Annotated in this window: 49 protein-coding genes and 1 tRNA gene (1 of these 50 running past the window's edge); 13 read left to right on the plus strand and 37 right to left on the minus strand. The window is 66.2% G+C overall.

Annotated elements, in window-relative coordinates; genetic code table 11:
• Nucleotides 1-83: 83 nt before the first annotated feature.
• The 4 genes from JHC36_RS02105 to JHC36_RS02120 form a co-directional block, all read right to left on the minus strand.
• Nucleotides 84-719, minus strand: a complete 636-nt coding sequence (locus JHC36_RS02105; protein WP_287915255.1) for a chromate transporter — start codon at nt 717-719, stop codon at nt 84-86.
• Nucleotides 716-1459, minus strand: a complete 744-nt coding sequence (fabG, locus tag JHC36_RS02110; RefSeq protein ID WP_287915257.1) for a 3-oxoacyl-ACP reductase FabG — start codon at nt 1457-1459, stop codon at nt 716-718. Before fabG ends, JHC36_RS02105 begins: the two co-directional genes overlap by 4 nt.
• Nucleotides 1460-1593: 134 nt before the next feature.
• Nucleotides 1594-3759, minus strand: a complete 2166-nt coding sequence (locus JHC36_RS02115) for a 3-hydroxyacyl-CoA dehydrogenase NAD-binding domain-containing protein (RefSeq protein ID WP_503006778.1) — start codon at nt 3757-3759, stop codon at nt 1594-1596.
• Between the two features lie 24 nt (nt 3760-3783).
• Entirely contained in the window at nt 3784-4989 is a 1206-nt protein-coding gene (locus JHC36_RS02120; protein ID WP_287915263.1) for an acetyl-CoA C-acetyltransferase, read from the minus strand.
• Nucleotides 4990-5105: 116 nt separating this feature from the next.
• On the opposite strand from JHC36_RS02120, the gene JHC36_RS02125 reads away from it, so the two are divergent.
• A complete protein-coding gene (locus tag JHC36_RS02125; RefSeq protein WP_287915266.1) occupies nt 5106-6269 on the plus strand; it encodes an acyl-CoA dehydrogenase family protein in 1164 nt (387 codons plus the stop codon).
• A 42-nt stretch (nt 6270-6311) separates the two neighbouring features.
• Here JHC36_RS02125 and JHC36_RS02130 read toward each other — a convergent pair whose 3' ends face one another.
• Both JHC36_RS02130 and JHC36_RS02135 read right to left on the minus strand, forming a co-directional pair.
• Entirely contained in the window at nt 6312-7184 is an 873-nt protein-coding gene (locus JHC36_RS02130) for a TlpA family protein disulfide reductase (protein WP_287915269.1), read from the minus strand.
• A gap of 27 nt (nt 7185-7211) precedes the next feature.
• Nucleotides 7212-9662 (minus strand): alpha/beta hydrolase fold domain-containing protein, encoded by a 2451-nt coding sequence (locus JHC36_RS02135; RefSeq protein ID WP_287915272.1) that lies wholly within the window; start codon nt 9660-9662, stop codon nt 7212-7214.
• A 306-nt stretch (nt 9663-9968) separates the two neighbouring features.
• Here JHC36_RS02135 and JHC36_RS02140 point away from each other — a divergent pair, with 306 nt between their 5' ends.
• Nucleotides 9969-10448: a CHRD domain-containing protein gene (locus JHC36_RS02140; RefSeq protein ID WP_287915275.1), complete on the plus strand. Its 480-nt coding sequence runs from the start codon at nt 9969-9971 to the stop codon at nt 10446-10448.
• On the opposite strand, the gene mnmC is transcribed toward JHC36_RS02140, so the two are convergent.
• On the minus strand, nt 10432-12432 hold the full coding sequence (gene mnmC / locus JHC36_RS02145) for a bifunctional tRNA (5-methylaminomethyl-2-thiouridine)(34)-methyltransferase MnmC2/FAD-dependent 5-carboxymethylaminomethyl-2-thiouridine(34) oxidoreductase MnmC1 (RefSeq protein ID WP_287915278.1): 2001 nt from the start codon (nt 12430-12432) through the stop codon (nt 10432-10434). The genes JHC36_RS02140 and mnmC overlap by 17 nt on opposite strands.
• Before the next feature lie 52 nt (nt 12433-12484).
• A complete protein-coding gene (locus JHC36_RS02150; protein WP_124221796.1) occupies nt 12485-12757 on the minus strand; it encodes an oxidative damage protection protein in 273 nt (90 codons plus the stop codon).
• Between the two features lie 163 nt (nt 12758-12920).
• Here JHC36_RS02150 and JHC36_RS02155 point away from each other — a divergent pair, with 163 nt between their 5' ends.
• Nucleotides 12921-13430: a disulfide bond formation protein B gene (locus JHC36_RS02155; RefSeq protein ID WP_287915285.1), complete on the plus strand. Its 510-nt coding sequence runs from the start codon at nt 12921-12923 to the stop codon at nt 13428-13430.
• Nucleotides 13431-13581: 151 nt separating this feature from the next.
• Here JHC36_RS02155 and argA read toward each other — a convergent pair whose 3' ends face one another.
• On the minus strand, nt 13582-14931 hold the full coding sequence (argA, locus tag JHC36_RS02160) for an amino-acid N-acetyltransferase (RefSeq protein ID WP_124221791.1): 1350 nt from the start codon (nt 14929-14931) through the stop codon (nt 13582-13584).
• Between the two features lie 122 nt (nt 14932-15053).
• Between argA and hrpA the strand changes: the two genes are divergently transcribed.
• A complete protein-coding gene (gene hrpA, locus JHC36_RS02165; protein ID WP_503006779.1) occupies nt 15054-18860 on the plus strand; it encodes an ATP-dependent RNA helicase HrpA in 3807 nt (1268 codons plus the stop codon).
• Nucleotides 18861-19080: 220 nt separating this feature from the next.
• Nucleotides 19081-19809, plus strand: a complete 729-nt coding sequence (locus JHC36_RS02170; RefSeq protein WP_287915288.1) for a superoxide dismutase — start codon at nt 19081-19083, stop codon at nt 19807-19809.
• A 22-nt stretch (nt 19810-19831) separates the two neighbouring features.
• Here the strand turns inward: JHC36_RS02170 and JHC36_RS02175 are convergent, their stop codons facing one another.
• The 6 genes from JHC36_RS02175 to lptF all read right to left on the minus strand — a co-directional run bounded on the left by JHC36_RS02175 (nt 19832) and on the right by lptF (nt 25221).
• Nucleotides 19832-20251 carry a hypothetical protein gene (locus JHC36_RS02175; RefSeq protein ID WP_287915291.1) on the minus strand — a complete coding sequence of 140 codons (420 nt, stop codon included), beginning with the start codon at nt 20249-20251 and terminating at the stop codon, nt 19832-19834.
• Nucleotides 20252-20368: 117 nt separating this feature from the next.
• Nucleotides 20369-21550 carry a pyridoxal phosphate-dependent aminotransferase gene (locus JHC36_RS02180; RefSeq protein WP_287915294.1) on the minus strand — a complete coding sequence of 394 codons (1182 nt, stop codon included), beginning with the start codon at nt 21548-21550 and terminating at the stop codon, nt 20369-20371.
• A gap of 4 nt (nt 21551-21554) precedes the next feature.
• Entirely contained in the window at nt 21555-22505 is a 951-nt protein-coding gene (locus JHC36_RS02185; protein WP_287915297.1) for a CysB family HTH-type transcriptional regulator, read from the minus strand.
• A gap of 63 nt (nt 22506-22568) precedes the next feature.
• A complete protein-coding gene (locus JHC36_RS02190; protein ID WP_124221782.1) occupies nt 22569-23021 on the minus strand; it encodes a sirohydrochlorin chelatase in 453 nt (150 codons plus the stop codon).
• On the minus strand, nt 23018-24115 hold the full coding sequence (gene lptG, locus JHC36_RS02195) for an LPS export ABC transporter permease LptG (RefSeq protein WP_287915301.1): 1098 nt from the start codon (nt 24113-24115) through the stop codon (nt 23018-23020). The genes JHC36_RS02190 and lptG overlap by 4 nt, the downstream gene beginning before the upstream one ends.
• Complete coding sequence (gene lptF, locus JHC36_RS02200; RefSeq protein ID WP_124221777.1) at nt 24112-25221, minus strand: LPS export ABC transporter permease LptF; 1110 nt, start codon at nt 25219-25221, stop codon at nt 24112-24114. The genes lptG and lptF overlap by 4 nt, the downstream gene beginning before the upstream one ends.
• 27 nt (nt 25222-25248) lie before the next feature.
• Between lptF and JHC36_RS02205 the strand changes: the two genes are divergently transcribed.
• Nucleotides 25249-26784 (plus strand): leucyl aminopeptidase, encoded by a 1536-nt coding sequence (locus JHC36_RS02205; protein WP_287915304.1) that lies wholly within the window; start codon nt 25249-25251, stop codon nt 26782-26784.
• Nucleotides 26784-27230, plus strand: coding sequence for a DNA polymerase III subunit chi (locus JHC36_RS02210; protein ID WP_287915307.1), 447 nt, complete (start codon nt 26784-26786; stop codon nt 27228-27230). Before JHC36_RS02205 ends, JHC36_RS02210 begins: the two co-directional genes overlap by 1 nt.
• 139 nt (nt 27231-27369) lie before the next feature.
• Here JHC36_RS02210 and JHC36_RS02215 read toward each other — a convergent pair whose 3' ends face one another.
• Nucleotides 27370-27588 (minus strand): hypothetical protein, encoded by a 219-nt coding sequence (locus tag JHC36_RS02215; RefSeq protein WP_287915310.1) that lies wholly within the window; start codon nt 27586-27588, stop codon nt 27370-27372.
• Nucleotides 27589-27792: 204 nt separating this feature from the next.
• On the opposite strand from JHC36_RS02215, the gene JHC36_RS02220 reads away from it, so the two are divergent.
• Nucleotides 27793-28926: a branched-chain amino acid ABC transporter substrate-binding protein gene (locus JHC36_RS02220; RefSeq protein WP_287915312.1), complete on the plus strand. Its 1134-nt coding sequence runs from the start codon at nt 27793-27795 to the stop codon at nt 28924-28926.
• 207 nt (nt 28927-29133) lie between these two features.
• On the opposite strand, the gene JHC36_RS02225 is transcribed toward JHC36_RS02220, so the two are convergent.
• From JHC36_RS02225 to mltG, 6 genes are all read right to left on the minus strand, one after another.
• The gene (locus JHC36_RS02225; RefSeq protein WP_287915314.1) at nt 29134-29817 is read right to left on the minus strand and encodes an ankyrin repeat domain-containing protein; all 684 of its coding nucleotides are present in this window, start codon (nt 29815-29817) and stop codon (nt 29134-29136) included.
• Nucleotides 29810-30619: a TatD family hydrolase gene (locus JHC36_RS02230; protein WP_287915315.1), complete on the minus strand. Its 810-nt coding sequence runs from the start codon at nt 30617-30619 to the stop codon at nt 29810-29812. Before JHC36_RS02230 ends, JHC36_RS02225 begins: the two co-directional genes overlap by 8 nt.
• A 106-nt stretch (nt 30620-30725) precedes the next feature.
• Complete coding sequence (locus JHC36_RS02235) at nt 30726-31094, minus strand: PilZ domain-containing protein (protein WP_124221760.1); 369 nt, start codon at nt 31092-31094, stop codon at nt 30726-30728.
• A gap of 9 nt (nt 31095-31103) precedes the next feature.
• The gene (locus tag JHC36_RS02240) at nt 31104-32117 is read right to left on the minus strand and encodes a DNA polymerase III delta subunit-related protein (RefSeq protein WP_287915318.1); all 1014 of its coding nucleotides are present in this window, start codon (nt 32115-32117) and stop codon (nt 31104-31106) included.
• A 36-nt stretch (nt 32118-32153) separates the two neighbouring features.
• Complete coding sequence (tmk, locus tag JHC36_RS02245) at nt 32154-32897, minus strand: dTMP kinase (RefSeq protein ID WP_287915320.1); 744 nt, start codon at nt 32895-32897, stop codon at nt 32154-32156.
• A gap of 6 nt (nt 32898-32903) precedes the next feature.
• On the minus strand, nt 32904-33875 hold the full coding sequence (gene mltG / locus JHC36_RS02250) for an endolytic transglycosylase MltG (protein WP_353846112.1): 972 nt from the start codon (nt 33873-33875) through the stop codon (nt 32904-32906).
• Nucleotides 33876-33949: 74 nt separating this feature from the next.
• Between mltG and ygfZ the strand changes: the two genes are divergently transcribed.
• The gene (ygfZ, locus tag JHC36_RS02255) at nt 33950-34894 is read left to right on the plus strand and encodes a CAF17-like 4Fe-4S cluster assembly/insertion protein YgfZ (RefSeq protein WP_503006780.1); all 945 of its coding nucleotides are present in this window, start codon (nt 33950-33952) and stop codon (nt 34892-34894) included.
• A 36-nt stretch (nt 34895-34930) separates the two neighbouring features.
• Here the strand turns inward: ygfZ and JHC36_RS02260 are convergent, their stop codons facing one another.
• Both JHC36_RS02260 and JHC36_RS02265 read right to left on the minus strand, forming a co-directional pair.
• Entirely contained in the window at nt 34931-37093 is a 2163-nt protein-coding gene (locus JHC36_RS02260) for an O-antigen ligase family protein (protein WP_287915322.1), read from the minus strand.
• A gap of 201 nt (nt 37094-37294) precedes the next feature.
• On the minus strand, nt 37295-38167 hold the full coding sequence (locus JHC36_RS02265; protein WP_287915325.1) for a YbgC/FadM family acyl-CoA thioesterase: 873 nt from the start codon (nt 38165-38167) through the stop codon (nt 37295-37297).
• A 114-nt stretch (nt 38168-38281) separates the two neighbouring features.
• Here JHC36_RS02265 and gbd point away from each other — a divergent pair, with 114 nt between their 5' ends.
• Nucleotides 38282-39418 (plus strand): 4-hydroxybutyrate dehydrogenase, encoded by a 1137-nt coding sequence (gbd, locus tag JHC36_RS02270; protein WP_287915326.1) that lies wholly within the window; start codon nt 38282-38284, stop codon nt 39416-39418.
• 52 nt (nt 39419-39470) lie between these two features.
• Here gbd and JHC36_RS02275 read toward each other — a convergent pair whose 3' ends face one another.
• The 3 genes from JHC36_RS02275 to acuI form a co-directional block, all read right to left on the minus strand.
• Entirely contained in the window at nt 39471-40565 is a 1095-nt protein-coding gene (locus tag JHC36_RS02275) for a patatin-like phospholipase family protein (RefSeq protein ID WP_287915328.1), read from the minus strand.
• 72 nt (nt 40566-40637) lie between these two features.
• Nucleotides 40638-43067: a Tex family protein gene (locus JHC36_RS02280; RefSeq protein ID WP_287915329.1), complete on the minus strand. Its 2430-nt coding sequence runs from the start codon at nt 43065-43067 to the stop codon at nt 40638-40640.
• A gap of 81 nt (nt 43068-43148) precedes the next feature.
• Nucleotides 43149-44132: an acrylyl-CoA reductase (NADPH) gene (acuI, locus tag JHC36_RS02285; protein WP_287915332.1), complete on the minus strand. Its 984-nt coding sequence runs from the start codon at nt 44130-44132 to the stop codon at nt 43149-43151.
• A gap of 206 nt (nt 44133-44338) precedes the next feature.
• On the opposite strand from acuI, the gene JHC36_RS02290 reads away from it, so the two are divergent.
• Nucleotides 44339-44926 (plus strand): C40 family peptidase, encoded by a 588-nt coding sequence (locus tag JHC36_RS02290; protein WP_287915335.1) that lies wholly within the window; start codon nt 44339-44341, stop codon nt 44924-44926.
• A 140-nt stretch (nt 44927-45066) separates the two neighbouring features.
• Here JHC36_RS02290 and JHC36_RS02295 read toward each other — a convergent pair.
• The 10 genes from JHC36_RS02295 to uvrB form a co-directional block, all read right to left on the minus strand.
• Nucleotides 45067-45141 (minus strand) — tRNA-Val (locus JHC36_RS02295).
• Nucleotides 45142-45199: 58 nt separating this feature from the next.
• Nucleotides 45200-45898 carry a DNA polymerase III subunit epsilon gene (gene dnaQ, locus JHC36_RS02300; RefSeq protein ID WP_124221733.1) on the minus strand — a complete coding sequence of 233 codons (699 nt, stop codon included), beginning with the start codon at nt 45896-45898 and terminating at the stop codon, nt 45200-45202.
• Nucleotides 45895-46239, minus strand: coding sequence for an ISC system 2Fe-2S type ferredoxin (fdx, locus tag JHC36_RS02305; RefSeq protein WP_124221730.1), 345 nt, complete (start codon nt 46237-46239; stop codon nt 45895-45897). Before fdx ends, dnaQ begins: the two co-directional genes overlap by 4 nt.
• A 10-nt stretch (nt 46240-46249) precedes the next feature.
• Nucleotides 46250-48112, minus strand: a complete 1863-nt coding sequence (hscA, locus tag JHC36_RS02310; protein ID WP_287915340.1) for a Fe-S protein assembly chaperone HscA — start codon at nt 48110-48112, stop codon at nt 46250-46252.
• A gap of 65 nt (nt 48113-48177) precedes the next feature.
• Entirely contained in the window at nt 48178-48738 is a 561-nt protein-coding gene (gene hscB / locus JHC36_RS02315; RefSeq protein ID WP_287915342.1) for a Fe-S protein assembly co-chaperone HscB, read from the minus strand.
• Nucleotides 48735-49058, minus strand: a complete 324-nt coding sequence (gene iscA / locus JHC36_RS02320) for an iron-sulfur cluster assembly protein IscA (protein WP_287915344.1) — start codon at nt 49056-49058, stop codon at nt 48735-48737. Before iscA ends, hscB begins: the two co-directional genes overlap by 4 nt.
• A 10-nt stretch (nt 49059-49068) precedes the next feature.
• Nucleotides 49069-49455, minus strand: a complete 387-nt coding sequence (gene iscU / locus JHC36_RS02325) for a Fe-S cluster assembly scaffold IscU (RefSeq protein ID WP_124221723.1) — start codon at nt 49453-49455, stop codon at nt 49069-49071.
• A gap of 36 nt (nt 49456-49491) precedes the next feature.
• Nucleotides 49492-50724 carry an IscS subfamily cysteine desulfurase gene (locus JHC36_RS02330; protein WP_287915349.1) on the minus strand — a complete coding sequence of 411 codons (1233 nt, stop codon included), beginning with the start codon at nt 50722-50724 and terminating at the stop codon, nt 49492-49494.
• A gap of 49 nt (nt 50725-50773) precedes the next feature.
• On the minus strand, nt 50774-51313 hold the full coding sequence (gene iscR, locus JHC36_RS02335; RefSeq protein WP_287915351.1) for a Fe-S cluster assembly transcriptional regulator IscR: 540 nt from the start codon (nt 51311-51313) through the stop codon (nt 50774-50776).
• Nucleotides 51314-51455: 142 nt separating this feature from the next.
• Nucleotides 51456-53564 carry an excinuclease ABC subunit UvrB gene (gene uvrB / locus JHC36_RS02340; protein ID WP_287915354.1) on the minus strand — a complete coding sequence of 703 codons (2109 nt, stop codon included), beginning with the start codon at nt 53562-53564 and terminating at the stop codon, nt 51456-51458.
• A 108-nt stretch (nt 53565-53672) separates the two neighbouring features.
• Here uvrB and JHC36_RS02345 point away from each other — a divergent pair, with 108 nt between their 5' ends.
• Both JHC36_RS02345 and JHC36_RS02350 read left to right on the plus strand, forming a co-directional pair.
• Nucleotides 53673-54869, plus strand: coding sequence for an amino acid aminotransferase (locus JHC36_RS02345; RefSeq protein ID WP_287915356.1), 1197 nt, complete (start codon nt 53673-53675; stop codon nt 54867-54869).
• Between the two features lie 375 nt (nt 54870-55244).
• Nucleotides 55245-56156 carry the 5' portion of a polyhydroxyalkanoate depolymerase gene (locus JHC36_RS02350; protein WP_287915358.1) on the plus strand. The gene runs 477 nt beyond the window's last position, so only the first 912 of its 1389 coding nucleotides appear in the window; it begins with the start codon at nt 55245-55247; its stop codon lies off the right edge, out of view.

Below are 56156 nucleotides of genomic sequence, written 5' to 3' on the forward strand. Positions count from 1 at the left end.
CACACTCAGCAGAGAGAGCGTCACGAAGTGCGTGAAGAGATCGAACCAATCGGCCACGCCGAGGGACAGAACAGGCGCGCTCGTCATGGCTGCCGCTCCGAAGCAGCGTCGGCGCGCTTGCCGCCCGCGCGGGCCAGTTGCCGCCAAGCCCAGGCGAATCCGGTGAGGCCCAGCACCGGCAGCACCCAGGGCAACGGCCAGCGCAGCAGCGCTACCCCAACGAAGGTGGCTGCGGCCAAGGCTGCACAGACGTGCCAACCCATCACGTTGTGCCGCAAGGCTGGGAGCAGCTTCAGGCCCGTCGCAGCGATCAGCCCCGCGACCACAGCGCCCATGCCGCGCAGTGCGCCTTGTGCCTGCGGCGAGTCGGCCACGCCGGTGAACAGCACTGCCACCAGGATCGCAATCGCCATGGGCACCACCAGCATGCCCGCAAGCGCGGCCAAGGCTCCGCCCAAGCCGAAGGCGCGCCCACCAACCATCATGGCAAGGTTGACCACGTTCGGGCCGGGCATGATCTGCGCGACCGCCCAGTCCTCGGCGAATTGCTCGGGCGTGAGCCAGCGCTTTCTCTCGACCAGTTCGCGCTGCACCACCGCCACCACGCCGCCAAAGCCTTGCAGCGCCATCGCCGTGAAGGAGAGGAACAGGTCCGTCTTCGAGCGCGGCTGGGGCAGTGGTGCCTCCGGATCACTGGGGGTCGAGTGCACCGGGCTCATACCGTCATTCCGCCCGAAACCTCGATCACCGCGCCGTTGATGTAGCTTGCTTCGTCGCTCGCCAAGAAGGCGTAGACGTTGGCGATCTCCTCCAGCTGGCCCAGGCGCCGCAGCGGTACGCGGTGCTCCATCTCGGCGATGACCTTGTCGGGGATGGTGCCGAGCATCGGCGTCTGCACGAAGCCGGGGGCCACCGCGTTCACCCGCACGCCCCTGGGGCCAAGTTCGCGGCTCCAGGTCTTGGTGAAGCCGATGACGCCGAACTTGCTGGCGGCGTAATTCGTCTGACCGAAGTTGCCGTAGATGCCGACCACCGAACTGGCGTTGAGGATGGCACCCGAACCCTGGTTGACCATGGTGTCGGCGACGGCTTGTGCGCAGTGAAACACGCCGCGCAGGTTCACGTCGATCACGCGGTCGAACTGCTCGATCGTCATCTTTTGCAGCCGCGCATCCTGCGTGATGCCCGCGTTGTTGACGAGCACGTCGATGCGGCCCATGCGTTCGAGGACCTGCGTCACCACGGCATCGACCATCGCGCGCTGCGTCACATCCATGACGAAGCCAAGCGCCTCGGCGCCGGTCGCCTGGCACTGAGCCACCGCGGCGTCGACCGCGTCCTGGCGCACGTCGCAGACGACCACGCGCGCGCCTTCCTGGGCAAACTTGAGCGCCGTGGCGAGGCCTATGCCCTGCGCGGCACCGGTGATGATCGAGACTTTGTTTTCGAGGCGTTTCATGGTCGTCGGGGAAGCGTCGGGTGGAAAAGAAAAAGCGACGGCAAAACCGTCGCGTCGGTCGCAGCCGAGAATTATCGCCAAGCCAGCCGCGCGCTGTTGCGCTGCAGCAAGCGTCTTGCGCACGCCGTCGGCGCTTACCAACGCGGCTCGCGCGCCCGGAGGGTGGCGCGCACCTCGGGGCTGAGGGCAAAGCCCGGGCCGTGGGCGCGCGCGAGCGCGTCGGCGCGTTCGAAGAAGCGGTCGACACCCATGCCATAGATGAACTGCAAGGCGCCACCGGTCCAGGCCGGAAAGCCGATGCCGAAGATCGAGCCGATGTTGGCTTCGGCGACCGTGTTCAGCACGCCTTCGGCCAGACAACGGGCCGTCTCAATGGACTGGCGCCAGAGCAGCCGGTCTTTGACCTCCTGTACGTCCCAGGCGCGCTCGGGCCGCTCGAAGAAGGTCTTGAGTTCGGGCCACAGGCGCTTCTTTTGTCCGGGGGGATAGTCGTAGAAGCCGCCTCCGGCCGCGCGACCCAGGCCGTGGAACTCCTTGACCATGCGCTCGACCAATTGCTCGCCCGGCGTGGGCTCGTAGGTTTTCCCCTCAGCCGCAAAGTCGGCTCGGGTCTGGTCGAGCACATGGACGGAGAGTGCGAGCGAAGTCTCATCGAGCACCGCCAGCGGCCCGACCGGCATGCCCGCCTGCACGGCGGCGTTCTCGATCACCGGCGCCGGGATGCCCTCGCCCAGCATCGCGGCACCTTCCATCACATAGGTGCCGAAGGTGCGGCTGGTGTAAAAGCCGCGCGCATCGTTGACCAGGATCGGCAGCTTGCCGAGCGCGCGCACGTAGTCGAAGGCGCGCGCGACGGTTTCGTCGTCGGTCTGGCGGCCGCGGATGATCTCCACGAGCTGCATCTTGTCCACCGGGCTGAAGAAATGGATACCGATGAATTTCTGCGGCTGCGCCGAGGCTTGCGCCAGGCTGCTGATCGGCAACGTCGAGGTGTTGCTGGCGAAGAAGCCCCCCGGTTCCAGCATGGGCTCGGCCTCTTGCGTCACCTCGGCCTTGAGCCCGCGGTTTTCGAATACCGCCTCGATGATGAGCTCGCAGCCGCGCAGATCGTCGACCCGCTCGGTCGCCTCGATGCGCGCGAGCAGCGCGGCCTGCTCGTGCTCGGTCATGCGGCCCTTGGCCACGCGCGCGGCGCTCAAATCCACGCTGTAGGCTTTGCCGTGCTCGGCTTTGGCCTGTGTGACGTCTTTGAGGATGGTGTGGATGCCCCGGCTCGCCTGCGCCCAGGCGATGCCCGCGCCCATCATGCCGGCACCCAGAATGCCCACGCGCCGCGGCGTGAAGCGCGGCACCTCGCGCGGGCGGCTCTGCGCGGCCTTGACCGCGTTGAGGTCGAAGAAGAAGGTGTTGATCATGTTGCGCGCGACCGGCGTGACCATCACGCGCGCCAGATAGCGGCTCTCGATGCGCATCGCGGTATCGAAGTCCACCAAAGCACCTTCGACCATGGCAGCGAGGATGGCTTCGGGTGCGGGGTACAGGCCGCGGGTCTTCTTCTTCAGCATCGCGGGCGCGACCACGAGCCCCTGGGCGATCTTGGGGTTCGCGGGCGTGCCCCCGGGCAGCCGATAGTCCTTGCGGTCCCAGGGCTGCTGGGCGGCGCTGGGCTGGCCCTGCACACCGCCGATCCAACGGAGCGCTTGCGCCTGCAGCGCCTCGGGCGTGTCGACGAGTTCGTGCACCAGGCCGAGCTCGAGCGCTTCGGCCGGCCCGAAGAGCTTGCCTTCGATCAGAAAGGGCTGTGCTCCCATGAGTCCGAGCAGCCGGGTCATCTTCGTGATGCCACCGCCGCCCGGAATCAGGCCGAGCGTGACTTCGGGCAGGCCAAACTGAATCTTGGCGTCCTTCAAGGCCACGCGGTGGTGGCCGACCAGGGCAAGCTCCCAGCCGCCGCCGAGCGCGCTGCCGTTGAGCGCACTCACCACCGGCACGCCCAGCGTCTCGAGGGTGCGGAACTGCCGCTTCATGCGCTCGATCTGGGCAAACGCGGCTGGACCGTCCTCGGGCTTCATGCGCATGACGCTCTTGAGGTCGGCGCCGGCGAAGAAGCTCGACTTGGCCGAGGCCAGAATCAAGCCACGCAGCGACGCCCGCTCAGCGGCCAGGTGTTGGGTGATGGTTTCGAGGTCGTCCTGCCACTGCAGGCTCATGGTGTTGACCGGTGCGCCTTGCGCATCGAAGGTCAACACCGCCACGCGGCCATAGGGCAGTTCCAGGGTATCCAGACGCAGGGTTTGCAGAATCATGGTGCGCAGGCTCCGGCTTCAGACACGTTCGACGATGGTGGCAATGCCCATGCCGCCGCCCACACACAAAGTCGCCAGGCCGTAGCGCAACTGGCGGCGGTGCAGTTCGTCGATCAGGGTGCCGAGAATCATGGCGCCGGTGGCGCCGAGCGGATGGCCCATCGCGATGGCGCCACCGTTGACGTTGAGCTTTTCGGCCGGCACGCCCATGTCTTTCATGAATTTCATCGGCACGGCGGCGAACGCTTCGTTCACCTCGAACAGGTCGATCTGGTCGATGCGCAGACCCGCCTTGGCCAAGGCCTTACGGGTGGCGGGCATGGGACCGGTGAGCATGATGGTCGGGTCGGCACCCGAGACGGCGGCGGCCACGATGCGCGCGCGCGGCGTCAGGCCCAGGCTGTTGCCGGCTTCCTCCGAACCGATGAGCACTGCCGCGGCACCATCGACAATGCCCGAGGAATTGCCCGCATGGTGCACATGCTCGATGCGTTCGACCTGCGGATAGCGCTGCAGCGCGACGGCGTCGAAGCCCATGGCGCCGAGCTGCTCGAACGAGGGCTTGAGCTGGGCCAAGCCTTCGAGCGTGGTGTGGGGTTTGATGAACTCATCGCGCGCGAGGATGACCTGGCCCAGCGCATCGCGCACCGGCACGATCGAGCGGTCGAAATAGCCCGCGTCGCGCGAGCGGGCGGCGCGCTGCTGGCTCTCGAGGGCGAATTCATCGACGTCACCGCGCGTAAAGCCCTCAAGCGTGGCGATCAGGTCGGCGCCGATGCCCTGCGGCACGAACAGCGTCTGGCTGTTGGTCTCGGGGTCCATCGCCCAGGCGCCGCCGTCGCTGCCGATGGGCACGCGGCTCATGCTCTCCACGCCGCCCGCGACCACCAGCGACTCCCAGCCGCTCTTCACCTTCATCGCTGCCAGGTTGACCGCCTCGAGGCCCGAGGCGCAAAAACGGTTGAGCTGCACGCCCGCGGCCTGCCAGTCCCATCCCGCTTTGAGCGCGGCGATCTTGGGCAGCACCGAGCCCTGTTCGCCCACGGGTGAGACGATGCCCATGACCACATCGTCGACCCGGGCGGTGTCGAGATCGTTGCGCTGCTGCAGCTCGCGCAGCAGGCCGGCCAGCAGGTCGATGGGTTTGACTTCATAGAGGCTGCCGTCCTTCTTCCCCTTGCCGCGGGGGGTTCGGATGGCATCAAAGACGAACGCTTCGGTCATGGAGGGCTCCGGGGTGAGGCATGGGCGACCCTGGTCCGGTCGCAAGGCGCAGTATAGTTTTACCGAGCGCTTGCTTTGTGAAATTTGTTTCTTTATCCGTCCAACAGGTGACACCCATGATCGAACGCCGCCTTTTCAGCCCCGAACACGAGGCCTTCCGCGAGAGTTTTCGCCGCTTCATCGAGCGCGAAATCACCCCCCACCACGAAGCTTGGGAAGATCAAGGCTTCGTGGACCGCGAGGTCTGGCGCAAGGCCGGCGCCCACGGCTTTCTGTGCATGACCCTGCCCGAGGCCTATGGTGGTGCCGGGGCAGACAAGCTGTATTCGGTCGCGCAAATGGAGGAACTGGCCCGCGCGGGCACGACCGGCATCGGCTTTGGCCTGCACAGCGAAATCGTCGCGCCCTACATCCTGCATTACGGCACCGAAGACCAAAAAGCCCGGTATTTGCCGCGGCTCGCCAGTGGCGAGATGGTCGGCGCGATTGCCATGAGCGAACCTGCCGCGGGCAGCGACCTGCAAGGCATCCGCACCACCGCGCTGCGCCAGCCCGACGGCAGCTATGTGCTCAACGGCAGCAAGACCTTCATCACCAACGGTTGGCATGCCGACCTGGTGATCGTCGTCGCCAAGACCGACCCCGCAGCCGGCGCCAAGGGCACCAGCCTGTTCCTGGTCGAGCGCGGCATGGCGGGCTTCGAGCGCGGGCGGCGGTTGAAGAAGCTCGGGCTCAAGGCGCAGGACACCTCGGAGCTGTTCTTCCATGACGTGCCGTTGCCCGCAGAAAACCTGCTCGGCGGCGCGGCCTACGAGAACCGCGGCTTCGTCTGCCTGATGGAGCAACTGCCCTGGGAGCGCCTGCAGATCGCCATCGGGGCGGCCGCCGCAGCCGAAGCGGCCATCGAATGGACGCTGGCCTACGTCAAAGAGCGCAAGGCCTTCGGCCAGCCGATCGGCGCATTCCAGAACACCCGCTTCAAGCTCGCCGAGCTGGCCACCGAGGTGCAGGTCGCGCGCGTGTTCGTCGACCGCTGCTGCGAATTGATCCTGAACGACCAGCTCGACACCGCCACCGCCAGCATGGCGAAATACTGGTGCAGCGACCTGCAATGCAAGGTGATGGACGAGTGCGTGCAGCTCTTCGGCGGCTATGGCTACATGTGGGAATACCCGATCACCCGCGCGTATGCGGATGCGCGGGTGCAGCGCATCTACGGCGGCACGAACGAAATCATGAAAGAGTTGATCGCACGTCAGCTTGGGCTCAGTGGTCGCTGAACCCGATCCCGGTGCGCCGCGCGCGCCCTCGCGGGACCGCGCTCAGCGCTGACCCAGCCGGCGCACGGCCGCTTCGAGTGCCGCCGCATTGAGCGGGCCGAAATGGGCTTCGAGCATCCGACCGTCGGCATCGATGAAGATGGTCGTCGGGAGCCCGCGGCTACCGAGCGCAGCGCCCAAGCGCCGTTCAGGGTCCAGCAGCACCTGGGCGAGCGGCGGCTGCAGCGTTTGGCGATACCGCGCCACCGTCGCCGCCGGCTCGCCCTGGTTCACGAAGATGAAAGCGACCTCGGGATGGCGCTCCTGCGCCTGGGCAAAGGTCGGCATCTCGGCGCGGCAGGGGCCGCACCAGCTGGCCCAGAGATTGACAACCGCCGATCGACCCGCCGCCGCCTCCCGAAGCGAAACCGTCGCGCCCAACCCGCCACCCGCGTCGATCGCGGCCAAGCGCAGCTCCTGCAGGGCGGGCAAGCTGCTATCTGCCGTCGGCAGCAACAAGGCCCGGGCAAGCAGGTACACCCCGATGCCCACTGAGGCCGCGGCCCCAAGCGGCATCCGCAAGGCCGCATCGCCGCGCGCCCGAACCGCGATCCACACCAGCCCGGCGGCGATGCCGGCCGGCAGCATCCAACCTCCGTCGCGCAGGTCGAGCACCGCCCAGGGCAGGGCGGCATAGGCCGAAGCGTTCAGGCCCACATGGGCCAGCCGCGCGGCCAACAAGCTCACCGCCAGCGCTTGCGTGAGAAACCGCCCAGCGTGTTCGGCATGGGAAGCGGATGCTTCGAGGGTTTCCCCCCGTCGCAGGGCCAGGCGCTGCGCCAGCGTGCGCGCCAAAAGGCCCGCGAGCCACGCGGCGGCGACCAGCAGCACGGGTGCGAGCGGCAGCGCGATCGGCCCAAGGGGTATGGACAGCATCGAGACTCCGGGGGAACCGCGCGCCGGTCAGGCGAGCGTGTAGTCGGCCCAGTTCGGGCGACGCACGGCGCGCACGTATTCGGCGGTGAAGCCCGGGAAAAGCGCGACGATACGGCCGTTTTCCATGCGGTACCAGCTCCGGCACAGGCTCCAGACCGAGCCCGACAGCCGGGACTGCAAGCGCTCGTTCCAGCGCCGTTGCGCCTCGGCACGCACCTCGATCGCGCGGTGCTCGCCCGCGCGCACGGCGCTCATGCAGGCGAGCACATGCTCGACCTCGGGTTCGATGTAGAGCAGCGTGGACGTGTGGCCGGTAGCGGTATTCGGGCCGAGCAGCAAGAAAAAGTTCGGGAAACCCGCAACGCTCACGCCCAGATAGGCCTCGGGGCCCTTGGCCCAGGCATCGCTGAGCCGCAGGCCCTCTCGACCACGCACCTCGACCGAAGAGAGCAGGTGCACGGTATCGAAACCGGTGGCGCAGATCAGTACGTCGAGCGCGCGCTCCTGGCCGTCTGCGGTGACGATGCCACGCTCGGTGATGCGCACGATCGGCTCGGTGACGAGTTCGACATGGGGCTGCGCGAGTGCCGGGTAATACTCGTTCGAGTAAATGATGCGCTTGCAGCCCAAGGGATACGGCGGCGTGAGCCGTTCGCGCAGGGTGGGGTCGGCAATCTGGCGTTCTCGCAGCGCTTGTGCGGCGCGCAACATGCCGCGCCGCGCAAGCGTGCCCTCGTCAAAGCCTTTGCGACCCCATTCGAGCACCGCGATCCAAAATGCGCGAACGGCACGTGCGTAGGGAGGAAACTGCGCGAGCACGCGGTCGAGGGCACCATAACGGCGGTCGAGCCGCGGCAGCACCCAGTTGGCCGTGCGCTGAAAAACATGCAGTCGCGCAGCCTGCGCGGCCATCGGCGGGATGAGTTGCGAAGCGGTCGATCCGGTGCCGATGACGCCCACCCGGCGGCCCGCAACCGCGACCGAGTCATCCCAGCGGGCAGAGTGCAAGCGCTCGTCCGCGTAGCGCTCGAGCCCCTCGATTTCGGGCCAGCGCGGCTGATTCAAGGGGCCGGTGCTGCAGACGAAGAAGCGCGCACGCAAGGTCTGGCCCGCTTCGGTTTCGAGGATCCAGCGCCCGCTGTCCGCGTCGAACTGCGCCCGCACCAGCCGCGTGCGCAAGCGCAGGTGCGGCAGCAAACCCAGGCGTTCGGCCAGCGTCTGCATGTAGCGCTGAATCTCGGGGGCCGAAGCGAAACGGCGTGACCAGCGCGGATTGGGCGCGAAGCTGAACGAATACACCGGGGCCGGTACGTCCACATGGGCGCCCGGATAGCGGTTGTCCCACCAGGTCCCTCCGAGGCCGGGCTGCTTTTCGAGGATGACAAAGTCGCGCCGGCCCTCGCGCAGCAGACCCGCCGCCATGCACAAGCCCGACATGCCCGCGCCGAGAATCACCACTTCCCGATCTTCCGGCTCCTCGGCCGATCCCCCCGGGGGATGCTGCGCATCGATCTGTTCGAGCAGGAAGCGGGCGGCGCGGTCGACCGCCTGGTCGGCACTGGGTAGGGCATGCACGTGCATCTGGAACACATGCCAGCGGTGCCGGGTGACCTCGCAGCGCACGCTTGGGTTGCCCGCCTGCAACAGTGCGTCATGCAAGGCCAGTGCCATCGGGTGCAGCAGCTCGTCGGTGCCGCACTGGACCAGCACGGGCGGCAGACGGCCGAGGTCGCCGCGCATCGGGGAGACGAGCGGGTCGAGCACGCGCACGGCGAATTCGGCCTCGATCTCCGGCTGCGGCCGCTCGCCAGACAGCGCCGAAGCGCCGAACAGATAGAGCCGCGCACAGACCTGGGCCCAGGCGACGCTCAACATGGCTTCGCCCGGAGGCTCGGGCGGCGGCGGGTCGGGGACGACCAGATCGGCCCAGGGTGAGAGCAGCCAGAGTCCCGCGGGCGGCGGGTCGCCCGCGTCGCGCAGTGCCAAGGCCAGCGCCAGGGTCAGGCCGCCACCGGCCGAGTCGCCGGCGACGACCACGGGCCCCTGCGCGCGCAGCACCCGATAGGCCGCCAGGGCATCCTCCAGGCCCGCGGGGAATGGATGCTCGGGCGCCAGCCGGTAGTCGGCCGAAAACACCGGCAAGCCGGTGGCCCAGGCGATGCGGGCCGTCAGCGCCCGGTGCGTCGCCGTTGAGCCCACGCAATACGCGCCGCCATGCAGGTAGAGCAGGGTGCCGGCCCGCAAAGCCGGGCCGTCGCGTCGAAACCACTCGCCGCGCACGCCGGCGACCTCGCCTGCCTCGCGCCGCACGCCGCGCTGCTGGATCGCAATGCGCGAAAGCGCCTCGAGCCAGCGGCGTTGGAAAGCCACCGAAAAACGGGGTGAAAATACCGGCTTGAGGAGCAGTCGCAGCGTCCAGCGCAAAATGAACGCCACGACGCGTTCGCGCCAACCGTCGGGGGTGTACTCAGCCAGCATCGAGCCTCCTACGCAAGCAACGCCTCAGTGTACGTCGCTCTATGGCCACGCGCCTGGACGGTCGCGCCGCCTGCGTAGGGGCTGATGTCGAGGGTTTCCATGAGTATCTCCAGGTGGCAGGGGTTGAGGGCCAAGGCAAGGCTGAATCCGTTCATGCGAGGGCGCACGAGCGGCGGCGCGATGGGGTGCGAGGCGCAAACCGCAGCCCCAGCCGAAGCGATGACAAAGATTTGCAACGACGCAGGCCGCCCGCAGCCGGGTTGCGCGCTACCCCGCTCCCACCCGAGCCGCTGGCGGCTGCTCGTCATGGGTTCCGTGCTGGCCGCGCTGGTCGCTTGCGCTTCGGCGCCGCGGGCGACGAGCCCGGGCGGATCCATCGACGCAGCCCGCCCCACGGGCTCGGCTACGCCCAACAATCCCGCCTATCTGTGGACCTTCAGTACCCGACTCGTCGGCAACAACGTCGTGCCACCGGTGCGCAGCGAGGGCTACGGACAGCTCGATGCGCTGCTGGATGCGCGAACCGGATTGCTGCGCTGGAAACTGAGTTTTGCGCGTTTGTCGGGCCCGGTGACTCAGGCAGCCTTTCACGGACCCGCGGCGGTCGGCCAGAACGCGCCGGTTCAGCAGGCGATGCCCTTGCCGATCCGCAGCCCTGCCGAGGGCCGCGCAACGCTGACGGCAGCGCAAATGGCGGACCTGCGCGCCGGGCGCTGGTATGTGAGCCTTGCGACCGCCCGCTATCCCCAGGGCGAACTGCGCGGGCAGCTCATCGAGCGGCGTTGACTTCGGTGTGACGCTGCGCACGCAGAAGGGCGGCGAGCCGTTGCGGCACGGGCCAGGGCTCGCCCGCGATTCGCGCGGCGATCAACTCGCCGCAGAGCACCGAGAGCGTGAGGCCGCGTGCCCCCATGGCCGTGCAGACCCAAGGGGCCTCGAACGGATCGGCGCCTGCTCGGCTCAAGGGGCCGACCAACGGCACGCGGTCCGGGGCCGTGCAGCGCACGCCGGCCCAGGCCCGGGTCTGCCCGGCGGCGAACTGCGGTGCCAGCTGCCGTGCCGCTGCGGGGCTGAGGACCGAGAGCTTGGCGAGGTTTTGCTGCACGTCGCCTGCGCGGATCACCGCCTCGGCGCAGTCACGCTCGAAGGTCGAACCAAAGATCCAGCCCGGCCGCGCGTCGATCGACACATTCGCAATCAGACTGCCCCAGCCGTTGACCGGCACCCGCGGCAAGGCCTCGGCCTCGGCGGGCATGGGCCCCATCGCCACCTGGCCGCGCAGCGCGTGCAGCGGCAGCGGGGTTGCGGTCCAAGCGCGCAGCAAGGCGAGGCTGTCGAAGCCCGACGCGACGACCACGAAGTCGGCCTCGGCCAGCACGGCGCCCCGTGCATCGAGCGCTCGCCAGCGTGCGCCTTGCCGTTTCAGACCCGCGACCGCGCAGCCCCCGACGAAGCGGATGCCGGGCTGGGCGAGTTGCGCACGCACCAGCGCGGCGGGCCGCAGCCAGGCCGCGCGCGCATGCCACAACGCTGCACCGTGCGTGGCGTCCTCGGGCGCCAAGCCAGCCTTGGCCCCGTCGTCGGCGTCGGCAAGCCGGGACCAGACGGTTCCGGGATGGCCCGGCTGGAGCCAATCGGGCGGGAGGCTGCGGCCGCGGCGCCCGCGCGTGGGGTGGTCGGCGTTGGCGTCGGGGTCGGCGGCGTGGGCGGCCGACGGGGCCAGGCAGCGCTCGAGCACGCCGCTGGGCGCCCAGTCTTCCCCTTCGCGGAGCAGCCGGTGCGCCCGGGTCAGCGTGGCCTGCACCCCTGCGCGCGTGAGTTGCGACAGCGCCCGGTCGTCGGGACTGACATGCGGCGCGACCAGCCCGACCGGCAAGCCCGAAGCCCCAGAGGCCGGTGCCTCGGCCCGGTCGAGTACCGTCACCGACCAGCCCCGCAGCGCGAGGCTATAGCCAACGGATGACCCTGCGAGTCCGGCGCCGATGACGAGCGCCATCCCCGGTTGCGCCGCCGGCCAGACTGGCGCATACGGCGCGTGGCGCGGCGTCCAGGCCGGTGCCCAGCGGGCACGCAGGCAGTCGCGCTTGGGTGGCAGGCCCGGCGCTTTTTCAACGACGAAGCCAACTTGGGTCAGATGCTCGCGCACGGCGCGCGCGACGGTCCAGGTCGCCGCACGGGTGCCGGGCCGGCACAGCCGCGCCACGGCTTTGAGCGTTTGCACATCCCACATCTCGGGGTTTTGCGCCGGGTCGAAGCCGTCGAGGAACACGCTGTCGGCGGCAAAGGCGAGTTCGCGCAAGGCCGCGCGCACCTCGCCCACGCACAGCGTGAGCCGCAAGCGCCCACCTTCAAATTCGAAGCGGTGCCAGCCCGGCAAGAGGCCGTGCCAGACCGCCGCGAGGCGTTCGGCGAGCGGCTGCAGCATGGGCAGGTGGGCCACGCTGCGCAGCAGGTCGGCAGCGTCGGGCGGCCAGGCTTCGACGCCGACGTAGTGCAGGCGCTCGGGCCGCGCCGGGTCCTCGAGCCAGGCCTGCCAGGTCGCGAGAAAATTCAGACCGAGCCCAAAGCCGGTTTCGAGGACGCGCCAGTCGGTCGCGCCGGCCCAGGCCGCAGGCGAGCCGTCCTGCGCCAGTAGGGCGCAGCCGCCGAGGAAAACATGACGCGCCTGCGCCAGGCCGCTCAAGTCCGCGCCGCCGCGGCTGCGGTAAATGTCCTGAAAGCGGTCGCTCCAAGGCGTGCCGTCGGCTTCCCAACGGACGGGACTGGACATGGGTGGATTGGCGGTAGGGTGTCAGCGTGTGCGCGACGCCCGCGCAATGGTTTTAGGCGCTGGGCGGCACGTAGCCGGCGGCCTGGTCGGCGCCTTCGCCAAAGAAATGTTTCTCCATCTGACGCGCGAGGTATTGGCGCGCCCGCGCGTCGGCGAGGTTCAAGCGGTTTTCGTTGACCAGCATGGTTTGGTGCTTGAGCCAATCGGCCCAGGCCTGCTTGCTGACGTTTTCCCAAATGCGCTTGCCCAGCTCGCCGGGGTAGGGCGGGAAATCGAGGCCTTCGGCTTCGCGGCCGAGCTTGATGCAATGAACCATCCGTGCCATGAGTGCAATCCTTCCTTGGGTGAATGCTCGCGGGGCGCCGCTGGAAGCCAGCCAGCCGGACGCCGATCCGTGTGTCTTGCCAGCGATTTTCGCGCCAAAACCGCCCGGCTCGCGCGTTCGAGGCACAATTCCCCGAGCATTTCCCCCTGAGAATGGACGAACGATGGATTTCCCGGATTGGCGCGAACCCGCACGGTACAGCCGTCGGGCGCTGGCCGCGGTTGCTGCGGCGGCCGTGGCGATGCTTGCCTTTGGTTTGTATCTGCAAGAAGCCGTGGGCCTGGTGCCGTGCCCGATGTGCATCGTGCAGCGCTATGCGCTGATCGCGGTGGCGCTGGCCGCGGCGGTGGGCGCTGCGAGCCGCCGCATCGCCCCCCAGCGCTACGCGACCGCAGCGGTGGCGCTGTTTGCGGGCTTTGGGGCGTTTACGGCCGCCCGGCAGAGCTGGCTGCAGTGGTATCCGCCGCCCGTCGTGAGCTGCGGGCGCGACTTTTACGGAATGATCGAGAGCTTCCCGCTGAGTCGTGCGATTCCGCTGATTTTCAAAGGCAGCGGCGACTGCTCGCAGGTGGATTGGACCTTCCTGGGCGGCTCGATCGCGAACTGGTCTTTCCTCGTCTTCACGGCCATGGGCGCCGGCGCGATCTGGCTCTGGGTGAAGCTCAGAGGCTGAGAGGGAATTGGGCGTGCCCGAAGAGGCGCCACAAAGCGCGTCCGAGTAGGCGCAAAGCACAGCCGTAGCTCGGGCTACGGCGCGCATTTGCAACGCCCTCGGGCGTGTTTTGGGACGTCAAAGCGGGTATGACCGATTCCCTCTCAGCCTCTCAGGTCAGCCGCTTGACCAGCACCTTGGATCGGCGGTCCCAGTTGTATTTGCGTTTGCGGGCTTCGGGCAGCCAATCAGGGTCGACCGGCTGGAAGCCCCGCTTGATGAACCAATGCATGGTCCGGGTGGTGAGCACGAAAATGCTCTCCAGACCCAAGGCGCGCGCGCGCTGCTCGATGCGTTTGAGCAGTTTTTCGCCATCGCCCTGGCCTTGGCTTTGCGGTGAGACCGTCAGTGCGGCCATCTCGCCGGTCTTGGCCTCGGGATAGGGATAGAGCGCAGCACAGCCAAAGATGACACCGTCGTGCTCGATGATGGTGTAGTTGGCGATGTCGCGCTCGATCTCGGTGCGGCTGCGCTTGACGAGCGTGCCATCTTTCTCGAACGGCTCGATCAGTTGCAGGATGCCGCCGACATCGTCGGGCGTGGCCTCGCGCAGCTCTTCGAGTTTTTCATCGACGATCATGGTGCCGATGCCGTCGTGCACGTAGATTTCGAGCAAGAGAGACCCGTCCACCGCGAACGGAATGATGTGACTGCGCTCGACGCCAGACTTGCAGGCGCGCACGCAATGCTGGAGGTAAAAGCCCGTGTCGGTGGGTTTCTCGGGCGGCGGCAGACGCTGCAGCAAGGCTTCGGCATCGGCCAGCGGCAGTTCGGTGTCGATGGGGTTGTCGTCGCCGGGCGGGTCCTCGGGCCGCACGCGAATGCCCGGTATTTCGGTGACGAAGATCAGTTTGTCGGCCTGCATGGCGCTGGCCACCGAGGTGGCAACCTCCTCCATCGCCAGATTGAAGGCTTCGCCGGTCGGCGAGAAGCCAAACGGCGAAAGCAGCACCATCGCCCCCATGTCGAGCGTGCGCGAAATACCCGCCACGTCGACCTTGCGCACCACGCCCGAGTGCTGAAAGTCCACCCCGTCGACGATGCCCACGGGTCGCGCGGTGATGAAGTTGCCGGAAATCACGCGCACCGTGGCGCCGGCCATGGGCGTATTGGGCAGGCCCTGGCTGAACGCCGCTTCGATTTCGTAACGCAACTGACCGGCGGCCTCTTGCGCGCAGTCGAGCGCGACTTCGTCGGTGATGCGCATCCCGTGCGAATACTTCTCCTCGTGGCCCTTGAGGCGCAGCTGTTCGCTGACCTGCGGACGAAAGCCGTGCACCAGCACGATTTTCACGCCCATGCTTTGAATGAGGGCGAGGTCCTGCGCCAGATTGGGCAGCTTGCCCGCGGCAATGGCCTCGCCGCAGACACCCACCACGAAAGTCTGGTTGCGGAACTTATGGATGTACGGTGCCACCGACCGGAACCAGGGCACGAAGGTGAAGTTGAAGACGGTGGACATGGGGCGCGCAAGGATAATTCGCGATTCTCCATCAAAGACTGCCCGTGTCCGTGCCCGTCGCGCCCCCGCTGAACATCGAGTTCCCCGAATCCCTCCCGGTTTCCGCCCGCCGGGGGGAAATCATGGCGGCGATGGCCGCGCATCAGGTGATCATCGTCTGCGGCGAAACCGGCTCGGGCAAGACGACGCAACTGCCCAAGATGGCGCTGGCGCTCGGTCGCGGGCGCATGAACGCGCGGCCCGGCGAGCGGCCCCGACTGATCGGCCACACCCAGCCGCGACGCATCGCCGCCACCAGCGTGGCCAAGCGCATCGCCGAGGAACTGCACACGCCGCTGGGCGAGGTGGTCGGATTCAAAGTGCGCTTTCACGACCGGCTGGCCAAGGACGCCTCGGTCAAGCTCATGACCGACGGCATTCTGCTCGCCGAGACGCAAAGCGATCCGTTGCTGCAGGCCTACGACACGCTGATCATCGACGAGGCGCATGAGCGCAGCCTCAACATCGACTTCCTGCTCGGCTATCTCCGGCGCATCCTGCCGCAGCGGCCGGACTTGAAGCTGATCGTCACCTCGGCCACCATCGACGCCGAACGCTTCGCGCGGCACTTTGCGTCTGCGGCGGGTGACGCGCCCATCATTCAGGTCTCGGGCCGCACGTATCCGGTCGAGTTGCGCTGGCGTCCGTTCGAGGAATCGCGCGACTTCGGGCTCAACGAGGCCATCGCCGAAGCAGTCGACGAGCTCTGGCGCGAGCCCGCGCAGCAGGGCGACATCCTCGTGTTCTTGCCCGGCGAGCGCGAAATCCGCGAAGCCGCCGACCATTTGCGCGGACATTTGGCCCATTCGCCGCTGACGCGCGGGGCCGAGGTGCTGCCGCTGTTCGCGCGGCTCTCGCAGGCCGAGCAGGACCGCATTTTTGAGCCCCATACCGGCCGGCGTATCGTGCTGGCCACCAACGTCGCCGAAACCTCGCTGACGGTGCCGGGCATCCGCTATGTGATCGACAGCGGCACGGCCCGCGTCAAGCGCTACAGCCTGCGGCAAAAGGTCGAGCAGTTGCTCATCGAGCCCATCAGCCAGGCGGCGGCCAACCAGCGCGCTGGCCGCTGCGGTCGGGTGGCCAACGGCATCTGCATCCGGCTCTACGACGAGGCGGATTTCCAGGCGCGACCGCGCTTTACCGACCCCGAAATCCTGCGTTCGTCGCTCGCGGGGGTGATTTTGCGCATGAAGTCGCTGCACCTGGGCGCGGTGGAGGACTTTCCCTTCATCGACGCGCCGTCCGCCCGCGCCATCACCGACGGCTATCAGTTGTTGCAGGAGCTCGGCGCGGCCGACGAGGCGCGCGAACTCACGCCCCTGGGTCATGAACTCGCGCGGCTGCCGCTCGACCCGCGCGTGGGTCGCATGATTCTGGAAGCGCGCACGCGCGGCGCTTTGTCCGAGGTGCTGGTCATCGCCTCGGCGCTGTCGGTGCAGGACGTGCGCGACCGGCCGATCGAGGCGCAGGCGCAGGCCGACGCCGCGCATGCCAAGTTTGACGACGACCGCAGCGAATTTTCGGCCACGCTGCGGCTGTGGCAGTGGATCGATGCGGCGCGCGGCGGCCACGGCAGCACGCACAAGCTCTCGAACCGCCAGTACGAGCAGCTCTTGCGGCAAAACTTCATCAATCTGCGACGCCTGCGTGAGTGGCGCGACATCCACACGCAATTGCTCACCGTGGTGACCGAACACCGATGGCGGCTCAACACCGAGCCCGCCAGCTACGAGCAGATTCATTGCGCGATGCTCGCGGGCCTGCTGGGCAACGTGGGTTGCAAGCTCGAGGACGAAGAGGTCTACCTCGGCGCGCGCGGCATCAAGTTCTACCGCCACCCTGGTGCGCATTTGCGGAAGAAACCGGGGCGCTGGGTGGTCTGTGCGGAGCTCGTCGAAACCGCGCGGCTCTACGGGCGTGGCATGGCCAACATCGAGCCCGGGTGGATCGAGCAGATCGGAGCGCATCTGCTCAAAAAGCAGGTGCTCGACCCGCACTGGGAGAAAAAGGCCGGCGAGGTGGTGGCTTTCGAGCGCGCGACGCTCTATGGCCTGGTCATATACAGCGGTCGGCGCGTGTCCTATGCGCGGGTCGATCCAGTCGCGGCGCGGGAGATTTTCATCCGCGAGGCGCTGGTCGCTGGCGAGTGGGACAGCAAACTGCCCTTCTTGGCCGCCAACCGCAAGCTCATCGCGCAGGTGCAGCAACTCGAGCACAAGGCGCGGCGCCAAGATGTGCTGGTCGATGATGCGCTGATTTATGCCTTCTACGACCAGCAAATTCCGCCCGAAATTTGCACCGCGCGCCAGCTCGAGGACTGGTGGCGCGTAGCGTCTCGGAGCCAGCCGCGCTTGCTGTTTCTGAGCCGTGATGAACTCATGCGGCATGAGGCCGCGGGCATCACCACCGGCGCTTTCCCGCCCGTGGTGCGCCTCGGCGGGGTGGACTGCAGCGCCAGCTACCTGCACGAGCCCGGCAACCCCCGCGACGGGCTGACCGTCACGGTGCCGCTGTTCGTGCTCAACCAGGTCAGCGAGGCTCGGTGCGAATGGCTGGTGCCCGGCATGCTGAAGGAAAAAATCCAGGCGCTGCTCAAAAGCCTGCCGCAAAAGCCGCGCAGCCGCTTCGTGCCGCTGCCTGAGAGCGCGGCACGCTTGGCTGAGGAACTCGGCGCGGAAGGCGTGTTCGGTCACGGCAGCCTCACCGATGCGCTGCTCGAGCGCGTGCGCCGCGACAGCGGGCTCGACGTCAAGCGCAGCGACTTCAAGCTCGACATGCTGAGCCCACACCTGTTCATGAACCTGCGCGTGGTCGATGAACACGGACGCCAGCTCGGCGAGGGCCGCAGCCTCGCGGCGCTCAAGGCTGAACTCGGCGGCAAAGCGCGCGGCGCGTTCCAGGCCTTGGCGGCGCTGCAGAAGGCCCCAGCGGCCGAAAGCAGCACCCAGATCCAAAATTCTGAAGAAAAACCCGGGAAGGCCAGCGCGAAACGGTCCGATCATGCTCTCAAAACAGAAGCGCCAGCGACTGCCAACGCCGAGGCGCGCTACACCACCTGGAGCTTCGGCACGCTGCCCGAGCTGATGGAAATCCGCCGCGGTGCGCAAACCCTCGTCGGCTTCCCTGCGCTGATCGACCAGGGCGACGCTGTGGCCATCGAGGTGTTCGACGAACCGGAGGTCGCGGCAGCGCGTCACCGCGCCGGGCTGCGGCGGCTGTTTGCACTGCAGATCCGCGACGCACTCAAATACCTCGAAAAAAACATCCCCGATCTGCAAAAAATGGCCGTGGCCTACCTGGGGCTGGGGACTTTGGAAGACCTGCGCGCGCAGATCATCGACCTTGCGCTCGACCGCGCCTTTCTGCTCGAGCCTCTGCCAATCGACGCCACGAGCTTCGAGCGGCGCGTCGGCGAAGGTCGCTCGCGCCTGACGCTGATCGCCAACGAGATCGCGCGCTTGGCCAGTCAAATCCTCGCGGAATACGCGGCCGCCACGCGCAAGCTCAAAGACTCCCGACCGAGTGCCGAGGTTCAGGCCGACATCCAGCAGCAACTCCAGCGGCTCATGCCCCGCCGCTTCCTACTCGAGACACCTTGGGCGGCGTTGCAGCACCTGCCGCGCTACCTCAAGGCCATCGTGATGCGCCTCGAAAAATGGCGCACCGACCCCACGCGCGACGCGCAGCGCATGGCGGACGTGCGGGCCATGGAGCAACGCTACTGGCGTCTGGTCGCCGAGCGCAAAGGCCAGACCGATGCGCGCATGAACGAATACCGCTGGCTGCTCGAAGAACTGCGGGTGAGCCTCTACGCCCAAGAACTGCGCACGCCCCAGCCCGTGAGCACCAAGCGGCTCGACAAGCTCTGGGCGCAGTTGCTGCACTGAGCGGCTGAAATCTGCATCGGGTCGACGGCACGCAAGCCGGCAGGCTAGGGCGGCCGGCGCACGACGCTGCGGCAGCAACCCCAATTGCATGCGGGCCTTGGCGTTGGCGTACTTGCGCGGCTCAGGCTCACCGGTCACGATGCACAACCACGCCAACGGTGGCGCTTTGGCGCTGCGCCCGCTTGTCGTCCCGGTACTTTCTGAAATGGAGGAGATCCCCATGAATCACCCGCAGATGTTCCTCGATGCCAACGCCCATGCGTTTGACCCTGCAAGGCGCCGCTGGCTGATCGGTGCAGCCGGCATCCTCGCGCTTGGCGCGGAGTTCGCCCTCCCGCGCCAGGCCGCAGCGGCCACGCCCATCGCCTTGCCCGCTTTGCCCTATCCCGAGTCGGCGCTCGCACCCGTGATTTCCGCGCAGACCATCGGCTTTCATTACGGCAAGCACCACAAGGGCTATGTCGACAATCTGAACAAACTGATTGCGGGCACGCCCATGGCCGATCTATCACTCGAGGCGATCGTCAAGGCCAGTGCGGGCCAGCCCGACAAGGCCGCAGTGTTCAACAACGCCGCGCAGGTCTGGAACCACAGCTTTTACTGGAACAGTCTTCGGCCCGGCGGCGGGGGCGAACCACCTGCGGCCCTCCGCGAGCGCATGATCGCCTCCTTCGGCAGCGTAGAAACCTGCAAGAAGGAACTGGCCGCGGCCGCGATGGGCCAATTCGGCAGCGGCTGGGCTTGGCTGGTTGCGGATGGTGATCGGCTCAAGGTCACCCGCACTCCGAACGCGGAAACCCCACTGACCGACAGCCTCAAGCCGCTGCTGACCATCGACGTGTGGGAGCACGCCTACTACCTCGACTACCAGAACCGCCGCGCTGACTATGTCCACGCGCTGCTCGACAAACTCGTGAACTGGGAATTTGCGCTGGCGAATCTGGGGTAGCGCGCGGGGGGGCAGCCCTGCCTCACCGGTCGCTGGCGTGGCCACGATCGTGGCGTTGGCGCTGACGGTCCAAATACCAAGCCAGGAAAGGCAGCAGCAGCATCGAGCCCGGAATGAACCAGATGAGCACGTAAGGCCCAAGGGCGGACGCCGAGCGGAGGATGCCACGCAGCTGCCGCTTGTCCTCCGGCGTCCATTTGCCACCGCGGCGCTGCTTCATCAGCAGCGGCCAAGCACCTTTGATGTTGCGCAACTCGTCGCTCAGGCGCTGCTTTTCGCGCCGTCCGCTGTCTTTCACCGAATCCCAGCCGCGCGCCAGGGCCGATGGCGATTGCTCCCCAGCCGCACCCCGAAGCTTGCGCGCAGGCCAAGGCCGCCAACGATGCCATGCCGGCTTCGCTGCGCGCGCCGCGGAAGCGCTGGGGTCGGGTTTGGGTTCCATGAAGGGGATTGTGACCCAAACCGCGGCTTTCAGCGCGTTCATTCGCGGCCATTTGCTACAAAGTTTGAGGGAATTCAAGCTCCTGACCGCCTGCCCCCAGGTACGTAGGGCCCTGGCTCACAGCCGGGCGAGGCGCTTGAGCGCCGCGTGCAGTGTTTCGTCTCTTTTCGCGTAGCAAAAGCGAATGACCCGCTGGTCGAAGCCGTTGCCGTAAAACGCCGACAGCGGAATCGCCGCCACCCCGACTTCGCGCGTGAGCCACAGGCAGAACTGATCCTCGGGCAAATCACGCTCGGGCACCGCAAGACCGGAAATATCCACGCATTGGAAATAGCTGCCTTCACTCGGCAGCAAGCGAAAGCGGGTCTGTTCGAGCCCGGCACGGAAGAGGTCGCGCTTGGCCGCGTAGAACGCCGGCAGTTGCAAATACGGCTGTGGATCGGCCATGTAGCGCGCCAGGCCGTGTTGCATCGGTGTGTTCACGGTGAACACGTTGAACTGGTGGACTTTACGGAACTCGGTCATCAAGGGCGCCGGGGCGCAGACCGTGCCGACCTTCCAGCCGGTGACATGGTAGGTCTTGCCAAAGCTCGAGACGATGAAGGCCCGCGCCGCCAAACCGTCGAACGTGGCGGCGCTGCTGTGGCGGTTGGGCGCGTAGACCATGTGCTCGTACACCTCGTCGCTGATGATCAGCACATCGGTCGGAGCCAGGATTTCCTGCAGCCGCAGCCAGTCGTCGGCCTGCCAGATCGTCGCGCTCGGGTTGTGCGGCGTGTTGACCAGGATGGCCCGCGTGCGCGGGGTGATCGCCGCGGCGATGCGGTCGAAGTCGGGGCGGAAGCTGCCGGGCGTCAGCGGCACGGGCACGGCCACGCCGCCAGCGAGCTCGATGTTCGGCACGTAGCTGTCGTAGCAAGGCTCGAGCACGATGACCTCGTCGCCGGCGCGCACCACGGCCAGGATCGCGGTCAGAATTGCCTGCGTGGCGCCCGCCGTGATGGTGATTTCACTTGCCGGATCGTAGCGTCGGCCATAGAGCGCCTGCACCTTGTCGGCCACCGCCTGCCGGAGCTCGGCCACGCCGGGCATCGGTGGATATTGGTTGTGGCCCGCGCGCATGGCCTCGGTCACCGCATCGACCAGCCGGGGGTCGCAATCGAAGTCGGGAAAGCCCTGGCCCAGATTGACCGCACCGGTCTCGGCCGCCAGCGCCGACATGACGGAAAAAATCGTGGTGCCGACTTTCGGCAGCTTGGTCTGCAGCGCGGGCGTGCGCGTTGGAGGGCTTGGGTTCATGGGGCTAGATTTGGTAATCGGCCACGTGGCCGGTCATGGCCCGCTCGATCAGCTTGCGGTCGAGACGCTCGGACAGGAACTCTGCAAATTTGTACACGAAGTGACGCAAATAGGCGCCCTTGCGGAAGGCGACACGGGCTAGGTTGCGCCCAAACAAGTGGCCTGCGGGACGCGCCACGAGTTCACCGCCCGACAGCGTCGGAAGATCCCGCACGGCCATCTCGGCCACGATCCCAACGCCCAGTCCCAAACGCACATAGGTCGTGATGACGTCCGAGTCGATCGCCTCGAGCGCGATCCGGGGCACGAGGCGACGTGCTGCGAACGCCTGATCGATGCGGGTGCGGCCCGTGAACGAGGGGTGGTAGGTGATCAGCGGCTCATGCACGAGATCCTCCAGGCTCAGCCGCTCGACCGCCGCCAAGCGATGCGCCGCCGGCAGAACGATCATGTGCTCCCACTCGTAGCACGGCAAGGTGACGAGTTCGTCGAACTGCGCCAGGGACTCGGTCGCGATGCCCACCTCGGCGACATCGTCGAGCAGCATGCGCGCGACCTGCTCCGGCGTGCCCTGATGCAGCGCAATGTTCACCTTCGGGTAAGCAATGCGCAGCTTGGCCACCGGCTGCGGCAGGACATAACGGGCTTGCGTGTGGGTAGTCGCGATCGAGAGCGTGCCGCTGTCCTGCGCGCTGAATTGTTCGCCGATGCGCTTGAGATTGGCCACCTCGCGCATGATGATTTCGATGCTGCGCACCACATGTTCGCCAGGCTCCGTCACGCGCTTGAGCCGCTTGCCGTGGCGCGCAAAGATTTCGATGCCCAGTTCTTCCTCGAGCTCGATGATCGCTTTCGAAACACCGGGTTGGGAGGTATGCAGCGCGCGTGCCGCTTCGGTCAGGTTGAGCTTGTGCCGCAAGGCTTCCTGGACGAAGCGGAATTGGTGCAGATTCATGTCAGCGACTCCGGGGAGGGCTCTCGTTCTTCGGCTTCACCCAAACACCTGCGCACCGAAGCTTCAGCGCGCACCCAAGGCTTCGAGACCCAAGCGGGCGAGCAAATCGAGCACGGCGGGGTCTTCACCGGCAGAGGCGCGCAGATCGATCTCCAAGGAAGGATGCCGCGCGCGCAAGGCCGCAACCACAGCCGGCACATCTTCCCGCACATGCCGCCCCGAGCCCAAGAACAGTGGAACGATGACGACGCGGCACACCCCCTGGGCGGTGAGCGCATCGACCTCGTCCAGCAAACTGGGCGCCATGGACTCGAGGAAAGCCTTGCGGATGCAGGCTTCGGAATTCTGAGCCAAGGCTCGTTCGATGACCGCATCGAGAAACCCCGACCAAAGCGGGTCACGAGAACCGTGGGCGAGAAAGACCAGGGCCGCCCTCGGGGCTGGCTGAGCCCCGTGTTCGACCGCCGCGCGCGCGCAGGGCGGCTCTTTGGGTATGGCGTTTCGGGGTGGATTCATCGGCGTAAGACCAGCCATCCAAAGGCGCCGAGCGACAGCATCGAGTAGACCAGGCTGGGCGCAGCCGCTGCCAACCAGGGCGACCAGCTTTGCACGGTCCCGAGATAGCCAAACAGGTTGTTGAGCAGAAAGAAGCTGATGCCGGCCATGACGCCGCCGAAGACATAGCTGGTGATGCTGCCGGAGCGGAAGTGCAAGTAAGCGAAGGGCAGGGCGAGCACGACCATCACGAGGCAGCTCAAGGGGTAGAACACCTTGCGCCAAAAGGCGATTTCATATTTCAAGGCGCTTTGCCCATTGGCCCGCAGATGCTGCTGGTAGACGAACAGATCCCACGCCTTCATCCGCTCGGGATTGAGGAGCGCTGCCGAAACCATCTCGGCCGTCAAGCCCGTCTGCCAAGTCCATCTGGGGTCGGTCGCGCGCGCCACCCGCGGGCCGCGGTCGTCGCGCGTGAAGTAGGTGCGCGTGACGTCTTCCATCACCCACCCCTCGGGAGCGAAACGGGCCCGCGGCGCCTGGATCTGCAACTGCAGCCGGCCCGTCGCGTCGAAGGCGAACACCCGTACCCCCTGCATCGAACCGTCGCCGTCCAGGGCCCGCACATTCACGGAGTAGGACAGGCCGTCCTGATGCTCCTTGAGCCAGGCCCCGGTTTGGCCCACGGTGATCAGGCCCAGGTAGCTCGCCTTGAGCAGCTGCGCAGCCCGATTCGCCTGCGGAACGACATAGTCACCAATCAAAAAGGTCGAGGCGCTCAGCAGCATACCGACCTGGAGCAGTGTCCAGAGCGCCCGCGCCGGGCTGAGCCCGCTGGTGCGCAGGATGGTGAACTCCGAACTCTGGGCGAGCCGCGCCATGACGAACACCGTCCCGATCAGGGTCGCAATCGGCAACACCTCGTACAGATGCGAGGGCACGAGCAGCAGCACATAGCCCAAGGCTTGCGCGATCCGGTAGCCCGAGCCGCTGCGGCCGACCTGCGGCAATTCGTCGACGAGGTCGAAAAACAGGAACAGGGCCAGGAAGCCCAGGGCAACGAAGCCCACGGCCTGCAACACCTCGGCGTGGATCAGTCGGCGGATCGTTTTCATGCCGCCCTCGATTCACGGTTTGCCCGCGGGATCCATCGACGCCAATGCCAGCCGCTGTGCCGGACGGCCAGCCATCCCGCACCCAAAACAAAGGCCGTCCCATGCAGGCCCAACAGCAGGCTCGCCAAACCCATCCGCCCCTGCGCGATCCAGGCCTGACCGAGGTTGATGAGGTTGTAATACACCACGAAGGTCAGCAAGGCCAGCAGCAGGTTGCCGCTGCGGCTCGCTCTCGGGTGCACATTCGTGACGACCAGCCCCAGCAGCACCAGATTTGCCGCTGCCAAAACGAGCCCGAAGCGCCATGCCAGCTCGCCCCGGTTCGTCGGGGTCGGACTCTGCAGCAAGTTCCAGGTCGGGATCGCTTTGGCCGGCCGCGCCGGATCGAGGTTCACCGAGCGGTCTTTGATCCGTACGCCATAGCGGTCGAACTCGCTGACCTCGATGGCCAGCGAGCCATCGGCGGGGGTCTCGATCCGTTGGCCATCCAACAGCACCAAAAAACGTTGCCCATCGATCGTTTCCAAGCGCCCCATCCGCGCCGAGATCACCGCGAGGCGTCCGTTTTCCGTCGAAGAAATGAAGACGTTCGTGCCTTGACGGCTGTCGGGGCTGTCACGATCGATGAAAAACACCCGACTGCCGTCGGCTGATTCCTGAAACTGCCCAGGCGTCACCCGCTCGATATCGCCTCGCTGCTCGTAGCGGCCCCGCAGCTCGTCGATTTGCCGATTGGCCCAAGGCCAGGCAAACACGGCGAGCAGCCCGACCGCCACCAGGATCGGCCAGGCAAACCGCAACAAAGGCCGCGTGAACGCGGCCAGCCCCACGCCACTCGAAAACCAGATCACCATCTCACTGTCCGCATACATCCGTGAGAAGGTCGCGACGATGGCAATGAAGAGGCTCAGCGCGAGCAGCGTCGGCAGGTGACCCAGGACCGTGAATCCCATGACCAGCAACACATCGGACGGGCTCACCGATCCCCGCGCGGCCAGCCCCAAAGTGCGTATGAGCATGATCGACATGACGATCGTCGCCAGCACGACCAGGCTGGCGGCGAAGTTTCGCCCGAGCTCACTGCGGATGGAGGAATGGAATAACATCGACCGATCGTTCTCAAACCGCCAATTATGGACTTCGAAATTCTTCCCCTCGACCTCGCCTCGGCCGCGCAAACGCCGTGCGACGGCCTCCTCGTCTTGGTTCCACATGCCTACAAAGGCGGCCGATCCGGCTTGCCCAAACTGGTCGCTGAAGCGCTCGAGTCGGGCGATCTGGAAACTGCAGCCGGCAAGACCCTGCAGCTTTGGCAGCCTGCGGGCGTAGCGGCACGGCGCGTCGTGCTGGCGGGTTGCGCCGATGCAACGCCGCAGGCGCTGCGCCAAGCGGTGTCGGCAGGCGTCAGCCTCTTGCGCACGATGTCGGTTCGCCATCTCGTCGTGGCCTTTGCCGGCGCGGTCGACGCGCGCGGTCTGCGCGCCGCGGTTCTTGCGGCTTCCGAATCCAGCTATGTCTATACCGCCACGAAGAGCAAGCCCGAGCCACGCAAGCTCGAGCGCGTGAGCTTGGGACTTGCCCAGCCCGACGCCGAACTCGGCGCGGCTTTGGCCGAGGCCCAAGCCATCGCCGAAGGCGTCGAGTTCGCCCGCGAATGGGCGAACCGCCCGGCCAACCATGCCACGCCCGACCGCCTGGCCAAAGCCGCCCAGGAAATCGCCAAAGGCAGCAAGCTCATCGATTGCGAAGTGCTGGGGCCCAAGGAAGTCGAAAAACTCGGCATGGGCGCGTTCCTGGCGGTCGCCCAGGGCAGCCATGAGCCGCTGCGCTTCATCATCCTGAACTACCGCGGCGGCGCGCGGCGCGAGGCCCCAGTTGCGTTGGTGGGCAAGGGCATCACCTTCGACAGCGGCGGCATCTCGATCAAGCCGGCTGCCGAGATGGATGAAATGAAGTTCGACATGAGTGGCGCGGCGAGCGTCCTCGGCGTTTTCCGGGCCTTGGCGCGCCTGCAACCCAAGATCAATGTCGTCGGCTTGATCCCCGCTTGCGAGAACCTGCCCGACGGCAAGGCGGTCAAACCCGGCGATGTCGTCACCAGCATGAGCGGTCAGACGATCGAGATCCTCAATACCGATGCAGAGGGCCGCCTGGTGCTGTGTGACGCACTCACCTACGCCAAACGGTTCGAACCGCGCGCCGTCATCGACATCGCGACCCTGACCGGGGCCTGCATGATCGCTCTCGGTTCCGTTCGCAGCGGGCTCTTCTCCAACAGCGATGCGCTGGCCGCCGCCCTCGAGCGAGCGGGCGAGTCGGCCCAAGACCTGTGCTGGCGGATGCCACTCGACGATGAGTACGCCGAGGGTCTCAAAACCAACTTTGCCGACGTCGCCAACGTGGCGGGCCGCGCTGCGGGCGCGGTCACAGCCGCAAAGTTCTTGCAGCGCTTCGTGGAAGGGCTGGAATGGGCGCATCTGGACATTGCCGGTACCGCCTGGAAAGGTGGGCAGGCCAAGGGGGCGACCGGCCGTCCGGTGGGCTTGCTCCTCAGCTATTTGCTCTCGGTCGCCCATCACCTCACGGAAGCAGCACCGGCCGCTGCGGCCTCCCCTCAAGCAGATTCGCCGCAGGCACGGGGCCGTCGCCCACGGCCCGCGAAGGGTTGATGAAGCCGGAGGTTTTTTTCTTGTTGAACGCGCACGACCCGACGGCCCAGGTCTGTCGGGTCGTGCGCCGGATGCTCACCCGTGGCTCCACGGTGGCCATCTGCGCGAACTCGGAGCGCTTGAGCCTGATCGACCGCGCCCTGTGGTCGGCAGATGCGCAGTCGTTCGTGCCGCATTGCCGCAGCAGCGCCCCCGAGCCGCTGCGGCGGTACACACCGGTCTTACTGTACGAGGAGCGCGAGGCCGCGCCCCCGGCAGAGACGCTGATCCACCTTGGGGCCACTCTGGCTCCCGGATGGTCTGGCTTTGAAAGAGTGGTCGAAATCGTCGGCGACGATCCGTCCTCGGTGGCCGAGGCGCGCCAACTTTGGCGCGGCTACACCGCGCACGGCTGCAAGCCGCAGCACCATGATTTAAGCCTCAGGGCAGGGGGCGCCGATGCCTGAGCGACTGCAAGCGCCACCCACTGCCGCCTTGCCCATCCTGACCGAAGTGCTGCGACCGATCGGTGACGGCCTTGCTTGCATCGAGGCCGCCCCGCCTGTCCCGACCAAAGCGCCTTCAGCCCCGTCGGCCCAGACGCCGTCAACCGCAGCTCCAGCGAAGTTCGCCGAAGCGGAACGACCGGCGGAACTTGCGCCCGCAGTCGAAACCGATGCGCTCGATCCGGTGCATGTCCCGGAATCTTCCGACCCGGGGGCGGTTTTTGCAGCGCTCGAAGCCCGGATGGTCGAAGTGCTCGATCTCGAATTGGAACGTGTCCGCCGACGTTTGCTGGATGAACTGCAGCGGATGCGGGCGCACGGCCTTGACCCTGCTCGGGACGCTCCGAGAGAGACAGAGATCCCCCCTCAAGCTCCGGCGCGTCCGGATACTTCGAAAGGCTAGCCGCTTGCTCGTCGATGCCCACACCCGGGAACACGCTAATGGATTCAAGGGCTTTTTTGCGCTATCGTTTCACCGTTGAATTCAATCAACGTTGACCTTCCAACTTTGGAGATTTTGAACATGCAAATGAAACTGAAACTGACGGTGTTGGCTTCGCTAGCGGCTGTTTCTGGCCTGGTCGCGGCGCAGGACGTGCAGGTCGTGAAAATCGGACACGCGGCTCCGATGTCCGGCCCGCAGGCGCACTATGGCAAGGACAATGAAAACGGCGTGCGCATGGCCATCGAAGACCTCAACGCGCAAAACATCGTGATCGGGGGCAAGAAGATCAAGTTCGAGCTCGTGCCGGAAGACGATGCGGGCGATCCGAAGCAGGGGACCGCCGTCGCTCAAAAGCTCTGCGACGCCAAGGTCAACGGCGTGGTGGGCCACCTGAACTCGGGCACGACGATCCCCGCTTCGAAGGTCTACCATGATTGCGGTATTCCGCACATCACGGGCGCGGCGACCAACCCCGATCTGACCAAGCCGGGCTACAAGACCACGTACCGCATCATTGCCAACGACAACTCGCTGGGTGCGGCGCTCGCGTACTACGCCGCCGATGCGCTCAAACTCAAGACCGTGGCCGTCATCGATGACCGCACGGCTTATGGCCAGGGCGTTGCCGAAGTGTTCAAGAAGACCGCCGAGTCCAAAGGCCTCAAGGTGGTCGACCAGCAATTCACCAACGACAAGGCCACCGACTTCATGGCCATTCTGACCGCGATCAAGGCCAAGAAGCCCGACGCCGTGTTCTACGGCGGTATGGACGCCCAAGCGGGCGCCATGCTCCGTCAAATGGACCAACTGGGCCTGACCAACGTCAAGTTCTTCGGTGGCGATGGCATCTGCACGAACGAAATCGTGAAGATCGCCGCGGGCGCCAAGAGCTTGAGCAACGTGGTTTGTGCCGAAGGCGGCTCTTCGATCGCCAAGATGCCGGGCGGTGTCGAGTGGAAGAAGCGTTACGACGCGAAGTTCCCGGGCCAGTTCCAGATCTACAGCCCGTATACCTACGACGCGACCTTCGTGCTGGTCGACGCGATGAAGCGTGCCAACTCGACCGACCCGAAGGTCTACACGCCCGAAATCATCAAGACGAACTACAAAGGTGTGACGGCCAACATCCAGTTCGAGCCGAACGGCGAGCTGAAGAACCCGGCCGTGACCTTGTCCGTCTACAAAGACGGCAAGAAGGTTGCGCTGAACTGATCTTCGGCCGATACACGAAGAAAAAGCCACCTTCGGGTGGCTTTTTTGTGGTGAGGTCGGAGCAGTGGCGGGAACACAGGCTTTGCATGGACGCCTGTGCAGACGTCATTCATGACTTTACATAATATACATCGTATGAAACTGCGAGGCGATCGTCGGGATCGCATCGGTCAGCCATCCCCGCCAGGACCGAATGGCCAATGCGGCTCACCATTCGCCCTTGGGCCGCCGGGCACGGATGAATGCGGCGATCAGTTCTGCGGACTCTGCGTTTTTTGCCATCTGCGCAAAGTCGATCGCGGTCAGCCCCAAATCGTTTTTCAAGCTCGGATCTGCGCCTTCTTCGAGCAACAACTTGACGGCCGCCGGCGTGCCGTACCGGGCGGCCATCATCAAGGGCGTCGTTCCATTGGGGGACGCGGCGTCGATGTACGCATGCTCATCGAGCAGGATCTGCATGATTTCGACATGGCCTCGGCTGGCCGCATAGTGCAGCGGCGTCCAACCCGGCTTGTTGACGTCCGCGTCGCGGGCGATCAATCGCTGTACCCAAGCGCGTTCGCCTTTGATCGCGGCGAGCATCAAAGGACTCTCGTCATGGCGGTTGCGCCGCTCGACGTCCACGCCCGGAACGTCCAACAGCAACTCGACCACTTGCCGCGAGCCTTCGCGAATCGCCATCAACAGCGCGGTTTCGCCTTCGGGGTTCGGCGTGTTCGGATCGAACCCGCGCTGCAACAGCCGCCGAACGGTATCGGCGTCGTCGCGCAACACGGCCGTGAAGAAATCCTCATAGGAGCCGGCTTCCGCGAGCCCGAAAACCGTCGCCGCCAGCGCGCCGAGCCACAGCGTGCGGCGGCGCGGCTGCCAATGCCGCAAGCGCTCAGCCATGTTCACGCACCCGCGAAAACAGCCGATCGAAATTGGCGCTGGTCAGCGCGCCGATCGCCTCGGGATCGCTGCCGCGCAGTTCCGCCAGCTTCGCCGCCACCAGTGGCACATAGGCCGGCGTGTTGAGCTTGCCTCGATGCGGCGTGGGTGCCAGATAAGGACTGTCGGTTTCGATCAGCAAGCGGTCATCTGGGACGAAGCGCGCCACTTCTTGCAGGGCGATCGCGTTTTTGAAGGTCACGATGCCTGAAAACGAAATGAAGTAGCCGAGATCGAGCACCTGGCGCGCGACCTCCATCGACTCGGTGAAGCAGTGAAACACGCCACCGGCGCCACTGCCCTGCCCCTCCCCCTCTTCCCGAAGAATGCTCAAGGTGTCTTCGGCTGCCGAGCGGCTATGGATCACCAGCGGTAGGCCGGCTCGTTGTGCGGCCCGGATATGCGTGCGAAAGCGATCGCGCTGCCATTCGAGGGCCTCGATACCACGACCGCCTTTGCGGCCTTCGAGGTCGTAGTAGTCGAGGCCGGTCTCGCCGATCGCGACCACCCGCGGCTTGGCCGCACGCTCCACGAGGTCGGCTATGGAAGGTTCGGTCACCCCCTCGTTGTCGGGATGGACGCCCACCGAGGCCCAGACACCCTCGTCGCGAAGCGCGAGCGCGTGGACGTCGTCAAATTCTTCGATGGTGGTGCAGATGCACAGGGCGCGCGTGACTCGGGCCTCGCGCATTTGCGCGCGTATGGACGCGAAATTCTCCGCGAGCTGAGGAAAAGTCAGATGACAGTGTGAGTCGGTAAACATGAAGGGCTGCAAAGGGGTTCAACGTAAATCCGGCGGTTGGGCGCGCCCGGGCGGGCTGACGCATGCGCTTCACCGCCAGCGCCCAGGACCGGCTGACGCGGGCCGTTCAGAGGGTTTGGGTTGGGCGCTCGGATGCCAAGTGCGCGCCCAGCATCTGCTCGATTTTGATTTTGAGTTGCCGCGACTTTTCGTCGCTGGGCAAACGGACACCGACCCCCTGGGTGCGGGTGCCCGAAGCTCGAGGCGTGATCCAGGCCACCGTGCCGGCCACCGGGTAACGCTGCGGATCGTCGGGCAGCGTCAGCAGCATGTAGATGGTGTCGCCAAGCTGGTACTCCTTGGCGGTTGGAACGAAGATGCCCCCGTCCTTGAACAAGGGGATGTAGGCGGCATACAAAGCCGCCTTCTCCTTGATGGCGAGTTGGATGACGTTCGAGCGCGAAGCGGCTGAGGAAGCGGCGGGCGGCGTGGACATGTGCGAAGTTTAGGCCATGCGCAGGACTTTGTGGGCCTGTGCCGCGAGGGCTTCCAGAGCCAGGGCTGGCTGAAACGGGTGGTCTGCTGTTTCCGCAGCGCGCAAGAGCGCCTTGGCCCAGGCGCTCAAGGCAGCGAGCGCCGCAGCCGAGTCCACCTCCGCTCGGGCCACCGGGAGATCCTGGGGCTCAAAAAACCGCGGCTGGCCACCCAGACGACGAGTCATCAGGTCGACCGACAGTTTTTGCAGGAACGAGATCGATTGGGCGAGCGTCAAGCCGCTCAAGGCGGATGCATCGCCACGGGCCAAAGCCGCGGGCATCGCCGCCCACTGCGCGGCGCTGCGATCTCCTTGCGCGAGACGCAGCGCCTCGAAGGGCAGGCCACCGGCCAAGCGCAGAAAGGCGCGCGCGTCCTCGGCCGCAACGCCCTGCCGCTCCAGCCACGGAAGCACCTCTGCGCTGCTGGGCCAGGCGAGACTGACGCTTTGGCAACGGCTGCGGATCGTCGCGGGCAAGCGGTGCGCAGCCTGCGTGGCCAGCACGAAGCGCGTTTCTCCCGCGGGTTCCTCGAGCGTCTTGAGCAGAGCGTTGGCAGCGATTTCGTTCATCCGGTCGGCGGGGTCGATCAGCACCACTTTGCCTCGACCGCGGGCGCTGGTGCGTTGGGAAAACTCGATGGCGTCGCGCAGAACCTCGACGCGGATTTCGGCGCTGGGCTTGCGGCGCTTCTCATCGATGTCCGCCTGCGCCTTCTCGGGCAAGGGCCAGCCGAGTGCCAGCAGATCGGTCTCGGGCATCAGCACGGCCAGGTCCGCATGCGCGCGGACTTCGATTGCATGGCAGCTGGCGCAGCCACCGCAAGCCCCGTCGGCCTTCGGTGCATCACACAGCCAGGCCTGAGCCAGCGCCAGGGCCAGCTCCCGCTGGCCGAGTCCACTCGGTCCCAGAATCAAAAACGCGTGACCGCGGCGCTCCAGAAGCTGCGCCAGAGCGGGGATCAACCAAGGCGGCAGGGTCGGCATGGGCAAGCAACATCCAGGAAAGGGGGGCAAGTGAGTTCACTCGCGGCGGGCAGGGGGCAGCGGCCAGCGGCTGGCGACGGCTTCGAGGACCTGATGCCAGACGAGCTCCGGTGGCTGCGCGGCATCGACGCGCACGATCCGACCGGCCGCCGCTTGCGCGCGCCGGGCGTAGCCAAGCCGCACGCGCTCGAAAAATCCGAGGGTTTCGGCCTCGAAGCGGTCGGGTGTGCGGGCGCGGGCGAGCCGCTCGGCGGCCTGTTCTGGCGTGATGTCGAACCAAAGCGTCAGATCCGGCTCGATCCAGCGCTGAGCTTCCGACGCAGCCTTGGGTTCCGAGGCTGCGCCACCGGTTGCTCGGGTGGGGTCGCCGGGCGTATCCGGAACGCTCTGCACCCAATGTTCGAGCTGGGTGAGCATGTCGTCCGACAAGCCCCGGCCCGCGCCCTGGTAGGCGAAGCTGGCATCGGTGAACCGGTCGCACAAGACCACCGCGCCACGATCGAGCGCCGGAACGATGACCCGCAGCAGATGGTCGCGCCGCGCGGCAAAGACCAGCAGCACCTCGGTCAAGGTGTCCATCGCGTCGTGAAGGACCATGGAACGAAGCGCCTCCGCAAGCGGCGTGCCGCCCGGCTCCCGGGTCACCACGACTGTCTGCCCGCGTTCGCGCAGCCATTGCGCCAAGGGCTCGATATGCGTCGACTTACCAGCGCCGTCGATGCCTTCAAAGCTGATGAAGCAGCCGCGCGGCGTCTCGATCATGGGGGTGCGGGTCGTCATGGGGGGCTATTGTCCGCGCTGATACCGGTTGACCGCTCGGTTGTGTTCTTCGAGCGTAGCGCTGAAGTGACTGCTGCCATCGCCGCGCGCGACGAAGTAAATCGCGTCGGTGTTTGCGGGCTGCACGGCGGCAAGCAGCGAAGCGCGCCCAGGCATGGCGATCGGCGTGGGCGGCAGGCCGCTGCGGGTGTAGGTGTTCCAGGGCGTGTCGGTCTGCAGGTCGCGCTTGCGCAGGTTTCCGTCGAAGCGCTCGCCGAGCCCGTAGATCACCGTTGGATCGGTCTGCAGCGGCATACCGCGGCGCAACCGGTTGATGAACACGCCGGCAATCAAGCGGCGGTCTTGCTCGCGGGCGGTTTCTTTCTCGATGATGCTCGCGAGGATGAGCGCTTCTTCAGCGCTGGCGAGCGGCAGGTCGCTGGCACGCAGCGCCCAGGCCGCGGCGAGTTGGTGGTCCATGGCCCGCATCGCCCGCGCCAGGATGCTGAGGTCGCTGGCGCCTTTGGCATAGGTGTAGGTGTCGGGGAAGAAGCGACCCTCGGGTGCCACGCCCGGCCGACCCAGCGCCTGCATGAGGGTGGCGTCGTCCAGTGCCCGGCTGTCGGCCCGCAGGTCGGAGGCTTGCGCCAGCGCGGCGCGCACCTGTCGCCAGTTCCAGCCTTCGACGATGGTGAGGGTGCGCAAGCTCTCCTCGCCGCGCACGAGCTTGCGCAGGAGCGAGCGCGGCGTGGTGCCCGGTTCGAGCGCGTAATTGCCCGCCCGGATCTGCCGTGCCTGGCCTGAGAGCCGAAACCAGGCATACAGCGCGAGCGGTGACACCGGCACGCCCGCATCGGCTACGGCTTGCGCGACCGCACGCGGGGGCGTGCCGGGCTCGATCGAGAGATCGACCGCCTCGCCCGAAATCGGCAGCGGCTGGTGGATCCACCACAGGCCCGCGCCGCCCAGCAGCAGCACCGTGACCCACAGTGCTTTCAAGACCCGACGCACGACGCTGCTACCTTCATGGGAAACTGGCTCGAAGACAATCGATCATCATAATTCAGGGCATGATGCAAGCGTCGATGAATGAACGGACTCCCCCCCTCCCCCTCCATGGCGTGGCTGCGTTGCCGCAACTGGGCGTGATTCGTGCCGAAGGCGAAGACGCCGCGCGCTTTCTGCACGGCCAGCTGACGCAGGATTTCCTGCTGCTCGGGCCCGATGAGGCGCGCTTGGCGGCGTTTTGCTCGCCCAAGGGCCGCATGCTGGCGAGCTTCATCGGCATCAAGCCCACGCCGCAAGAAATCCTGCTGGTCTGTCAGGCCGACGTGCTGCAGACCACGCTCAAGCGGCTGTCGATGTTCGTGCTGCGCGCCAAGGTGCGCCTGAGCGATGCCAGCCCCGCCTACGAACTGCGCGGCCTGCTTGGGAATGCTCTTTCTTCGATAGCAGAAGAAGACCGAAAGACGCTGGCGTGCAAGGATTTTGGCTCGGGAAAACTGGTTTTTCTGCATCCAGCGCCCAGCCTCTCCCGCGCGCTCTGGATCGCCCCGCGCGGCACGCCCGCGCCCGCCGGGGCGGAACTCGACCCCGTCCTCTGGCAATGGGCCGAGGTCCAAAGCGGTGTGGCCTGGGTCAGCGCAGCGATTTCCGACCAGTTCGTGCCGCAGATGCTCAATTACGAGTCGGTTGGCGGCGTGAACTTCAAGAAGGGCTGCTATCCGGGCCAAGAGGTGGTTGCGCGCAGCCAGTTCCGGGGCGTGCTCAAACGCCGGGGCTATCTCGTGCACGGGGAAGTCGAGCTTCGCGCGGGCCAGGAGGTGTTCCGCGCGGCCGACCCCGAGCAGCCCTGCGGGCTGGTGGCGCAAGCAGCCCCCTCGCCTTTCGGCGGCTTTGATGCCATCGCCTCGTTGCAGATCAGCGCGGCCGAGGCCGCCGACCTGCACCTGGGCGCCGCGGATGGACCGGCATTGTCGCTGCGTCCCCTGCCCTACGCGCTCTTGGCCGACGTCTGATCGCCACTGAGCCGACGCGCGGAGGCGGCGCCGCGCTCACAGCCGGCTGCGATACGGCTCCGGAATGCGCTCGCGCACCGCGTCTTTTTGCTCAGGAAGCGCCGCCGCCAGCGCAGCACGGTACGCGGCCAGTGCCTTGGCCTCGTCATGCACGCTGTTGTCGGCGGCCCAGATGTCGCCGCTCTTGAGGAAGCCGTCGATCGCATATTGGGGCCAGCGCTGGCTGCGCAGTTCGAGCGCGCGCAGCGCCAACGGCCAATCCTTCGCGCGGCCGCCGAGCACATAGGCGCCGTTGAGCAGATCGAAGTCAAATTGCCCTTGCTCGACCAGCCGCTTGGCGAGGGAGTAGGCCTCGTCTTCGCGGCCGCTGCGGCTGAGCAGGATCACCTCCAGCGAGTTCAGTGACGGTGCCTCGGGCTGCACGTCGCGCGCCCGCATGAGCAGCACGATGGCCTTGTCGAGCTGGCCCATCTGGGCATAGCCACGCGCGATGTTGGCCAGGATGGCTACGACGTAGGGCCGCGAGGCCAGCACCGACTCCCAGACCCAAGTCGCATCGGCCCAGTCGCCCCAGCGTGCCATTTCGTCGGCAGCCATGGGGGTGATCTTGCGGTAGTGTGGGTTGATCGCGATGCCTTCGCGCAGGCTTTGCAGCATTTCGCGCTTGAGGCCATCCCAGCGGGGGTCGTTGTACGCGCCGGATTGGCTGATGGTGAGCGCGATCTTGACCGCGTACACGATCTTGCGCTCGGCTTCGGCCGCCTGCTGGCTGATGTAGGCCGCCAGCGCCAACGCGAGCCCCAGCGCCGCGAGCGCCAAACGCGAGCGCACCGGACTCCACGGCAGCGCGCGGGCCCCGAGGCGCGCCAGCGAGCCCCCCTCGCCCGCAGCGAACCCGCGTGCGTCCGTCGCCGCCAGCAGGCCCAGCGCCAGCGCGAACCAGGCGCCGGTGCTTGCCAGCCGCCACGGAAAGCCGGCGTTGCTGACGATCAGGAACATCCCGAGCCCGAGCAGCGTGAACGCACGCAAGACGCCGTCCCCCGTCGCGTCCTGCCCGTGCGGGGCGTCGCTGGCCGCACGGTCCGGCAGCGCCCGGCTCCAGGTCCTCCAGGCGGCCGTCGCGAGCCAGCCCAGCAGAGCGAGCAGGAACAACAGGCCGACCAGCCCATATTCCGCGAGCAGTTGCAGCAGCTCATTGTGGGCGTAGTAGTCGGTTTCGAGTTGTGAGCCGCGCGGCAGGTAGCGCGGAATCTCCACCTCCCAGGCACCCGCGCCCACGCCGGTGAGCGGGTGCGCGAGCGCCATGCGCGTCGTGGCCTTCCACATGCCCCAGCGCATCGAGAACGAGCGCTGCGTGTATTCCTCGGCCTCGGTCATTGAGCGCGAGCGTGCCAGCGCCCGCTCGATGGCGGTGACACCCCGATGCTCGACGCGGTTCTCCTCCAAGAGTTTGGGGTTGCCCGTAGGAATGAAGCCCAGCACCAGAACCACCCCGAGCACCACGCCCGCCGCTTGCCCCAGCTCGCGCCCACGCCAGCCCGAAGCCGCGAGCGCCGCCTGATACCGCCACAGCGCGAGCGGCAGCGCCACAGCAGCGAACACGAGTGCCAGCAAGGCCGAGCGTGTGCCGGTCATCAGCACGGCCACCAGCGTCAAGCCCGTACTCGCAGCCCACAGCCAGCGCCGTGCGCCCGCGGGTGTGCGCAGCATCAGCAGCGCCGAGAACGGCAGCGTGCAGACCGCAAACTCGGCGAAGAAATTTCGGTTCACGAAGGTGGACGCGGGGTTCGGCCCCTGCGGGAACCCACTGAAGTCGACCCAGAACTGCAGCGCCGCCCAGACCGAGGCCACCACCGCGCCCGCGTGCACGCCGAGCAGCAAGCGGTCCACCCGCGGCCCATCGGCCAGTTGCAGCGTCAGCCACAGGAGCAGTGCGAGGATGGCCCAACGGATCGCCTCGACCCCCGCCAAATACGTGTGCGACCAGGCCATGCTGCCCAGCGCCCAGCCCATCAGGGCGAGCGGCAGCCACACCGCGCCGTGCCAGCGCAGCGGCTCCGTGCGCGAGCGCTGCGCCCAAAAAAACAGGGTCGCGGCGATCAGCGTGCCCCAGGCCACGATCATGGATTTGAGCGTGTCTTGCAGCATTTCCTCGCTGGGCACCCCCAGCGCCGGCGCGAGCACCAGCGTGAGGGCCATCACCACGGTGGCGCCGCCGTCGTCGGGCAGCGGCGATCCGTGACGCGCTGCGCGAGCCGGGGCTGCGCTGGCACCAAGCGGCGCGGCCTGATTCGGCAGATCGACAGCGGCGGCGCTCGCGCGCTTCGGTGCAAGAGTCGCGTTGCTCGTTGGGGCCCCGTGGGCCTGCTTTCGGGCCATCGGTACGCTCGGGGAAGCCGCTCAGGCCTGGGCGGGGGGACGGGGCATGGCCATTTCGATGTGCTCGATGCCGACCTCTTCGAAGGCCGCACCGCGCGGCACGAAGCCCAACCGGCGGTAGAAGGCCTCAGCGCTGCGCTGCGCGTGCAGGATCACCTCCTGGTCGCCGCGGGCCCAGGCCGCGTCGAGCAGCGCGCGCAGCACGCGCGCGCCCAATCCGCTGCCCCGCATGGCGCGGATCACCGCCATGCGGCCGATGCGCCCGACCCCAGCGGCGTGCTGCAGCAAGCGGCCCGTGGCCAGCGGCTGCTCGAGCCGGTTGAACACCACCGCATGCACCGCGGTGGCGTCGTCCACATCCCACTCGTCTTCGGCGCGGATGCCTTGCTCCGCCACGAACACCTCGGTGCGCACCGCCGACGCTGCGGCGCCCAGCGTGCTCCACGCACCGGTGGCCACGCGCACGACGGGCTTGCCGGCTTCAAAGTCGGCCAGCAGGTTGCGCAAGGCATCGGGCACGCGCCGCGCGGTCTGCGTGGTGGGGTCGGCGAAGACATAGATCAGTTCGCCACCGACGAGGAACTGCTCGCCGCGGAACACCCCGCCCGTGAACACCAAAGACGAATGGCCGACGCGCGCGCAACGCAGTCCGATCTCGAGGGTGTCGTCGGCACGGGCGCTGGCGTGGTATTCGACGCTGGCCTTACGCACATACAGGTCACCGCCCAGGGCCTCCATCGCCGCCTCATACGGCAGGCCGAGCGCGCGCCAGTAGTCGGCGATGGCCGTGTCGAAATACATCAGGTAGTGCGCATTGAAGACGATTTTCTGCATGTCCACCTCGGCCCAGCGCACGCGCAGCCGGGTCAGGCAGCGAAAGTCGGAGCGCTTCATCGACGACCTCCCGCCCAAAGACGTGCGGACACCGGCGTTACACAGGTGACGCCCGTGACGCCTTGGACATGGCAGCATGGACGCATCAGAACGAACCCCACAGGAGACACAGACATGGCCCTCATCCATTACGTGACGCAGATCCAATTCGAGGATGGCGCATTGGCCCTGCTGCCGCAGGAGTGCATGCGCGTTGGCATCCGCCGCCCGCTGATTGTGACCGACGCCGGGGTGCGCGCCGCGGGCCTGCTCGATCGCGCGCTCGCCGCTCTGCCCGGCGTGCCGCATGCGGTCTATGACGGCACACCATCCAACCCCACCGAGGCAGCGGTGCGCCAGGCGGTGGCCGTCTATCGTGAGGCTGCTTGCGACGGCTTGATCGCGCTCGGCGGCGGCTCGGCCATCGACTGCGCCAAGGGGGTGGCGATTGCGGCGACGCATCCGGGGCCGCTCAAAACCTACGCCACCATCGAGGGCGGCTCGCCCAAGATCACCGAGCGGGTCGCGCCCGTGATCGCGGTGCCCACCACCGCCGGCACCGGCAGCGAAGTGGCGCGCGGCGCCATCGTCATCGTGGACGACGGGCGCAAGCTCGGGTTTCATTCCTGGCATCTGGTGCCCAAGGCCGCCATTCTCGACCCCGAGCTCACGCTGGGCCTGCCGCCGCGCCTGACCGCCGCGACCGGGATGGACGCCATTGCGCACTGCATGGAAACCTTCATGGCGCCTGCGTTCAATCCGCCGGCCGACGGCATCGCGCTCGATGGCTTGGCGCGCGGCTGGGCCCACATCGAGCGCGCCACGCGTGACGGCCAAGAGCGCGAGGCCCGGCTGCAGATGATGAGCGCGTCCATGCAGGGGGCGCTCGCGTTTCAGAAGGGGCTCGGTTGCGTGCACAGCTTGAGCCACAGCCTCGGTGGCCTCGACCCACGGCTGCACCATGGCACGCTCAACGCGGTGTTCCTGCCCGCGGTGATCCGCTTCAACGCCGAGGCGGAATCGATCCGTCGCGAGCGCCGGCTCGAGCGGATGGCGCAGGCGATGGGCCTGCCCGCCCGCGCCGACCTGGCCGACGCGGTGCGTGCGCTCAACCAGGGCCTGGGCTTGCCCAGCGGCCTGGCCGAACTGGGGGTGCGCGAATCGCACTTCGACGCCATCATTGCCGGGGCCCTCGCCGACCACTGCCACAAAACCAACCCGCGCCTGGCGAGCGCCGAGGACTATCGAAGGATGTTGCTGGAGAGTTTGTGAGTGCTGCGGGCGACGCCGCGCCCGGCCTTGCTTCAACGCACCCCAGAGCGCCTCAAAGCGCCTCGACCCGCCGCAGGTCCGGCCGCTCCAGCCAGGCGGCCCATTCGTCGGCGAGTTGGCGGGCAGCTGCAGTGGCGGCGCTCCAGGCCTGCACGCGGGCGGCCAGGTCGGGCCCGTAGCGGGTGAAGTCGGTACGGTCGGGTAGTTTTCCGTTGGGCAGACGGCGGACCCATTCGGGGTCGGGCGCGAGCACGACGGTGGTGTCGAGGAACGAACTCGATCCGTGCCGCCATTTCAGCGCTTTGTCGAGCCAGCCCGGCACGACCTGCTTTTGAAAATGCGGGTAGAGCACCAGGCCCGCGCCGGGCCCGGGCTGCGGGCACGAGGCGTAATCCAGGTGCAGGTGGTAGTCGGTGATGCCGCCGTCCCAATACGCCCCAGGCGGTGCGCCGGGGATGTCGTGCACCGCCTGCAACACGAAGGGAATCGAGCAACTGGCCTGCAGCGCGGGCATGAAATTCTGTTCGGTGAGCGGCAAGGCCCGGGTGCGGAAGTCCCGCGTGGCAAACGGCAGGGCGTGCGGCGTGATGGAAAACACCACCCGTTCGAGCCAGGCCCCCAGCGCACGCCGCTGCGCCACGTTGCTCGCAAAAGCGCCCAGGTAACCCAGCGGCGTGAACAGCCCGTGCTCGCGCCGCAGCACATGGCGCCCGCGCGAGGTGAGGATGTGCAGCCGGTATCGCGGATGACCGAGCACTTCGCCGACCCGGCCGCCATAAAACAGTTCGAGGTTACGGGCAAAGGTCTCGCTGACCTGCCGGGCGCTTGGGCGCTTCTGCCCCGGCGGCAGCTCGTAGTGCTGACGGATGTAGTCATGCTCGAGCCGCTCGAACGCAGCGACCGCGTCGTCCAGACAGGCGGTGGCCATGCGCCACGCGCCGATGGAGGCGCCCACGAGATGCACCGGCTGCGTGCTGCGCGGCAGCCACTCGCCAAACAAAAAGCGATCGAGCGGCCCAAGGATCAGCCCTTTGGGTCCGCCCGCAGCCGCCGGAATGACGCCCACGTCCTGCGGCGCGAGGCCGTTTTGCTCGAGATGCCGCCGGGCAACGGGTCCGGCATAAATGCGCAGTGCGGAGGTGGCCATGAGGGCAGTTTTGGACGATTTTGGCAGATTGCCGGCGTCTTTCGGTCGATTGGTGCTATAGTTTTTGGAGTGTCAGCGGTGGGCGCCGGTCTGGCGCAATCGCGCGAACGCACTGGCCATCGCGGTGTTCGTAGGGACCGGCTCGCCGCGTGCGGCGCGTGCCCCGGCGCGGCCGGCAGGCTCGTAGCGGTTTTCGCGCGCGGCGTCGCGCCGGGCCGGTGCCGTGTCGAGCTTCATCGTCAGGCTGATGCGCCCCCGGGCCGCATCCACCTCGAGTACCTTGACCTTGACGATGTCGCCGGTCTTGACCACCTCGCGCGCGTCGCTGACGAACCTGTGACTGAGCTGGCTCACATGCACCAACCCGTCCTGATGCACGCCCAGATCCACGAACGCGCCGAAGGCCGCGACGTTGCTGACCGTACCCTCCAGGATCATGCCGGGCTGGAGGTCTTGCAGCGCTTCAACCCCCTCGTTGAAGCGCGCCACCTTGAAGTCGGGGCGAGGGTCGCGGCCGGGCTTTTCGAGTTCTCCCAGGATGTCACGGACCGTGATCGGGCCAAAGCGTTCGTCCGCAAAACGCTCGGGCTTGAGGCTTTTGAGGAGTTCGGGGCGCCCCATGAGCGCATCGACGGGCTGCCCGGTCGCTGCAATGATTTTTTCGACGACCGGGTAGGTTTCGGGGTGCACGCCGGTCATGTCGAGCGGGTTGTCGCCGCCTCGGATGCGCAAGAAGCCGGCGCTCTGCTCGAAGGTCTTGGGGCCGAGGCCACTGACCTCGAGCAACTGCCGCCGGTTGCGAAACGCGCCATGCGCTTCGCGCCAGCGCACCACGGCGCGCGCCACGCCCGGCGTGAGGCCCGAGACCCGCGCCAGCAGCGGCACGCTGGCGGTGTTGAGGTCCACCCCGACATGATTCACGCAGTCTTCCACCACGGCGTCGAGCGTGCGGGCCAGCGCGCTTTGGTTCACGTCATGCTGGTATTGGCCCACGCCGATGCTCTTGGGGTCGATCTTCACCAGCTCGGCCAGCGGGTCCTGCAGCCGCCGCGCGATGCTCACCGCGCCACGCAGGCTCACATCGACGTCGGGCAACTCCTGGCTGGCGTATTCGCTGGCCGAATAGACCGACGCGCCGGCCTCGCTGACGACTATCTTTTTCAGAGCAGAAGGTGACCATTCCGCGCCGGCATCGGCGGTTTTTTGCAAGAATTTGAGCACGTCGGCGGCCAGCCGGTCGGTTTCGCGGCTGGCGGTGCCGTTGCCGATGGCGATCAGAGCCACCCGATGCTTTTCGCACAAACGGGCGAGCGTGTGGAGGGCGCCGTCCCAGTCCTTGCGAGGCTCGTGCGGATAGACTGTAGCGGTGTCGACGAGCTTGCCGGTGGCATCGACCACCGCCACTTTCACGCCCGTGCGGATGCCCGGATCGAGCCCCATGACCGGCTTCGGGCCGGCGGGCGCGGCCAGCAACAGATCCCGCAGGTTGTCGGCGAACACCTTGATCGCGACTTTCTCCGCCTCCTCGCGCAGCCGGGTGAGCAGGTCGCGCTCGATCGAAAGGCTGAGCTTGACCCGCCAGGTCCAGGCGATGCATTTGCGAATCAACGCGTCGCCGGGGCGCCCCTGGTGGCTCCAGCCCAAATGCTGGGCGATACGGCCCTCGGCGACGCTCGGCTGGCCGGGCTCGGGCTCTACGGGCAACGCGAGTTTGACCTGCAACACCTCCTGGCTGCGCCCGCGGAGCACCGCGAGCGCCCGGTGCGAAGGCACCCGGCCGATCGGCTCCGCGTAGTCGAAATAGTCGCGGAACTTCGCGACTTCGGGCGCGTGCTCGTCCTTGCCTTCGACGCACAGGCTGCGCAGCACACCCTCGGCCCACAGCCACTCGCGCAGGTCTTGCACCAGACGGGCGTCCTCGGCCCAGCTTTCGGAGAGCAAATCCCGCACGCCATCGAGCACGGCCGCGACCGTCGAAAAGTCGGCACCTTCGACGCTGCCGGCCGGGCGCAGATAGGCCTGGGCTTCCGTCGTCGGGTCGAGGCTTGGGTCCGCGAACAGTCGCTGCGCCAGCGGCTCGAGGCCCGCCTCACGGGCGATCATGCCCTTGGTGCGGCGCTTCGGTTTGTAGGGCAAATAGAGGTCTTCGAGCTCCTGCTTGGTCGGCGCGGCTTCGATCGCAGCGCGCAGCGCCGGTGTGAGCCTGCCCTGCTCGTCGATGCTCTTGAGCACCGCGGCGCGGCGCTCCTCCAACTCGCGCAAATAGCCCAGACGCGCCTCGAGCTCGCGCAGCTGCACATCGTCGAGCCCCCCGGTGGCCTCCTTGCGGTAACGGGCGATGAACGGCACGGTCGCGCCGCCGTCGAGCAGGTCCACCGCCGCTTGTACCTGGCGAGCGGCCACGCGCAATTCCTCCGCAATCTGCGCGGTGATGCGTTGTTCGGTCTGCGCGGGCAAGCCACGCGCGGTCGCGGCCCCGGCGTTCGAAAATTCAGTCGTCATACAAACACGAGGAAATTCAGGTTCGAGAAAGGCCACGCCGGCCGAGCGCCGCCCGGCCGGGAAGGCGGCTTCCGCGCGGCCTCAGCCGCCGATACGCACCACGATGCGGCCGCGCACTTGCCCTGCCATGAGTGCATGCGCGCGCTCAATGGCAGCGGACAGCGGCACTTCCTCCGTCATGGCTTCGAGCAAAGCCGGGTCGAGGTCGCGGGCCAGCCGCGCCCAGGCGCGTTCGCGGCGCGCGAGCGGCGCCATCACCGAATCGATGCCCACCAGCGTCACACCACGCAAGATGAACGGCAACACCGTCGTCGGAAGTTCATTGCCCTGGGCCAGCCCACACGCCGCCACGACACCGCCATAGCGGGTCTGCGCCAGCGCATTGGCCAGCGTGTGCGAGCCCACCGCATCGACCACACCGGCCCACCGCTCCTTCTGAAACGGCTTGCCCGGCGCGGCGAGTTCAGCCCGGTCGATGACCTTAGCCGCGCCGAGCCGGTGCAGGTACGCGGCTTCCTGCATCTTGCCGGTGGCGGCGACCACGCGGTACCCCAGCCGACCGAGCAACGCGACGGCCACACTGCCCACACCGCCCGTAGCCCCAGTGACGAGCACCTCGCCGTCGCCTGGCTGAACGCCATGATCTTCGAGTGCCAGCACGCACAGCATCGCCGTGTAGCCCGCCGTGCCGATGGCCATGGCCTGCCGCGCGCTCAAGCCCTGCGGCAGACGCACCAACCACCCACCACGCAAGCGCGCCTTTTCGGCCAGACACCCCCAATGCGTCTCGCCGACGCCCCAGCCGTTGTGAATGAAAGCGTCACCCGGCTTCCAATCGGGATGAGACGACTCCACCACCTCCCCGGCGCCATCGATGCCTGCCACCATCGGCCACTGCCGCACGACCGGCGCCCGGTTCGTGATGGCCAAGCCATCCTTGTAATTGAGCGTCGACCAATCGACACGCACGAGCACATCGTCAGGAGGAAGCAGCGCTTCGTCGAGGCTACGGATGCTGGCGCGAAAGCCGGCCTCGTCTTTTTCTAGGAGCAGGGCTTGGAACATGGTCTACAAAGCTGGGGGGTCAATCGCTCTGAGGCGGCGCGCTGTAAGGCGGCCACTGCGGGAATAAGGGATTGTGCCGCGAAGCTTTCGGCGTGTCGAAAATTCCGTTCATCGCGGAAATCATGAAGTCCGAAATTTTGAAAAACAATGATTTATAGCTCGATCTTCATTTGACTTCTGATGAAGCAAGCCGTAAGCTCGACCCGATGCGAATTTTGATCCTGAGCCTGCTGCTTTGTGGCAGCGCGGTGGTGGCAGAGCCTGTGCCCACGCCTACCGCCACCCCAGACGCGCCCAGTGCGTCCACTTCCGCGCCTGCGCCGGGCCTCGTCGGCCGGGTCGGTGAACGACTGGTCAGCAGCCTGACGCAAGTCCGCACCAGCCTGGGCGACACCGCCTCGGGCCTGGTTGAAAACGCCATGGGCTTTCTGGGTGTCCCCTACCGGCGCGGCGGGAACTCGGCCGAGACCGGCTTCGACTGCAGTGGATTCGTCCGCAACGTCTACGAACAAACCGTGGGCTTAGTGTTGCCCCATCGCGCGAGCGAACAGGCGCAGGTGACGCAAGTCATCGACCGCGAAGAACTCCAACCCGGCGATCTGGTTTTCTTCAACACCATGCGCCGTGCTTTCAGTCACGTCGGGATCTACTTGGGTGAAGGCAAATTCATCCACGCCCCACGCTCCGGCGCCAAGGTGCGGGTCGAGGATATGCGTGAGGCGTATTGGCGCACGCGATTCAACGGCGCGCGACGCGTCATCAGCACCCTCCGAGACGGCGAGAGCAGCCAGTAAGCCCGTCCAACACCGACTGGTTCTTGGGCCCCCCGGTGCCTGGCTGCGAGCGGGCGTCGCATCCGCGCGAAGACGGGACCGATGCAAGCAAAGAAAAAGCCCGCATGAGCGGGCTTTCTTGTCGGGAAAACAGAATGGGTTGGTGGGTGATGCAGGGTTCGAACCTGCGACCCCTGCCGTGTGAAGGCAGTGCTCTACCACTGAGCTAATCACCCCTGCCCTGCCCGACGGATCAGGCAGCGCTGCGAAGCTTAGGATTATGCCATAGGATTTTCAGCGCACCCAAAGCGTGCGGCCACCGCTGGCCTTGTCCAGTTCGGCCAGCACCGCCTGGTGCGCCAGCCGTTCGGCCTCGTTGGGCTCGATCACCGGCAATTCGAATTGCCGCAGGTCGATGCTCACACGGGCCCCATCGGCGGCAAGCTCCTCTTCACCCTCGATCGGCAAGGCATCCTGGCCGCGGGTCAAACCGATGTAGACCTCGGCCAACAGTTCGGCATCGAGCAAGGCGCCGTGTAGCGTGCGGTGCGAGTTGTCTACGCCCAGACGGTCACAAAGCGCATCGAGGCTGTTGCGTTTACCTGGAAACTGCTGCTTGGCCAGCCGCAAGGTGTCGATCACACCAGCAATGTGCTGCTCCAGGGGCTCGCGGCCGAGCAACTCGAGCTCCTTGTTCAGGAAGCCCAGGTCGAAGTCGGCGTTGTGGATGATCAGCTCTGCCCCCCGCAGATAGTCGAGCACCGTGTCGACCACCTCGGCAAAGCGCGGTTTGTCGCGCAGAAATTCGTTGCTGATGCCATGCACCTTGAGCGCATCTTCGTGGCTGTCGCGCTCCGGGTTCAGGTACAGGTGCAGGTTGTTGCCTGTGAGTTTGCGGTTGACCAACTCGACGCAGCCGATTTCGATGATGCGGTCTCCGGCCGCGGCCGACAGGCCGGTGGTCTCGGTGTCGAGCACGATCTGGCGACTCATGTCGGCGCACCCTCTTTGGCGTGGTTGATCGAATACCGCGGAATCTCGATCACCAGGTCTTGCTGCGCCAGGATGGCCTGACAGGACAAGCGCGACTGGGGCTCCAGCCCCCAAGCGCGGTCGAGCATGTCGTCCTCGCACTCCTCGGTGGGATTTAGGCTGTCGTACCCCTTGCGCACGATGACATGGCAGGTGGTACAGGCGCAGCTCATCTCACAGGCGTGTTCGATCGGAATGCCGTTGTCGAGCAGCGCCTCGCAGATCGACGTGCCCGCAGGGGCCGAGACGGTCGCCCCCTGGGGGCAATACTCCGGGTGGGGAAGGATTTGGATCACAGGCATGGGTGCCCTTTCAAAGCGTGTCGAGACGCTGGCCAGCCAGCGCCTTCTGGATCCCGGCGTTCATGCGCCGGGCGGCGAAAGCCTCCGTCTCGGTCGCCAGCGCCTGGCTCGCGGCCTCGATCGATGGCGCATCGTTGGCCGCCTCGACGGTCCTTTGCAGCGCCTCCATGCGCTCCTCGATGCGCTCACGCTCGCCCGGCAACAACAGCGCGCCGTCTTGCTCGATGGCGCTGCGCGTGGCCAGCAGCAGACGGTCGGCGTCGACCCGTGCCTCGACGAGCGCGCGCGCCTTCATATCGGCCTGCGCGGTCGAAAAGCTTTCCTGCAGCATCCGGGCGATCTGTTCGTCGGACAGGCCATAAGACGGTTTGACATCGATCGCGGCCTCGACACCGCTCGTCAGCTCTTGGGCATGCACATGCAGCAAGCCGTCGGCATCGACGGTGAAGGTCACGCGAATCCGCGCCGCACCCGCTGCCATTGGGGGAATGCCGCGCAGCTCGAAGCGCGCAAGGCTACGGCAGTCGGCAACCAGGTCGCGCTCGCCTTGCACCACATGCAGCGCCAGCGCGGTCTGACCATCCTTGTACGTGGTGAAGTCCTGCGCCATGGCCGTGGGGATGGGTGTGTTGCGCGGAATGATGCGCTCGACCAAGCCCCCCATGGTCTCGATGCCGAGCGAAAGCGGAATGACATCGAGCAACAACAAATCGCCACTCGGGTCGTTGCCGGCGAGCTGGTTGGCCTGAATCGCCGCGCCGAGCGCCACCACCTCGTCCGGGTTGAGGTTGTTGAGCGGCTCCCGCCCGAAGAAATCGGCCACCCCCCGCTGAACTTGCGGCATGCGGGTCGAGCCACCCACCATCACCACGCCCTGAATGTCGGCTGGCGCGAGCTGCGCATCACGCAAGGTGCGGCGCACCACGGCCATGCAGCGCTCGGTGAGCGGCTGGGTTGCCGCCTCGAACTCGGCGCGTGTCACGCTCAGGTCGCGCCCAGCCTCGGGCCAGACTTCGCGCAAACCGACCGTATCGGCCGAACTCAAACGCTCTTTGACCCGGCGAGCCGCCAGCCGCAGGTGCGCCTGGCTTTCGGGGTCTGCGCTGCCCAGTTCGGGCGCACGCTCCAGCAGCCAGGCGGCCAAGGCGCGGTCGTAGTCGTCGCCGCCGAGCGCCGAATCACCACCGGTGGCGAGCACCTCGAAAACGCCTGAGCTCATGCGCAGGATCGAGACATCGAAGGTTCCGCCTCCGAGGTCAAAGACCGCGTAGATGCCCTCACTCGCGTTGTCCAGCCCATAGGCCACGGCTGCTGCCGTCGGCTCATTGATGAGCCGCAGCACCTTCAAGCCCGCAAGCAGCGCCGCATCCTTCGTCGCCTGCCGTTGGGCATCGTCGAAATAAGCGGGTACGGTGATGACGGCGCCGTACAACTCCGAGTCGAAGCTGTCCTCGGCACGCTGCCGCAGCGTCGCGAGGATCTCCGCGCTCACCTCGACCGGCGTTTTCACGCCTTGGACCGTCTCGATGGCGACCATTTCGGGGCGGTCGACGAAGCGGTAGGGCAAACGCTCCCGTTCGGCAATGTCGGCCAGCCGCCTTCCCATGAAACGCTTGACCGAAACGATGGTGTTCTGCGGGTCGGTCGCCGCCGCGGCCAGCGCTTCGTCGCCCACCACGCGTCGCCCGTCGGGCAGATAACGCACCACGGACGGGAGCAAAACCCGTCCTTGGGCGTCGGGCAGGCACTCGGGCGTGCCGTGGCGGACGGCCGCGACGAGGGAGTGCGTCGTCCCCAGGTCGATGCCCACTGCGATGCGGCGGGCGTGGGGATCGGGTGTTTGCCCGGGTTCGGAAATTTGGAGGAGTGCCATGAATGAATGATGGAGTCGCCGCGGCTACGGTCGCGCAGAGCCGTTTGGATGGTCCTGCTGGCGCGTCAGCGGCGCCGCTCGCGGGCCTCCGCCAGCTCATGCTGCTTTTGCAGCAGCGCCTGCCGTATCCGGTCGATGAACATGAGTTGTCGAACCGCCTCGGCCGCAGCCTTGGGGTCGTGATGGGTGTCGAGTGCCTGCTCAACCGCGGCGAGCGTTCGCGCGCGCGCCGCTTCGATCTCCGCACGCAAGGCTTCCAAGGCCTGCGCATCCTGCGCATCCTCGAGCGCTTCGCGCCAGGCCATTTGCTGCATCAGGAAGGCCGGCGGCATCGCCGTGTTGTCTTCGGCTCGAACCGGAAAGCCGTCGAGGCTACACAGATAGGCCGCCCGCCGCACCGGATCGAGCAAGCGCTGCCGCGCCTCGTTGATGCGAACCGCCCACTGCATCGCGAGTCGTTGCGCGGCCTCGCCCTGACTCGCAAAGCGGTCCGGATGGGCCTGCCGCTGCAAAGCCTTCCACCGGGCATCGATTTCCGCCGGGTCCTGGGCGAAGCGCCGCGGCAGTCCGAACAGCGCGAAGTCGTCCGACTGGAGCGTGGTTTCCGTCGCCTGCACCTGCGTCAAACCCTGAAGCTCTCGCCACACCCGCAGCGGTCACGCTCGTTCGGGTTGTTGAACCGGAAGCCTTCGTTGAGGCCCTCGCGCACGAAGTCGAGCTCGGTGCCATCGATGTAGGCCAAGCTCTTGGGATCGATGATGACCTTGACGCCGTGTTGCTCGAACACCAAGTCCTCCGGCGCGATTTCGTCGACGTACTCGAGCTTGTAGGCCAGGCCGGAGCACCCGGTGGTCTTGACACCGAGACGAACCCCAACTCCTTTGCCGCGACGACGGAGGTATTTCTTGATGTGCGCCGCAGCGGCTTCGGTCAACGTGATGGCCATCGGGCCCCCTTTAGCTGGCGTGTTTTTTCTTGTAATCCTCGACCGCGGCCTTGATCGCATCTTCGGCCAGGATCGAGCAGTGGATTTTCACCGGAGGCAAGGCCAGTTCTTCGGCAATCTGGCTGTTTTTGAGCTGAGCCGCTTCGTCGAGCGTCTTGCCCTTGACCCATTCGGTCACGAGCGAGCTCGAGGCGATGGCCGAACCACAGCCATAGGTTTTGAAGCGCGCGTCTTCGATCACGCCGGTCTCGGGGTTGACCTTGATCTGCAGCTTCATCACGTCACCGCAGGCGGGGGCACCCACCATGCCGGTGCCGACGCTTTCATCGTTCTTGTCGAAAGAACCGACGTTGCGCGGGTTCTCGTAATGGTCGACGACCTTTTGGGAATAAGCCATGATGAATTCCTCCTGAATCAAGCGGTCAATGGGCGATCAATGGGCGGCCCATTGAATGGTGGATAGATCGACCCCTTCTTGGTACATCTCCCAAAGGGGACTGAGTTCGCGCAGACGCGCCACGTTTTCGCGGATGGTCTGGACGGCGTAATCGACTTCTTGCTCGGTGGTCCAGCGACCCATCGTGATCCGCAGGCTGCTGTGCGCGAGCTCATCGCTGCGGCCGAGCGCGCGCAGCACATAGCTGGGTTCGAGCGAGGCCGAGGTGCAGGCCGACCCGCTCGAGACGGCCAAACCCTTGACCCCCATGATGAGCGACTCGCCCTCGACGAAGTTGAAGCTCAGGTTGAGGTTGTGCGGCACGCGCCGGGTTGGATGCCCATTGAGAAATACCTGCTCGACATCCTTCAGTCCGGCAAGCATGCGCTCATGCAGCGCGCGAACCCGGGCATTGTCCTCAGCCATTTCGAGCTTCGCGATCCGGAACGCTTCGCCCATGCCCACACACTGGTGCGTGGGCAAGGTGCCCGAACGCAGGCCGCGCTCATGACCGCCGCCGTGCATCTGCGCCTCGAGGCGGACCCGGGGCTTGCGCCGCACGTAGAGCGCGCCGATGCCCTTAGGGCCATAGGTTTTGTGCGAGGCGAGGCTCATCAAATCCACAGGCAGCGTCGAGAGATCGATGTCGACCTTGCCGGTGGCCTGGGCCGCGTCGACATGCAGCAGCACACCCTTCTCGCGGCAGATGCGGCCGATTTCCGGGATGTCCTGGATCACGCCGATCTCATTGTTGACCAGCATGACACTGGCCAGAATGGTGTCGGGGCGGATCGCGTCTTTGAATCGATCGAGGTCGAGCAAACCGTATTCCTGCACCGGCAGATAGGTCACTTCGAAGCCTTGGCGCTCGAGTTCACGCATGGTGTCGAGTACGGCCTTGTGCTCGGTCTTGACGGTGATGAGGTGCTTGCCCTTGCCTTGATAAAAGTGCGCCGCACCTTTGAGGGCCAGGTTGTTCGACTCGGTGGCGCCGCTGGTCCAGACGATCTCGCGCGGATCGGCGCCGATCAGGGCTGCGACCTGTGCACGGGCTTTTTCGACCGCTTCCTCCGCTTCCCAGCCCCAGGCATGGCTGCGCGAGGCCGGGTTGCCGAAGTGGGTGTGCAGCCAGGGCACCATGGCTTCGACCACCCGCGGATCCACCGGCGTGGTGGCACCGTAGTCGAGGTAAATGGGCATCGAATCAGGACGGGACAGGGCGTGGGACATGGGCTCAGCCTTTCGAAAAAAGAAGTATCGGGTCGGTGGGTTCGAACGTTCAGCCCTTGGCCAGAGCGGCACCCAGCGCGAACACCGAATTCGGGGCGTTGACCCGTACGGGCTTGACGCTGGAAGGCATCGGGGCAATGGCCCGCTTCGGCGCGCGGTGATTGTCGAGCGAAACACCTTGCGCTTTTTGCTGGTCGACCAAGCTCTGGAGGGTCACGGACTGGAGAAACTCCAGCATGCGATCATTGAGGGCTGACCAGAGGTCGTGCGTCATGCAACGACCGGCCTCGCCTTGGCAGTTTTCTTTGCCGCCACAATGGGTAGCGTCGATCGGCTCGTCGACCGACAGAATGATGTCGGCCACCGTGATCTCTTCGGCGGGGCGGCCCAGCGTGTAGCCACCGCCCGGCCCACGCGTCGACTCGACCAACCCGTTGCGGCGCAGCTTCCCGAAAAGCTGCTCCAGATAGGAAAGCGAAATTTGCTGCCGCTGGCTGATGGCGGCCAAAGTAACCGGCCCCGCGGCCTGGCGCAAGGCCAGATCGATCATGGCAGTAACGGCAAACCGTCCTTTGGTGGTGAGGCGCATGGCTGACTCCTTGAGCACGCCACGCGGGACCTGGAATGGAGGATGCCCCAGTCATTCCCGAGTGACGGCGTCAAGTATAACAGATATCCGACAAAATCACTCTGCTTTATAAACTTCTCGGTAACTCGGTGAACCATTGCGTTCATGGTGCCGCATCCTCGGGTGCCATGCTGGCGGTATCGGGCACGACGGCACCGAAGGTCCGCTCTTTGAGGCGTTGGAGCTGGTCGCGCACAGCCGCCGCTTTCTCGAATTCCAGGTCTTTCGCAAAGGCGAGCATCTGCTTTTCGAGACGCTTGATCTCACGCGCGACTTCTTTCTCGCTGAGCGCCTCGATCTCTCCCCTCGCGCGCTGGTCCTGTTCGAGCCGCTCGAGCTCGCGGCCGGCTTTTTCACTGTAGACACCGTCGATGAGGTCACGCACCTCTTTGATGATGCCCCGCGGCGTGATGCCGTGTTCCAGGTTGTGTGCGACTTGCTTGCGCCGTCGGCGCTCGGTTTCCTCGATGGCACGCCGCATGGAGTCGGTCACCCGGTCTGCGTACAGGATCGCCCGGCCATGCACATTGCGTGCGGCACGGCCGATGGTTTGAATCAGGCTGCGCTCGGAGCGCAGGAAGCCCTCTTTGTCGGCGTCGAGGATCGCGACCAGGCTCACCTCGGGGATGTCGAGCCCCTCGCGCAAGAGGTTGATGCCGACGAGCACGTCGAAGCTGCCGAGCCGCAGGTCACGGATGATTTCGACCCGCTCGACCGTGTCCACGTCGGAATGCAGGTAGCGCACTTTGACGCCGTTTTCGTTCAGGTAGTCGGTCAGCTGCTCGGCCATGCGCTTGGTGAGCACGGTGATCAGCACCCGCTCGCGCCGCTCCACGCGCAGGCGGATTTCCTGCAACACATCGTCGACCTGGTGGGTGGCCGGGCGCACCTCGACTTCGGGGTCGACGAGCCCGGTCGGGCGCACCAGCTGCTCCACCACCTGTCCCGAGTGGGTGCGCTCGTACTCGGCCGGCGTGGCCGAGACGAAGATGCACTGCCGCATGCGGCGCTCGAACTCCTCGAACTTCAGGGGCCGGTTGTCGAGCGCCGAGGGGAGCCGAAAGCCGTATTCGACCAGCGTGGTCTTGCGCGCGCGGTCGCCGTTGTACATGCCACCGAGTTGGCCGATGAGCACATGGCTCTCGTCGAGGAACATCACGGCGTCGCTCGGCAGGTAGTCGGTCAAGGTGCTGGGGGGCTCGCCCGGCGCGGCGCCCGAGAGGTGCCGGCTGTAGTTTTCGATCCCTTTGCAGTGACCGACTTCGCTGAGCATTTCGAGGTCGAAGCGGGTGCGCTGCTCGAGCCGTTGCGCTTCGACGAGCTTGCCCATGCCCACCAACTCCTTCAGTCGTTGGTCGAGCTCGAGCTTGATGCTCTCGACCGCCGCGAGCACCTGGTCACGCGGGGTGACGTAGTGGCTGCTCGGGTAGACCGTGAAGCGCGGAATCCGCTGTTTGACGCGGCCGGTCAGCGGGTCGAACAGCTGCAGGCTTTCGACCTCGTCGTCGAAGAGTTCGATGCGGATCGCCAGCTCCGAGTGCTCCGCAGGAAAGACGTCGATGGTGTCGCCGCGTACCCGGAACTTGCCACGAGTAAAGTCTTGGTCGTTGCGCTGGTATTGCATGCGGATGAGCTGCGCAATGATGTCGCGCTGCCCCATGCGGTCGCCGGTGCGCAGCGTCATCACCATGCGGTGGTAGCTCTCCGGGTTACCAATGCCATAAATGGCGCTGACGGTGGCGACGATGACCACATCGCGCCGCTCCATCACGCTCTTGGTGCACGACAGCCGCATCTGCTCGATGTGCTCGTTGATGGCGCTGTCCTTTTCGATGAACAGATCGCGCTGCGGCACATAGGCTTCGGGCTGGTAGTAGTCGTAATAGCTGACGAAGTACTCCACCGCGTTTTTCGGGAAGAACTCGCGAAACTCCGAATAGAGCTGCGCCGCCAGGGTTTTGTTCGGCGCGAACACGATGGCCGGGCGCCCCAGGCGCGCGATCACGTTGGCCATGGTGTAGGTCTTGCCCGAGCCCGTCACGCCGAGCAAGGTTTGAAACACTTCGCCGTCACGCACCCCTTCGACGAGCCGCTCGATCGCCTCGGGCTGGTCGCCCGCCGGCGGATACGGCTGGTACAACTCGAAGGGCGAGCCCGGAAAGCGCACGAAGCGGCCAGGACGCTCGGTGGGAGGCGATTGCGTTTCGATCATGGCTCGAGAGTATCCCGCGAATGCCGACCGGAGGTCGGTAAAATCGCGGGTTGTCCCGGTGCCCCGCGGTGCCAATTCCGTCCCTCAACCCACGCCAGGCTCTACACCATGTCCTTGTTTTCCGCCGTCGAAATGGCCCCCCGCGATCCCATTCTGGGGCTCAACGAACAGTTCAACGCTGATCCGAACCCGAACAAGGTCAACCTCGGCGTGGGCGTCTATTTCGACGACAACGGCAAGTTGCCGCTGCTCGAGTGCGTGCGCCAGGCCGAACAAACCCTGATGGCTGCGCCCAAGCCGCGTGGCTACCTGCCGATCGATGGCATCGTGGCCTACAACCAGGGCGTCAAGGCGCTGGTGTTCGGTGCCGACAGCGAGCCCGTGCAGTCGGGGCGCGTCGTGACGGTGCAGGCGCTCGGCGGCACCGGTGGACTGAAGATCGGCGCCGACTTCCTCAAGAAGCTCAACCCCACGGCCCAGGTGCTGATTTCCGATCCGAGCTGGGAAAACCACCGCGCGCTCTTCTCGGCCGCGGGCTTCGACGTGGGCACCTACGCGTATTACGACGCCGAGCGCCGTGGCCTGAATTTCGCGGGCATGCTCGAGAGCCTGCGCGCCGCCACGCCCGGCAGCATCGTCGTGCTGCACGCCTGCTGCCACAACCCCACGGGTTATGACCTCGACGCCGGCCAGTGGGATCAGGTCATCGAGGTGGTGCAGTCCCGTGGGCTGATTCCCTTCCTCGACATGGCATACCAGGGCTTTGGCTTTGGTTTGGCCGAGGACGGCGCGGTGATTCAAAAGTTCGTCGCCACGGGCATGGAGTTTTTCGTCTCCACCTCGTTCTCCAAGAGTTTCAGCCTCTACGGCGAGCGTGTGGGCGCGCTCTCGGTGGTCAGCCGCAGCAAGGACGAGGCCGACCGCGTGCTCAGCCAGCTCAAGATCGTCATTCGCACCAACTACTCCAACCCGCCGACGCATGGCGGGTCGATCGTGGCCGGCGTGCTGGGCAACCCTGAGCTCCGCGCGCTCTGGGAGCGGGAATTGGGCGAGATGCGCGTGCGCATCAAGTCGATGCGGCAACGGCTCGTGGACGGGCTGAAGGCTGCCGGCGTGCAGCAAGACATGAGCTTCATCACGCGGCAAATCGGCATGTTCAGCTACAGCGGCCTCACCAAAGAGCAGATGGTGCGGCTGCGCAACGAGTTTGGGGTTTACGGCACCGATACCGGCCGCATGTGCGTGGCGGCGCTCAACAGCAAGAACATCGACTACGTGTGCAAGGCCATCGCCGCGGTGGTCTGACGCGCTCCGGATGCCGGCCTGCACCGGCCGTGACACGCATGAAAGCCGCCTGCGGGCGGTTTTCTGCTTTTTTCGCGGGATCCCAGCGTGAACTGGTCAGAGGCTGAGAGGGAATTGGGCGTGCCCGAAGGGGCGCCCCAAAACGCGTCCGAGTAGGCGCAAAGCACAGCCGTAGCTCGGGCTACGGCGCGCATTTGCAACGCCCTCGGGCGTGTTTTGAGACGTCAAAGCGGGCATGATCAATTCCCTCTCAGCCTCTCAGTTCTTGTGATCAAAAATGGATCGTTCTGAGGGCGTTGCGCGCGGGATGATCCCGATGCAGCGTCTGGCCATATCGGTTATATTGCACTGCAACAATTCTTTTCGCAGGCCACGATGCTCTACCAGATCTACGAAACCCAACGGGCTTTCATCGAGCCCTTTGCCGACCTTGCACAGGCGAACGCCAAGCTGTTTTCCAACCCGCTGTCGCCCTTTGGCCAGATGCCCATGGCGCAACGCATCGCTGCGGGCTATGCCTTGCTGCACCGCCTGGGAAAGGACTATGAAAAGCCGCAGTTCGGCATCCATACGGTGCCCGTCGATGGCGTGGAGGTCGCGATCCATGAGCGCGTGGAGATCGACAAGCCGTTTTGCGAGCTGCGTCGTTTCAAGCGCTTCAGCGACGACCCCAAGACACTGGAAAAACTCAAGGGCCAGCCGCCGGTTCTGATCGTTGCGCCCTTGTCTGGGCACTACGCCACGCTGCTGCGCGACACCGTGCGCACCCTGCTCCAGGACCACAAGGTCTACATCACCGACTGGAAAAACGCCCGCATGGTGCCGCTGTCGGAGGGGGAGTTCCACCTCGACGACTATGTCCACTATGTGCAGGAATTCATCCGCCATCTCCAGGCCCAATATGGCAACTGCCATGTGGTGAGCGTCTGCCAGCCGACGGTGCCGGTGCTCGCCGCCGTGTCGCTGATGGCCTCGCGCGGTGAACGCACGCCGCTGACGATGACCATGATGGGCGGCCCGATCGATGCGCGCCGCTCGCCCACGGCGGTGAACAATCTGGCGATGAAGCGCAGCTTCAGCTGGTTCGAAAACAACGTCATTTACCGCGTGCCGCCGAATTTTCCCGGCGCGGGCCGACGCGTCTACCCCGGTTTCTTGCAGTACACGGGCTTCGTCGCGATGAACCCGGATCGGCATGCGACCAGCTACTACGACTATTTCCGCAACCTCATCAAAGGCGACGATGCCAGCGCCGAGGCGCATCGCAAGTTCTATGACGAGTACAAC

Origin of the sequence: Tibeticola sp., assembly GCF_022759015.1 — a bacterium.
Taxonomy (GTDB): Bacteria; Pseudomonadota; Gammaproteobacteria; order Burkholderiales; family Burkholderiaceae_C; genus Tibeticola; species Tibeticola sediminis.

Coding starts and splice junctions, on each gene's coding strand:
- JHC36_RS02105 (WP_287915255.1), bottom strand. CDS start 719: ATGAGCCCGGTGCACTCGACCCCCAGTGATCCGGAGGCACCACTGCCC.
- fabG (WP_287915257.1), bottom strand. CDS start 1,459: ATGAAACGCCTCGAAAACAAAGTCTCGATCATCACCGGTGCCGCGCAG.
- JHC36_RS02120 (WP_287915263.1), bottom strand. CDS start 4,989: ATGACCGAAGCGTTCGTCTTTGATGCCATCCGAACCCCCCGCGGCAAG.
- JHC36_RS02125 (WP_287915266.1), top strand. CDS start 5,106: ATGATCGAACGCCGCCTTTTCAGCCCCGAACACGAGGCCTTCCGCGAG.
- JHC36_RS02130 (WP_287915269.1), bottom strand. CDS start 7,184: ATGCTGTCCATACCCCTTGGGCCGATCGCGCTGCCGCTCGCACCCGTG.
- JHC36_RS02135 (WP_287915272.1), bottom strand. CDS start 9,662: ATGCTGGCTGAGTACACCCCCGACGGTTGGCGCGAACGCGTCGTGGCG.
- JHC36_RS02140 (WP_287915275.1), top strand. CDS start 9,969: ATGGGTTCCGTGCTGGCCGCGCTGGTCGCTTGCGCTTCGGCGCCGCGG.
- mnmC (WP_287915278.1), bottom strand. CDS start 12,432: ATGTCCAGTCCCGTCCGTTGGGAAGCCGACGGCACGCCTTGGAGCGAC.
- JHC36_RS02150 (WP_124221796.1), bottom strand. CDS start 12,757: ATGGCACGGATGGTTCATTGCATCAAGCTCGGCCGCGAAGCCGAAGGC.
- JHC36_RS02155 (WP_287915285.1), top strand. CDS start 12,921: ATGGATTTCCCGGATTGGCGCGAACCCGCACGGTACAGCCGTCGGGCG.
- argA (WP_124221791.1), bottom strand. CDS start 14,931: ATGTCCACCGTCTTCAACTTCACCTTCGTGCCCTGGTTCCGGTCGGTG.
- hrpA (WP_503006779.1), top strand. CDS start 15,054: ATGGCGGCGATGGCCGCGCATCAGGTGATCATCGTCTGCGGCGAAACC.
- JHC36_RS02170 (WP_287915288.1), top strand. CDS start 19,081: ATGAATCACCCGCAGATGTTCCTCGATGCCAACGCCCATGCGTTTGAC.
- JHC36_RS02175 (WP_287915291.1), bottom strand. CDS start 20,251: ATGGAACCCAAACCCGACCCCAGCGCTTCCGCGGCGCGCGCAGCGAAG.
- JHC36_RS02180 (WP_287915294.1), bottom strand. CDS start 21,550: ATGAACCCAAGCCCTCCAACGCGCACGCCCGCGCTGCAGACCAAGCTG.
- JHC36_RS02185 (WP_287915297.1), bottom strand. CDS start 22,505: ATGAATCTGCACCAATTCCGCTTCGTCCAGGAAGCCTTGCGGCACAAG.
- JHC36_RS02190 (WP_124221782.1), bottom strand. CDS start 23,021: ATGAATCCACCCCGAAACGCCATACCCAAAGAGCCGCCCTGCGCGCGC.
- lptG (WP_287915301.1), bottom strand. CDS start 24,115: ATGAAAACGATCCGCCGACTGATCCACGCCGAGGTGTTGCAGGCCGTG.
- lptF (WP_124221777.1), bottom strand. CDS start 25,221: ATGTTATTCCATTCCTCCATCCGCAGTGAGCTCGGGCGAAACTTCGCC.
- JHC36_RS02205 (WP_287915304.1), top strand. CDS start 25,249: ATGGACTTCGAAATTCTTCCCCTCGACCTCGCCTCGGCCGCGCAAACG.
- JHC36_RS02210 (WP_287915307.1), top strand. CDS start 26,784: ATGAAGCCGGAGGTTTTTTTCTTGTTGAACGCGCACGACCCGACGGCC.
- JHC36_RS02220 (WP_287915312.1), top strand. CDS start 27,793: ATGCAAATGAAACTGAAACTGACGGTGTTGGCTTCGCTAGCGGCTGTT.
- JHC36_RS02225 (WP_287915314.1), bottom strand. CDS start 29,817: ATGGCTGAGCGCTTGCGGCATTGGCAGCCGCGCCGCCGCACGCTGTGG.
- JHC36_RS02230 (WP_287915315.1), bottom strand. CDS start 30,619: ATGTTTACCGACTCACACTGTCATCTGACTTTTCCTCAGCTCGCGGAG.
- JHC36_RS02235 (WP_124221760.1), bottom strand. CDS start 31,094: ATGTCCACGCCGCCCGCCGCTTCCTCAGCCGCTTCGCGCTCGAACGTC.
- JHC36_RS02240 (WP_287915318.1), bottom strand. CDS start 32,117: ATGCCGACCCTGCCGCCTTGGTTGATCCCCGCTCTGGCGCAGCTTCTG.
- tmk (WP_287915320.1), bottom strand. CDS start 32,897: ATGACGACCCGCACCCCCATGATCGAGACGCCGCGCGGCTGCTTCATC.
- ygfZ (WP_503006780.1), top strand. CDS start 33,950: ATGCAAGCGTCGATGAATGAACGGACTCCCCCCCTCCCCCTCCATGGC.
- JHC36_RS02260 (WP_287915322.1), bottom strand. CDS start 37,093: ATGGCCCTCACGCTGGTGCTCGCGCCGGCGCTGGGGGTGCCCAGCGAG.
- JHC36_RS02265 (WP_287915325.1), bottom strand. CDS start 38,167: ATGAAGCGCTCCGACTTTCGCTGCCTGACCCGGCTGCGCGTGCGCTGG.
- gbd (WP_287915326.1), top strand. CDS start 38,282: ATGGCCCTCATCCATTACGTGACGCAGATCCAATTCGAGGATGGCGCA.
- JHC36_RS02275 (WP_287915328.1), bottom strand. CDS start 40,565: ATGGCCACCTCCGCACTGCGCATTTATGCCGGACCCGTTGCCCGGCGG.
- JHC36_RS02280 (WP_287915329.1), bottom strand. CDS start 43,067: ATGACGACTGAATTTTCGAACGCCGGGGCCGCGACCGCGCGTGGCTTG.
- acuI (WP_287915332.1), bottom strand. CDS start 44,132: ATGTTCCAAGCCCTGCTCCTAGAAAAAGACGAGGCCGGCTTTCGCGCC.
- JHC36_RS02290 (WP_287915335.1), top strand. CDS start 44,339: ATGCGAATTTTGATCCTGAGCCTGCTGCTTTGTGGCAGCGCGGTGGTG.
- dnaQ (WP_124221733.1), bottom strand. CDS start 45,898: ATGAGTCGCCAGATCGTGCTCGACACCGAGACCACCGGCCTGTCGGCC.
- fdx (WP_124221730.1), bottom strand. CDS start 46,239: ATGCCTGTGATCCAAATCCTTCCCCACCCGGAGTATTGCCCCCAGGGG.
- hscA (WP_287915340.1), bottom strand. CDS start 48,112: ATGGCACTCCTCCAAATTTCCGAACCCGGGCAAACACCCGATCCCCAC.
- iscA (WP_287915344.1), bottom strand. CDS start 49,058: ATGGCCATCACGTTGACCGAAGCCGCTGCGGCGCACATCAAGAAATAC.
- iscU (WP_124221723.1), bottom strand. CDS start 49,455: ATGGCTTATTCCCAAAAGGTCGTCGACCATTACGAGAACCCGCGCAAC.
- JHC36_RS02330 (WP_287915349.1), bottom strand. CDS start 50,724: ATGTCCCACGCCCTGTCCCGTCCTGATTCGATGCCCATTTACCTCGAC.
- iscR (WP_287915351.1), bottom strand. CDS start 51,313: ATGCGCCTCACCACCAAAGGACGGTTTGCCGTTACTGCCATGATCGAT.
- uvrB (WP_287915354.1), bottom strand. CDS start 53,564: ATGATCGAAACGCAATCGCCTCCCACCGAGCGTCCTGGCCGCTTCGTG.
- JHC36_RS02345 (WP_287915356.1), top strand. CDS start 53,673: ATGTCCTTGTTTTCCGCCGTCGAAATGGCCCCCCGCGATCCCATTCTG.